The sequence below is a fragment of the Pedobacter kyonggii genome (assembly GCF_004310665.1).
Taxonomy (GTDB): Bacteria; Bacteroidota; Bacteroidia; order Sphingobacteriales; family Sphingobacteriaceae; genus Pedobacter; species Pedobacter kyonggii.
In genome coordinates this window covers 115,343-173,013 of the sequence record NZ_SIXF01000008.1, presented here as the reverse complement: position 1 = coordinate 173,013, position 57,671 = coordinate 115,343, and the positions used below count along the sequence as shown (strand labels likewise).

The 57,671-nt window shown below is 38.1% G+C and carries 54 protein-coding genes (2 of these 54 running past the window's edge); 26 read left to right on the top strand and 28 right to left on the bottom strand.

The window, feature by feature from the left end; all coding sequences use genetic code 11:
- Positions 1-897, bottom strand: the 5' portion of a protein-coding gene (locus EYS08_RS10960) for a TIGR01212 family radical SAM protein (protein WP_108198438.1). Its footprint begins 51 nt before the window's first position; 897 of the gene's 948 nt are visible here — the first part of the coding sequence; it begins with the start codon at positions 895-897; its stop codon lies off the left edge, out of view.
- Positions 898-1,107: 210 nt separating this feature from the next.
- Between EYS08_RS10960 and EYS08_RS10955 the strand changes: the two genes are divergently transcribed.
- On the top strand, positions 1,108-1,323 hold the full coding sequence (locus EYS08_RS10955; RefSeq protein ID WP_131030068.1) for a hypothetical protein: 216 nt from the start codon (positions 1,108-1,110) through the stop codon (positions 1,321-1,323).
- Between the two features lie 164 nt (positions 1,324-1,487).
- On the opposite strand, the gene EYS08_RS10950 is transcribed toward EYS08_RS10955, so the two are convergent.
- Positions 1,488-2,924, bottom strand: coding sequence for an APC family permease (locus EYS08_RS10950; protein ID WP_131030067.1), 1,437 nt, complete (start codon positions 2,922-2,924; stop codon positions 1,488-1,490).
- A 278-nt stretch (positions 2,925-3,202) separates the two neighbouring features.
- On the opposite strand from EYS08_RS10950, the gene EYS08_RS10945 reads away from it, so the two are divergent.
- From EYS08_RS10945 to EYS08_RS10930, 4 genes are all read left to right on the top strand, one after another.
- Positions 3,203-5,449, top strand: coding sequence for a sodium-translocating pyrophosphatase (locus tag EYS08_RS10945; protein WP_131030066.1), 2,247 nt, complete (start codon positions 3,203-3,205; stop codon positions 5,447-5,449).
- A 131-nt stretch (positions 5,450-5,580) separates the two neighbouring features.
- Positions 5,581-7,038, top strand: coding sequence for an amino acid permease (locus EYS08_RS10940; RefSeq protein ID WP_131030065.1), 1,458 nt, complete (start codon positions 5,581-5,583; stop codon positions 7,036-7,038).
- Between the two features lie 98 nt (positions 7,039-7,136).
- Entirely contained in the window at positions 7,137-8,468 is a 1,332-nt protein-coding gene (locus EYS08_RS10935) for a porin (RefSeq protein WP_131030102.1), read from the top strand.
- A gap of 79 nt (positions 8,469-8,547) precedes the next feature.
- The gene (locus EYS08_RS10930) at positions 8,548-9,114 is read left to right on the top strand and encodes a MarC family protein (protein ID WP_086549389.1); all 567 of its coding nucleotides are present in this window, start codon (positions 8,548-8,550) and stop codon (positions 9,112-9,114) included.
- 465 nt (positions 9,115-9,579) lie between these two features.
- Here EYS08_RS10930 and EYS08_RS10925 read toward each other — a convergent pair whose 3' ends face one another.
- From EYS08_RS10925 to EYS08_RS10905, 5 genes are all read right to left on the bottom strand, one after another.
- Positions 9,580-10,749: an RsmB/NOP family class I SAM-dependent RNA methyltransferase gene (locus EYS08_RS10925; RefSeq protein ID WP_131030064.1), complete on the bottom strand. Its 1,170-nt coding sequence runs from the start codon at positions 10,747-10,749 to the stop codon at positions 9,580-9,582.
- Between the two features lie 33 nt (positions 10,750-10,782).
- A complete protein-coding gene (locus tag EYS08_RS10920; protein WP_131030063.1) occupies positions 10,783-11,994 on the bottom strand; it encodes an ABC transporter substrate-binding protein in 1,212 nt (403 codons plus the stop codon).
- Positions 11,995-12,108: 114 nt separating this feature from the next.
- A complete protein-coding gene (gene guaA / locus EYS08_RS10915) occupies positions 12,109-13,638 on the bottom strand; it encodes a glutamine-hydrolyzing GMP synthase (protein ID WP_057932788.1) in 1,530 nt (509 codons plus the stop codon).
- A 211-nt stretch (positions 13,639-13,849) separates the two neighbouring features.
- On the bottom strand, positions 13,850-14,308 hold the full coding sequence (locus EYS08_RS10910; RefSeq protein WP_029274099.1) for a deoxycytidylate deaminase: 459 nt from the start codon (positions 14,306-14,308) through the stop codon (positions 13,850-13,852).
- A 64-nt stretch (positions 14,309-14,372) separates the two neighbouring features.
- A complete protein-coding gene (locus EYS08_RS10905) occupies positions 14,373-15,809 on the bottom strand; it encodes an MFS transporter (RefSeq protein ID WP_131030062.1) in 1,437 nt (478 codons plus the stop codon).
- Between the two features lie 143 nt (positions 15,810-15,952).
- Here EYS08_RS10905 and EYS08_RS10900 point away from each other — a divergent pair, with 143 nt between their 5' ends.
- On the top strand, positions 15,953-16,579 hold the full coding sequence (locus tag EYS08_RS10900) for a LysE family translocator (RefSeq protein ID WP_131030061.1): 627 nt from the start codon (positions 15,953-15,955) through the stop codon (positions 16,577-16,579).
- A 650-nt stretch (positions 16,580-17,229) separates the two neighbouring features.
- Here the strand turns inward: EYS08_RS10900 and EYS08_RS10895 are convergent.
- The 14 genes from EYS08_RS10895 to ubiE form a co-directional block, all read right to left on the bottom strand.
- Positions 17,230-19,131 (bottom strand): amidophosphoribosyltransferase, encoded by a 1,902-nt coding sequence (locus EYS08_RS10895; RefSeq protein ID WP_057932784.1) that lies wholly within the window; start codon positions 19,129-19,131, stop codon positions 17,230-17,232.
- Positions 19,132-19,378: 247 nt separating this feature from the next.
- Positions 19,379-20,197 (bottom strand): glutamate racemase, encoded by an 819-nt coding sequence (murI, locus tag EYS08_RS10890; RefSeq protein WP_131030060.1) that lies wholly within the window; start codon positions 20,195-20,197, stop codon positions 19,379-19,381.
- Positions 20,198-20,554: 357 nt separating this feature from the next.
- Positions 20,555-21,133: an OmpH family outer membrane protein gene (locus EYS08_RS10885; protein ID WP_131030059.1), complete on the bottom strand. Its 579-nt coding sequence runs from the start codon at positions 21,131-21,133 to the stop codon at positions 20,555-20,557.
- A 62-nt stretch (positions 21,134-21,195) separates the two neighbouring features.
- The gene (locus EYS08_RS10880; protein WP_121283542.1) at positions 21,196-21,726 is read right to left on the bottom strand and encodes an OmpH family outer membrane protein; all 531 of its coding nucleotides are present in this window, start codon (positions 21,724-21,726) and stop codon (positions 21,196-21,198) included.
- A 100-nt stretch (positions 21,727-21,826) separates the two neighbouring features.
- Positions 21,827-24,370, bottom strand: coding sequence for an outer membrane protein assembly factor BamA (gene bamA, locus EYS08_RS10875; protein WP_131030058.1), 2,544 nt, complete (start codon positions 24,368-24,370; stop codon positions 21,827-21,829).
- Positions 24,371-24,519: 149 nt separating this feature from the next.
- Positions 24,520-25,260, bottom strand: coding sequence for an isoprenyl transferase (locus EYS08_RS10870; RefSeq protein WP_131030057.1), 741 nt, complete (start codon positions 25,258-25,260; stop codon positions 24,520-24,522).
- Positions 25,261-25,279: 19 nt separating this feature from the next.
- A complete protein-coding gene (gene porG, locus EYS08_RS10865) occupies positions 25,280-26,077 on the bottom strand; it encodes a type IX secretion system protein PorG (RefSeq protein WP_131030056.1) in 798 nt (265 codons plus the stop codon).
- A gap of 2 nt (positions 26,078-26,079) precedes the next feature.
- Entirely contained in the window at positions 26,080-26,961 is an 882-nt protein-coding gene (locus EYS08_RS10860) for an NAD kinase (protein ID WP_057932773.1), read from the bottom strand.
- A gap of 9 nt (positions 26,962-26,970) precedes the next feature.
- Positions 26,971-27,633 (bottom strand): CBS domain-containing protein, encoded by a 663-nt coding sequence (locus EYS08_RS10855; protein WP_131030055.1) that lies wholly within the window; start codon positions 27,631-27,633, stop codon positions 26,971-26,973.
- A complete protein-coding gene (locus EYS08_RS10850; protein ID WP_057932771.1) occupies positions 27,634-28,398 on the bottom strand; it encodes an alpha/beta fold hydrolase in 765 nt (254 codons plus the stop codon).
- A gap of 183 nt (positions 28,399-28,581) precedes the next feature.
- Entirely contained in the window at positions 28,582-29,028 is a 447-nt protein-coding gene (locus EYS08_RS10845; RefSeq protein ID WP_131030054.1) for a GatB/YqeY domain-containing protein, read from the bottom strand.
- A gap of 183 nt (positions 29,029-29,211) precedes the next feature.
- Positions 29,212-29,970 (bottom strand): SDR family oxidoreductase, encoded by a 759-nt coding sequence (locus tag EYS08_RS10840; RefSeq protein WP_131030053.1) that lies wholly within the window; start codon positions 29,968-29,970, stop codon positions 29,212-29,214.
- Between the two features lie 89 nt (positions 29,971-30,059).
- Positions 30,060-30,857, bottom strand: coding sequence for a type IX secretion/gliding motility protein PorT/SprT (porT, locus tag EYS08_RS10835; RefSeq protein WP_131030052.1), 798 nt, complete (start codon positions 30,855-30,857; stop codon positions 30,060-30,062).
- The gene (gene ubiE / locus EYS08_RS10830) at positions 30,854-31,585 is read right to left on the bottom strand and encodes a bifunctional demethylmenaquinone methyltransferase/2-methoxy-6-polyprenyl-1,4-benzoquinol methylase UbiE (RefSeq protein ID WP_208745839.1); all 732 of its coding nucleotides are present in this window, start codon (positions 31,583-31,585) and stop codon (positions 30,854-30,856) included. Before ubiE ends, porT begins: the two co-directional genes overlap by 4 nt.
- Before the next feature lie 165 nt (positions 31,586-31,750).
- Between ubiE and yihA the strand changes: the two genes are divergently transcribed.
- The 3 genes from yihA (at position 31,751) to EYS08_RS10815 (ending at position 35,137) form a co-directional block, all read left to right on the top strand.
- Positions 31,751-32,374, top strand: coding sequence for a ribosome biogenesis GTP-binding protein YihA/YsxC (yihA, locus tag EYS08_RS10825; RefSeq protein ID WP_131030051.1), 624 nt, complete (start codon positions 31,751-31,753; stop codon positions 32,372-32,374).
- 108 nt (positions 32,375-32,482) lie between these two features.
- Positions 32,483-33,340: a UbiA-like polyprenyltransferase gene (locus EYS08_RS10820; RefSeq protein WP_131030050.1), complete on the top strand. Its 858-nt coding sequence runs from the start codon at positions 32,483-32,485 to the stop codon at positions 33,338-33,340.
- Between the two features lie 93 nt (positions 33,341-33,433).
- Positions 33,434-35,137: a M3 family oligoendopeptidase gene (locus EYS08_RS10815; RefSeq protein ID WP_131030049.1), complete on the top strand. Its 1,704-nt coding sequence runs from the start codon at positions 33,434-33,436 to the stop codon at positions 35,135-35,137.
- 557 nt (positions 35,138-35,694) lie between these two features.
- Here the strand turns inward: EYS08_RS10815 and EYS08_RS10810 are convergent.
- On the bottom strand, positions 35,695-36,912 hold the full coding sequence (locus tag EYS08_RS10810) for an MFS transporter (RefSeq protein WP_131030048.1): 1,218 nt from the start codon (positions 36,910-36,912) through the stop codon (positions 35,695-35,697).
- Between the two features lie 289 nt (positions 36,913-37,201).
- Here EYS08_RS10810 and EYS08_RS10805 point away from each other — a divergent pair, with 289 nt between their 5' ends.
- Together EYS08_RS10805 and EYS08_RS10800 are read left to right on the top strand one after the other, a co-directional pair.
- Positions 37,202-39,151 (top strand): amino acid permease, encoded by a 1,950-nt coding sequence (locus EYS08_RS10805; protein ID WP_131030047.1) that lies wholly within the window; start codon positions 37,202-37,204, stop codon positions 39,149-39,151.
- A 124-nt stretch (positions 39,152-39,275) separates the two neighbouring features.
- On the top strand, positions 39,276-39,818 hold the full coding sequence (locus tag EYS08_RS10800) for a transposase (protein ID WP_131030046.1): 543 nt from the start codon (positions 39,276-39,278) through the stop codon (positions 39,816-39,818).
- 128 nt (positions 39,819-39,946) lie between these two features.
- Here the strand turns inward: EYS08_RS10800 and EYS08_RS25690 are convergent, their stop codons facing one another.
- Both EYS08_RS25690 and EYS08_RS10795 read right to left on the bottom strand, forming a co-directional pair.
- Positions 39,947-40,099, bottom strand: coding sequence for a hypothetical protein (locus tag EYS08_RS25690; protein ID WP_165456424.1), 153 nt, complete (start codon positions 40,097-40,099; stop codon positions 39,947-39,949).
- A gap of 3 nt (positions 40,100-40,102) precedes the next feature.
- Complete coding sequence (locus EYS08_RS10795; RefSeq protein WP_131030045.1) at positions 40,103-42,061, bottom strand: KUP/HAK/KT family potassium transporter; 1,959 nt, start codon at positions 42,059-42,061, stop codon at positions 40,103-40,105.
- Between the two features lie 180 nt (positions 42,062-42,241).
- Here EYS08_RS10795 and EYS08_RS10790 point away from each other — a divergent pair, with 180 nt between their 5' ends.
- The 13 genes from EYS08_RS10790 to EYS08_RS10730 all read left to right on the top strand — a co-directional run bounded on the left by EYS08_RS10790 (position 42,242) and on the right by EYS08_RS10730 (position 53,568).
- Positions 42,242-42,772 carry a T9SS type A sorting domain-containing protein gene (locus tag EYS08_RS10790; RefSeq protein ID WP_244215926.1) on the top strand — a complete coding sequence of 177 codons (531 nt, stop codon included), beginning with the start codon at positions 42,242-42,244 and terminating at the stop codon, positions 42,770-42,772.
- Positions 42,773-42,847: 75 nt separating this feature from the next.
- Entirely contained in the window at positions 42,848-43,459 is a 612-nt protein-coding gene (locus EYS08_RS10785; protein WP_131030044.1) for a fumarylacetoacetate hydrolase family protein, read from the top strand.
- Between the two features lie 3 nt (positions 43,460-43,462).
- Positions 43,463-45,196: a M23 family metallopeptidase gene (locus EYS08_RS10780; protein WP_131030043.1), complete on the top strand. Its 1,734-nt coding sequence runs from the start codon at positions 43,463-43,465 to the stop codon at positions 45,194-45,196.
- 181 nt (positions 45,197-45,377) lie between these two features.
- The gene (gene bcp / locus EYS08_RS10775; protein ID WP_131030042.1) at positions 45,378-45,842 is read left to right on the top strand and encodes a thioredoxin-dependent thiol peroxidase; all 465 of its coding nucleotides are present in this window, start codon (positions 45,378-45,380) and stop codon (positions 45,840-45,842) included.
- Positions 45,843-45,899: 57 nt separating this feature from the next.
- Complete coding sequence (locus EYS08_RS10770; protein WP_131030041.1) at positions 45,900-46,745, top strand: transketolase; 846 nt, start codon at positions 45,900-45,902, stop codon at positions 46,743-46,745.
- Between the two features lie 128 nt (positions 46,746-46,873).
- Complete coding sequence (locus EYS08_RS10765) at positions 46,874-47,830, top strand: transketolase family protein (protein ID WP_029274068.1); 957 nt, start codon at positions 46,874-46,876, stop codon at positions 47,828-47,830.
- A gap of 92 nt (positions 47,831-47,922) precedes the next feature.
- On the top strand, positions 47,923-48,483 hold the full coding sequence (locus EYS08_RS10760) for an RNA polymerase sigma factor (protein ID WP_025145705.1): 561 nt from the start codon (positions 47,923-47,925) through the stop codon (positions 48,481-48,483).
- 15 nt (positions 48,484-48,498) lie between these two features.
- Complete coding sequence (locus EYS08_RS10755; protein ID WP_165456423.1) at positions 48,499-49,173, top strand: hypothetical protein; 675 nt, start codon at positions 48,499-48,501, stop codon at positions 49,171-49,173.
- A gap of 4 nt (positions 49,174-49,177) precedes the next feature.
- The gene (locus EYS08_RS10750; RefSeq protein WP_131030039.1) at positions 49,178-49,618 is read left to right on the top strand and encodes a hypothetical protein; all 441 of its coding nucleotides are present in this window, start codon (positions 49,178-49,180) and stop codon (positions 49,616-49,618) included.
- Between the two features lie 71 nt (positions 49,619-49,689).
- Positions 49,690-50,889 carry an aspartate aminotransferase family protein gene (locus tag EYS08_RS10745; protein WP_165456422.1) on the top strand — a complete coding sequence of 400 codons (1,200 nt, stop codon included), beginning with the start codon at positions 49,690-49,692 and terminating at the stop codon, positions 50,887-50,889.
- A gap of 34 nt (positions 50,890-50,923) precedes the next feature.
- The gene (locus EYS08_RS10740; RefSeq protein WP_131030038.1) at positions 50,924-51,601 is read left to right on the top strand and encodes a response regulator transcription factor; all 678 of its coding nucleotides are present in this window, start codon (positions 50,924-50,926) and stop codon (positions 51,599-51,601) included.
- Positions 51,602-51,655: 54 nt separating this feature from the next.
- Positions 51,656-52,960 (top strand): sensor histidine kinase, encoded by a 1,305-nt coding sequence (locus tag EYS08_RS10735; protein ID WP_131030037.1) that lies wholly within the window; start codon positions 51,656-51,658, stop codon positions 52,958-52,960.
- Between the two features lie 134 nt (positions 52,961-53,094).
- Positions 53,095-53,568, top strand: a complete 474-nt coding sequence (locus EYS08_RS10730; protein WP_131030036.1) for a hypothetical protein — start codon at positions 53,095-53,097, stop codon at positions 53,566-53,568.
- A 108-nt stretch (positions 53,569-53,676) separates the two neighbouring features.
- Here EYS08_RS10730 and EYS08_RS10725 read toward each other — a convergent pair whose 3' ends face one another.
- From EYS08_RS10725 to EYS08_RS10710, 4 genes are all read right to left on the bottom strand, one after another.
- Entirely contained in the window at positions 53,677-54,105 is a 429-nt protein-coding gene (locus EYS08_RS10725) for a hypothetical protein (RefSeq protein WP_131030035.1), read from the bottom strand.
- A 114-nt stretch (positions 54,106-54,219) separates the two neighbouring features.
- Positions 54,220-54,906 (bottom strand): RluA family pseudouridine synthase, encoded by a 687-nt coding sequence (locus EYS08_RS10720; RefSeq protein WP_108198402.1) that lies wholly within the window; start codon positions 54,904-54,906, stop codon positions 54,220-54,222.
- A gap of 100 nt (positions 54,907-55,006) precedes the next feature.
- Complete coding sequence (gene panB / locus EYS08_RS10715) at positions 55,007-55,822, bottom strand: 3-methyl-2-oxobutanoate hydroxymethyltransferase (protein WP_131030034.1); 816 nt, start codon at positions 55,820-55,822, stop codon at positions 55,007-55,009.
- A gap of 92 nt (positions 55,823-55,914) precedes the next feature.
- Complete coding sequence (locus EYS08_RS10710) at positions 55,915-56,109, bottom strand: hypothetical protein (RefSeq protein WP_131030033.1); 195 nt, start codon at positions 56,107-56,109, stop codon at positions 55,915-55,917.
- A 35-nt stretch (positions 56,110-56,144) separates the two neighbouring features.
- Here EYS08_RS10710 and carA point away from each other — a divergent pair, with 35 nt between their 5' ends.
- On the top strand, positions 56,145-57,257 hold the full coding sequence (gene carA / locus EYS08_RS10705) for a glutamine-hydrolyzing carbamoyl-phosphate synthase small subunit (RefSeq protein WP_131030032.1): 1,113 nt from the start codon (positions 56,145-56,147) through the stop codon (positions 57,255-57,257).
- Positions 57,258-57,332: 75 nt separating this feature from the next.
- Positions 57,333-57,671, top strand: partial view of a hypothetical protein gene (locus EYS08_RS10700; protein WP_131030031.1) — the beginning only. Its footprint extends 522 nt past the window's final position; 339 of the gene's 861 nt are visible here — the first part of the coding sequence; it begins with the start codon at positions 57,333-57,335; the stop codon falls past the right edge of the window.

Genomic DNA, 57,671 nt, shown 5'->3' with positions numbered 1-57,671 from the left:
ATCCATATAGGTTTGAATTGCGGATTTGTTAAGTCCCCAGTTAGGCGCAATCAACAAATCCCAATCCGAAATACCAAAAAGCCGCTGAATAACAATATCCGGACGTAATAAAGGGATTAACTCGCAAAGTAAGTCGGTATATTCTTCGAGAGAGAACAATTTAAAGGGTTCCTTTTTATACTTAGCGCCCATTATAGATCCTTCTACAACATGAAGGTGATGGAACTTTACAAACTTGATTTGCGGGAAACGGTTAATTTCATGAATATAGCCGTGCATCTGCTCGCGTGTTTCCCAGGGGAAGCCAAAAATGGTATGCACGCACAGATCGAGCTTACTATCTTTTAAAAGTTCTACAGCAGCGACAAATTCGCCATGACTGCAACCTCTGTTGATCTGATCGAGGGTTTCATCATAGATAGATTCCATGCCCATTTCTAAATCTACATCGAAGCGGTCGGTATAACTTTCTAATAAAGCCACCTTTTCAGCATCGATACAATCAGGCCTTGTACCTACTGCAAAACCCACAATATCTTCTGTATTGATAGATAAAGCTTCATCGTACATCATCTTTAAATAATGTACCGGCGCATAAGTATTGGTATTGGGCTGAAAATAAACAATATACTTATCGGCTTTATAAGAGGTTTTTGCCCTTAACATGCCTTCGGCAAGCTGATCTTTAATATTTGGATTTTTACGTGAAGGCTCTGGTGTAAAAGAATCTACATTACAATACGTACATCCACCATAACCTTTGCTCCCATCACGGTTGGGGCAGGTAAAACCACCATCTACAATCACTTTAAATACACGCTGCCCTTTATACTTTTCGCGCAAATGCGTGCCGTAATTTTTATATCCCTTTATACCTGAATCTACAAGTGTTCCCATTAATTGCAAAAATACGGTTTTTGTTCGAAACGAGTGATTAGGCAGGAGAGATTTGAGATATCAGACAGGAGATGTGAGATTGGGCGTACAATTGGGGTTTAGGGTTTAGGGTTTAGGGTTTAGGGTTTAGGGAAAACAAGTCGCAACTCACCAAGCTTAAAATATAGTTTAACCATTTTTTAAGAAAAGCAAAACCTGTGGTTCTTTACAATGTTAGTCCCGCCACATGCTCATACGCCTGCAGGCCTTACACACAGGCCGGTATCCGCCATGTCGGGTTTAGATCACTCCGTTTCCTGCATAGCTTTAAGTGAGCTAAACCCTGTAGCAGCGGGCACGATCCCGATTTTTTCTATCGGGAGAAGTAAAGCGGATAACGGGACTTTCGGAACCGAAATGCACAGAAGCTTCCTTTTCAAAATCTAAAAACGGGACCTGAGAGACTAGATATGAGATTTGAGAAGCAAAAAAAACCTCGCAAGGTTTAAAGACCTGCGAGTTTCGTAGTAGATTATTCATCTGGCACCGTCATCCTGAACTTGTTTCAGGATCTATTCTATCATTAAGATGCTAGTTTAATCAGGTTAGCTTTACTGCTCTTTTTTATTAATAAAAAAGTAGACAGGCACACCCAACAAAACAATCACAAGTCCTGGCCAGGTATATTGTTGTTTATAAATGAGCAGCAAAATGCAAAATGCCGCACCAATTAATAAATAAATAATTGGCGTAACTGGATATAACCAGGTTTTGTAAGGTCTTTCAAGTTTAGGTTGTTTTATCCTTAAATAAATCACACCAAATACGGTGATCATATAAAAGAGCACAATAACAAAGGATATCATGTCTAAAAGATTACCATATTGCCCACTTAAACATAAAGCAGATGCCCAAATGCCCTGCATCCAAAGTGATCTTTCAGGAACTCCATTTTTATTGTTTTTTAATGCTGCTTTAAAAAACATTCCATCTTTTGCCATGGTTTGAAAAACCCTTGCACCTGCCAATACGATTCCATTAACACAACCGAAAGTAGAAATCATAACCAACAATGCAATTACAATTGTGCCGATTCCACTACCAAAAATCTGTTCCGAAGCTGCAACAGCAACCCGATCATTGAGGGCAAAGGCAATACTATCTCTGTTTAAGGTATTGAGATAGATAAAATTGACCAATAAATAAAGAATCATCACTGCCGAGGTACCTAAAACCATAGAACGTACTACATTTTTTTTAGGGTTTTCGATTTCTCCCGAAACAAAAGTTACGTTTTCCCAGGCCACACTAGAAAATACTGAACCAACCATGGCCGCTGCAATCCCCCCCATTATTGCCATTCCGGAAATGGATTCCCATCCCGATTTCAAGAAATTGCCGGTCGGATCTGTTTTAAGATTATTGAAAGCATCCCAGCCAAAGCTCATATTCCCTGCCCAAAAACTGTTTTTCACCAGAAGAAAGCCTAAAATAATTAAGCCGATTAAAGCGACAATTTTAGACCCAGTAAAAATATTCTGCAAAATTTTACCACCTTCAACACCTTTTGTATTAATATAGGTTAAAAGCAGAATCACACCGATGGCTAAAATCTGGATCCAGGTAATTTTATAACCGCCGCTTTGAAAAATTGGGGCAGCGTCGTTTAAAGCTGGTATTAGATAGGCTGTAAATTTACCAAAAGCAACAGCAACAGCTGCAATAGTGCCGGTTTGAATTACGGTAAACAAGCCCCAACCGTAAAGAAACCCCATCATTTTGCCGAAAATCTCTTTCAGGTAAGTGTATTGCCCACCGGCTTTGGGAAACATGGAAGAAAGTTCTCCATAAGAAATTGCGGCGGCAACTGTCATCACCCCGGTGATCAACCAAACCACAATCAACCAATAACCAGAACCCAAATTCCGCATGATATCGGCACTAACAATAAAGATCCCGCTTCCGATCATTGAACCCATTACCAGCATGGTGGCATCAAAAAGGCTTAATTTTCTTTTAGAAGGCCCACCTTCCTTTTCAATTTTCATTTTAGTTGAGTTTAGTTTGGGAGCTAATTTATTTAAAAAAAAGAAAATAGGATGCTGTTCTGTTGTATTATTTTAAGGAGGAAAAATTTATTCGCCTCTGTTGTGAAAATTTTAATCACAAGAAAAATAATTTATTAACTTGCTACTTATAAGTACGTAGTTTGGAGAAAAGCGTTTGGCGCTGAGCGTTTGACAGATTAAACAATTAACCGATTTAAACAGTTAACCAATTACACAACAGTATAAATAACTAACCAAATATAAATCAATTATTAACTATGGATTTTTTACAAAACAATTTAATTTACTGTATTCCGGCGCTGGGCCTTGTCGGGATTATAGTTATGATGATTAAAAGCGCCTGGGTAAACAAGCAAGATGCAGGTGATAAAAACATGCAGGAACTTGCGGGCTATATAGCCGATGGTGCTATGGCCTTTTTAAAAGCCGAATGGAGGGTATTAAGCATTTTCGCTGTTTTTACAGCAGCACTTTTAGCGTACTCCGGAACAATTACCGAAATTAAAGGGGTACCTATGCATTCGAGCTGGATTATCTCTATCTCTTTTATTATTGGAGCAGTATTTTCTGCAACTGCAGGTTATATCGGAATGAAATCGGCCACAAAAGCGAATGTTAGAACCACACAGGCTGCTAGAACAAGTTTAAAACAAGCATTAAAAGTTTCGTTTACTGGCGGTACCGTGATGGGCTTAGGCGTAGCTGGTCTTGCTGTTTTAGGTTTAGGCGGTTTATTTATTGTTTTTTTACAGGTATTTCATGTAACAAGCGCCAATAGTGTAGAAATGAGAACTGCTATTGAGGTTTTAACCGGATTTTCTTTGGGTGCCGAATCTATTGCCTTATTTGCCCGTGTAGGTGGTGGTATTTATACCAAAGCTGCTGATGTTGGTGCCGATTTAGTGGGTAAAGTAGAAGCCGGAATTCCGGAAGATGATGTGCGTAACCCAGCAACCATTGCCGATAACGTAGGCGATAACGTTGGTGATGTTGCAGGTATGGGTGCCGATTTATTCGGTTCTTATGTAGCAACCATATTGGCCACCATGGTTTTAGGACAAGAAATTACCGTAACAGATAAATTTGGGGGCATGTCTCCTATCCTTTTGCCTATGGTAATCTGCGGATTGGGTATTTTATTCTCGATTATAGGTACCTGGTTTGTAACCATTAAAGATGATAAATCAAATGTCCAAACGGCTTTAAACCTGGGTAACTGGTCTTCAATTTTGATTACAGCAGTAGCTTCATTCTTTATCGTAAAATGGATGCTGCCAGAAACATTAAACTTACGTGGTTATGAATTCTCCAGTATAAACGTATTTTACGCCATTATTGTTGGTTTAGTTGTGGGTACCATTATGAGTATTGTTACCGAATATTTTACCGCAATGGGCAAAGGCCCTGTAAATTCTATTATCCAGCAATCATCAACCGGACATGCTACCAATATTATTGCAGGTTTAGCTGTCGGAATGAAATCGACTGTTATTCCGATTTTGGTTTTAGCAGGAGGGATTATGTTATCGTACCACTTTGCGGGCCTATATGGCGTAGCCATTGCAGCAGCAGGCATGATGGCCACTACGGCTATGCAATTGGCAATTGATGCTTTCGGACCAATTGCGGATAATGCAGGTGGCATTGCCGAAATGAGTCAGTTACCGCCAGAAGTACGCGAACGTACCGATAATTTAGACGCCGTTGGAAATACAACCGCTGCTACCGGTAAAGGATTTGCCATTGCATCTGCAGCCTTAACCTCTTTAGCATTATTTGCTGCTTTTGTAGGTATTGCAGGTATAACCGCGATAGATATTTATAAAGCGCCGGTTTTAGCCGGATTATTTGTTGGTGGAATGATTCCTTTTATTTTCTCGGCCCTTTGCATCCAGGCGGTGGGTAAAGCGGCAATGGATATGGTTCAGGAAGTTCGTCGCCAGTTTAGGGAAATCCCTGGCATTATGGAGTACAAAGCCAAACCAGAATACGAAAAATGTGTAGCCATTTCAACCAAAGCATCTATCCGCGAAATGATGATGCCTGGCGCTATCGCCTTAATCACGCCAATAATTATTGGTTTTACTTTTGGTCCTGAAGTTTTAGGTGGATTATTGGCCGGTGTAACCGTTACCGGTGTATTGATGGGGATTTTTCAAAGCAACGCAGGTGGCGCATGGGATAACGCCAAAAAATCTTTCGAACAAGGTGTAATGATCAATGGAGAAATGCACTACAAAAAATCAGAACCACACAAGGCTTCGGTAACCGGAGATACTGTAGGCGATCCTTTTAAAGATACTTCGGGCCCTTCAATGAACATTTTAATCAAATTAATGTCTATTGTTTCACTAGTTATCGCTCCATACATCGCAGTTAAGGCAATTGCCAGCGAACATAAGCAAGAAGTTCGAAAAGAAATCAGAATTGAGCAAAAAACCGATAGTTTGGGCAACGTAATTACGGATACTTTAACAAATACGACCGACACTTTAAGGCGTTAGTTCTAAAATCACAGATATAATACAACTGAAAGGGGGATTTTAACAAAATCCCTTTTTCTTTTTGGTAATTTTTATTTAGGTTTACCGCTTATTATCATAAAAATCAACAAACATAAAAGACTAAACAACTTATGAATCTAAAAAAGCCTATTGATGTGCTTATAGCAGAATCTGCTGAAAGCGGTGAAGGCACGCTGAAACGGACACTAAGTAGTACAAGCCTTGTTGCATTGGGCATTGGAGCTATTATTGGTGCGGGCTTATTCTCTTTAACAGGTATTGCTGCAGCCGACCACGCTGGACCTGCTGTAACCTTATCATTTGTATTGGCAGCTGTAGGCTGTGCTTTTGCAGGATTATGTTATGCAGAATTTGCATCTATGATTCCTGTTGCAGGAAGTGCTTATACCTATTCTTATGCAACCATGGGCGAGTTCATGGCATGGGTTATCGGTTGGGATCTGGTTCTGGAATATGCTTTAGGGGCCGCAACAGTTGGTGTTTCATGGTCTGGATATTTTAATAAACTATTGCACGAGTTTGGCCTCGAAATGCCGCTCTACTTAACCAAATCATTTGCAGAAGTAGATGGTGGCGGAATTAATCTACCTGCTGTAGTAATTGTTTCTCTACTTTCATTGATGTTAATCCGCGGTACAAAAGAATCTGCAAGCCTTAACAACGTTTTAGTAATTGTAAAAGTAGCTGTAGTAATCATTTTCATTGCATTGGGATGGAAATTCATCAACCCAGCAAACCACACCCCTTACATTCCGGCAAACACTGGTGTTAAAGGAGAGTTCGGTATTTCTGGTATTGCTGCAGGTGCAGCACTGGTATTCTTTGCGTTTATCGGTTTCGATGCCGTTTCTACAGCGGCTCAGGAAGCAAAAAACCCACAAAAAGGCATGCCAATCGGTATCTTAGGCTCGTTGGTTGTTTGTACTATACTATATGTTTTATTTGCTCACGTAATGACTGGTTTAGTGCCTTTCAGCGTTTTTAAAGGTGATGCTTCTCCAGCTGCTACAGCATTTAAAGTTACAGGTTATGGCTGGTTACAAATGGGTTTAATTATTGCAATTTTAGCGGGTTACACCTCTGTAATATTGGTAATGTTGATGGGACAATCAAGAGTATTTTATACCATGTCTAAAGATGGATTATTACCTAAATTTTTCAGCAGTATCCACTCTAAGTTCAGGACGCCTTTCAAAACCAACATATTTTTCATGCTGTTTGTAAGCGTATTTGCAGGTTTCGTTCCCGTTACAGATTTGGGCCATATGGTATCCATAGGTACGTTATTCGCTTTCTCACTGGTATGTATCGGTGTAATGTTATTGCGCAAAACCGATCCAGACAGGCCTCGCCCATTCAAAACACCATTGGTGCCTTTCGTTCCAATTATGGGTGTGATCGTTTGCGTTTATTTGATGTCATCATTACCTCTTGAAGCATGGATCAGATTAGCCATTTGGATGGCGCTGGGCATAGCGATTTATTTCTTTTATGGTAAAGGAAATTCAGTATTAAGAAACAAAGGAAAAGTGGTTGGCGCAGTAGATCCGCCAAAACCCGAGTTATAATATCTAAATCATAAAAAAATTAAAGCCCCGACCAAAAGTTGGGGCTTTTTTACGTTAAATAATTGTTAATAAAACTACCTTTGCAAAAAATCGATAACATGTACCGCTATTTTGCCAAATTTAAGATCGTTTATTTCTACTTGACTGTTGTTTTGCTATTCATTTCTGCTACAGGATATGCGCAGAGAACAATTAACGATGTAATGGATTCTACAACGGTAAACCATTTGCTCATTATCTCTAAGAAATATGGTTCATTATCTTTTAGCGGATACCTGCAGCCTCAATTCCAGGTTGCGCAAGCAAATGGTGCACAAGCAGAATATCAGGGCGGAAACTTTGGCGAGTTTACCAATAATCGGTTTAGGTTAAGAAGAGGTCGTTTAAGGGCAGATTATATGATGTTAACGGATGAAGGCAGTCCTTCTACTTATTTTGTACTCCAGTTTGATGGTACGGAGCAGGGTGTAGCGATAAGGGATTTTTGGGGACGTTATTACGAAAATAAATGGAAAATACTGGCGGTTACTTTAGGGCTTTCGGGCCGCCCGTTTGGGAACGAACTGCAATTATCTTCTTCGGTAAGGGAAGCACCGGAGCGCGGCCGGATGTCGCAGATTTTAATGAAAACAGAACGCGATTTGGGGGTTACTTTCACCTTAAACCCTCGGTGGAAAGATGCCAGACTTAAAAACTTTGTATTCGATTTTGGCATTTACAACGGCCAGGGCTTAGCTGGGCCTGGAGAATTTGACAACAGTAAAGATTTTATTTTCAGGTTAAGCCATAAAACTTATGCATTTAATAAATTTACCATTGCCGGCGGTATAAGCACACTACAAGGTGGGTTAAATCACCGCTTGCCCGTAAGTTATAAGATGGACAGAATCAACGACCAATGGAGAATGATGAAGGATTCGTCGGCCAATACCATCAACAAGGTTGCCCCACGGAGATATTATGGCGCCGATATTCAGCTGGCCACAAAAACCAAGAGCTGGAAATCTGAGCTGAGGGCAGAAGTAATATCAGGCTTACAAACAGGCACTTCAACAACATCAAACACACCGGGCTCTTATCCTGTTGATAGCAAATCGGTAGCGCTACCCTATTATACCAGAACTTTTAATGGTGCATACCTTACGTTTGTACAAACCTTAAACAGCACCGATAACCAGCTAATTTTAAAATACGATCGATACGATCCAAACGCAAAAGTAAAAGGGCTTGATATTTCCAGCGACCAGGGGCTATCTCCTGCCGATGTTCGTTTTGATACTTTTGGCTTTGGTTTTTTACACCACTTTAACCCACATTTTAAAGCAGTGCTTTATTATGATATCATTAAAAACGAATCGACCCAGATTCAGGGCTATACTGCTGATAGAAAAGATAATGTGCTTACGGTAAGAACACAGTTCTATTTCTAATAAATAATGGTACAATTAAGGAATTGATACAAATTCCGCTACCTTTACTTAAAATTGCGCTGCTATGAAATTCGATTTTATGACGTTCAACTTAAGCCAGATCCTATCCACAACGATGGTGCTCTTCGCTATTATCGATATTTTGGGTGCCATTCCCGTTGTAATCGAATTACGTAGAAAAGCAGGTCATATCGAATCAGAAAAAGCATCGCTTGTGGCTGCAGGCTTAATGATCCTTTTTTTGTTTGTTGGAGAATCGCTGTTAAAAGTAATCGGACTAGATGTAGAATCTTTTGCCATTGCGGGTTCATTTGTAATCTTTTTTATTGCCATGGAAATGGTATTGGGATTAACCATTTTTAAAGAAGAAGCTCCTGAAACAGTTTCTATTGTTCCATTGGCCTTCCCTTTAATTGCCGGAGCGGGTACAATGACCACTTTGCTGTCGTTAAAAACTGAGTACCATACCCAGAATATATTGGTGGGTATTATACTCAATATGTTGTTTGTATACTTTGTATTGAAAAATACCAACAGGCTGGAAAAACTTTTCGGAAAATCGGGTTTGAACATCTTACGTAAAGCCTTTGGGGTAATTTTATTGGCTATTGCGATTAAATTATTCAGGAATAATACAGGGCTTTAGGGATCATTTCAAAGATTCGTCACCCTGACCTGTAGCGCAGCGGAAAGCTACGCAGTAAATTTATTTCAGGGTCCAATAAGCAAAAAAGATGCTGACTACGAAGTAGCTATTAGGCCTTTAAAAATAATAAAGACGACTAATAAAACAAGTTCAGCAAGACGACGAACATAGGAAAGTATTCATCAAAATGACAGTCCTACAATCAATCTGTAACAATAATTGCGTATATTCATCTAAACATAAAGCTTACATTATGAACAGCTTTGAAGAATATACCTTAATTATTGGAGCAATAGCCGTTTTAATTGAAGCGGTGAAATACTTCAAAAAGAATTTCAAATCCTGGTTTGAACATACGTAGGTTTGTTGTAAAACTTTCGTTCTTAAAGTGGGCGTCATGCTGAACTTGTTTCAGCATCTATATACTAAGACCCTGAAATAAATTCAGGGTGACGAACCGAGTGATTAATCCTGGCTTTTCTTAATCAACCTCGCCACAAACATCGTATCGGCATTGTTTTCATAACCCTTTATCAGTTCCATTTTTTCCAACTCTAATGGCAACTGATCAATCATATGTCGAACAACGGCTTCATTTTCTTCGGCAAAGGCAGAGCAGGTAATGTAAATTAAGGGCTTACCCGGCTTTAAATACTTTACAATATTTTGGACAATCCCCTTCTGGATGCCGGCAAATTGATTAATTTTCCGTTCTTCGAAAAATGCAAGCATTTCGGGTGTTCTCCCCCACGTACCTGATCCTGTGCAGGGCGCATCCAAAATGATCCCATCAAATTGGTAGTGGTGTAAAACCTGATCGTTGTTCTGTAAAAGGTCCAATTCCTTTTTATGGTACTTTTTGATCCCCGCTAAGCGGAAACGTTCATCTAAATTTAAAAGCACACTTTCTCTCAGATCAGAAACCAGAAGTTCGATCACAGGCTCCAAACTATGCAACAGCAGCGTTTTCCCGCCAGATGCCGCACAGCAATCCCACCATTTGTCCCATTTGTTCGGTTTAAAATAATTGCCCGTATGCTGAGAAGATAAATCCTGAACCTGATAACTGCCTTCTTTTAAAACGGTTTCAAGCTTGGTTCCATTGGGCAAAGCCAAAGCGGTGTCAGAAATCGCTTTAACCGTAACGTTTTCATCTTCTAATTTTGCAACAATAGCTGCAGATTCTTCAGTTGCCACTCTAATAAACAGATCTGGCTGTTTAAAGAATGAGGTATAAAAAGCTTTTCGGTCTAATCCATCAGATAGATTTGCGTGAAAAGGATATACCTCCTGCAGGTCAAAATCCGGATACTTAGTTTTAATGATGTATAGTTTTTCCTCCAGTGGCAGTGTAATACTTGCTTTTAATTCTGACAGATTTTTCTCTACAACAAGGCTAAGCGTATCGTGGCACAAAAAATCAGCAATGCTCAAACGTTCTTCCTGTGGAAGCGCCAATAAAGCCTTACCTAATCTAAAAAAGCTATAGATATGCCGTGTAGCCCATCTCCTATCGGATGAACCCATTTGCTTATGCTGCTTAAAATAGCTTGGCAGAAAACGATGCAAGGGCAAACTCCCATCATAATTACTTAAAATCTGTTCAAAGGCTCTTAACTGATGATCTGCTCTCATGCAATAATTAAAATGGAAGAAAAAATTATAGAATTACTCAACTAGGTTTAACGCAAAGTTTTTAAACTTCAGTAACATTAAACTGGTGTTAATATAGCCTAATTTTTCATCATGAATAAATGAAAAGTTATTATGGAGGCCTTTATATTTATCTTTTACCAGATAATCTCTATAATCTTCTCCGTAAGTGCTTAATAGTTTACCGAAGTAATAACCAACATCAAATCCCTTAAAGGCATATTCTCCAGGCTCAAATCCATACCTGTAGCGATATTTTTTAATAAAGGCAACAACTGCACTATTTTTGTAATCTATTTTATAAGACGAGCTGATAATGGTATTTAGATCCTGTAACTTATCGGTAGGATAGTTCTGTTTTACCCAATTAGGATGACCAAATAGATTAATACTATAAGCACCTGTGGGTAGATGCTTTAATTTATACAGTTTTTCTACTGTTGGCAATACAAAAACCCTGTCGGATGAGGTAAGCACCACGGCATATTCTTTGCCTTTGATCATTTTTGTTTCAAAAGCATAGGCCGAAGCATACTCCTGTACCACAAACTTGGTATTGGCTTGAAAATAGTTTCTTATTGGTGCTGCAAATTGTTCGTCTTCTGTTTTCCTGGTGTTAATCAGTACCACTATAGTATTGGCAGGATTATAATTTTTAGCAATGTATGTGGCTATCTTTTTTCCATGTAAACTAATATTATTTACAATGGATACCAGATTTGGATTATTAAATTCTGCAGGTTCAGAAGCAGCTAGGGGGGATACTATAATTGCATTATTTTCTTTGGCATAATTGGAGATAAACTTTAATCCATCTGGAAAAACGGGGCCGATAATTAAATTGCTTTGTTTAAAACGCTCATTTTTATATAAGACCGATATATGTGCATTATCATCCTGCGTATCGAAAACATTTAGTTTAAAATTTAAACCCTGAGCCGCCGCAGAATCTAATCCCAACTTAAAGCCCTGATAAAAATCGATAGGCATGGCATATTTCTCAATATCGGTCTTTGTAGCCGTTCTTAAGTTCAACTCATCCAGTTTAAAGGGAACAAGCAAGGAAACACTTGCCTGCGTAAACTTTTTGATAGGCTTTTTATCTATTGGTTTTTCTTTTTCAACTGGCTTACTCTTTTCGGGCTTGGGCGTCCTGATTTTAGGCGAACAAGCACCCAAAACCAACATAAACAAAACTGGCAACCAGTAAACCTTTTTATAAATCATACCTATTGTTTTTAACAAAATATGCTAGCAAAGTTTATTCCACCTTGCTAGCATAACATTTATTTTATGCAGTTTGAACTCCAAACTGAAAACTCACAACTCAAAACTAAACAACTATTCCCACTCGATAGTTGCAGGTGGCTTAGAGCTGATATCGTATACCACTCTATTGATCCCTTTAACTTTATTGATGATCTCGTTTGAGATTTTAGCCAATACTGGGTAAGGTAAATGGCACCAATCTGCAGTCATGCCATCAAGTGATTCGACCGCTCTTAATGCAATTACATTTTCGTAAGTACGCTCATCGCCCATCACTCCAACAGATCTTACAGGTAAGAAGATAGCGCCTGCCTGCCATACTTTATCGTAAAGGCCTGCTTCTTTTAAATTGTCGATATAAATTTTATCGGCATCTTGTAAAATGGCAACTTTTTCTGGAGTAACCTCTCCGATAATGCGGATACCTAAGCCTGGGCCCGGAAATGGGTGGCGGCCTAAAATAAACGATTCTAACCCTAAAGTAGTACCTACTCTTCTCACTTCATCTTTAAACAAAGTTTTAAGTGGTTCTACTACTTTAAGTTTCATAAAATCTGGCAAACCGCCCACATTATGGTGCGATTTAATGGTTGCTGATGGACCTTTAACTGAAACCGATTCAATAATATCAGGATAGATTGTACCTTGGGCCAACCACTTTACATCTTGAATAAGATGAGATTCTTCGTCGAAAACTTCGATAAATACACGGCCAATTATTTTACGTTTTGTTTCCGGATCTTCTACCCCGGCCAACTGGCCCAAGAATTTGTCTTTAGCATCAACGCCTTTAATATTTAAGCCAAAATCTTTATACTGCTCTAAAACACTTTCATATTCGTTTTTACGCAATAAACCATTATCAACAAATATACAGTGTAGGTTTGTACCGATGGCTTTATGCAAAAGTACCGCTGCAACACTACTGTCAACACCACCTGAAAGTGCCAAAACAACTTTATCGTTACCTACAGTAGCTTTAATATCGGCAATTGTGGTTTCAACAAAAGCAGCAGAAGTCCAGTCCTGGCTGCATCCGCAAATATCAACCAGGAAGTTTTCTAACAAGATTTTCCCATCAATACTGTGCGTTACTTCAGGGTGAAACTGGATGGCATAAGTATCTGAATCTTTAATATGGTAAGCTGCCACTTTTACGCTATCGGTGCTGGCAATCAGCTCAAAATTTGCTGGAATATCGGTAATGGTATCGCCATGGCTCATCCAAACCTGTGAACCGATGTTAATGCCTTTAAATAATTTATTCTCCTGGTTTACAAAATTCAGGTTAGCACGACCATATTCGCGTGTTGAAGATGGCTGAACTGCACCGCCAGAATGTTGGGCAATATATTGTGCACCATAACAAACAGCCAGTAAAGGAAATTTTAAATGGTATTTCGATAAATCAATCTGAGGTGCATCTTCCTGACGAACAGAGAATGGACTACCCGAAAAAATAACTCCTTTTACATCAGGCGTAACCTCAGGAAGATTGTTGTATGGATATATTTCACAGTAAATATTTAGTTCGCGAACCCTACGAGCGATGAGTTGTGTAAATTGCGAACCAAAATCGACGATAATGATTTTTTCTTGCATCCGCAAAGGTACCAATTAGATATGAGATTTGAGGCCGTAGATTTGAGATTTTTAGCTTAAAAAAGTCTGAAGTCGGCAGTCAGGAGTCCGAAGTCAGTTTGGAGTTGAGCATTTGGGGTTTGGAGTCGATTAACCGATTTAAACAATTAACCGATTAATCAATACAGACTTGCAGGTACTAATGACAAATAATTAATGAACCACTGAACCTTTATGACTCCATCAAAACCACCTCAACTCCAAATTTCCTCAAAAAGTCTACTCCTTCATCGCTGGGCAAACCTTTGTAAGCCGCATACGATTTAGAATAATAAACCAATTTAATTCCTGATGACAGAATCAACCTTGCGCAGGCAATACAGGGCGACAAGGTGGTGTATAAGGTACAACCTTCAATTTTCGAACCGTTTTTAGAAGCATACAGGATTGCATTCTCCTCAGCGTGTAAGGCTAAAGAACAACTCCCCTTACTATCACGCGCACAGCCATGCTCTGGCCATTCCTCGTCGCAATTGTGCGTACCAGCTGGTGGGCCATTGTAGCCGATAGAAATAATACGGGTATCTTTTGTTAACACTGCACCTACATGGGCACGCACGCAATGCGAACGGGCTGCCAGATCGGTGGCAAGGTTCATAAATATCGAATCGAAACTTGGTTTATCTGCCATTATAAAAATCAAAAAAGCCACAAAGAACTAAATCTCTGTGGCTGCAAAATTACTTTATTAAATATTAATGTCCGCCAGAAATTTTTTGATCAAAGTTTATTCCTTGTGATCTTAGTATTCCAGCCACTTTCCAGGCATAGAATGCCAAGTAAGCAAAACAGATAATCCCTACAATATAACTGTATTGAATACCTGTGAATTCTGATACAGCACCTTGTGCCCAGCTAATAATACCACCGCCCATGATCATCATAATTAAGAAGCTACTTCCCTGACTGGTGTGTTTACCTAAACCGCTTACTGCCAAGGTAAAAATACAAGGCCATAAAGTGCTACAGAATAAACCTACACTGGTAATGGCATAAACACTTACCATTCCTTTAGTAAACATTCCGATTAACAACGCAGTAATACCTATTGCCGAAAAGATTAGCAACATGCGGGCCGGGTTACCTTTACTTGCCATATCAGCAGCAATTAATACCAATATAATTAAACCATATACATAAAATGGAGCAAGATCATGTTTTGCAATGGCATTTACGGCTAAGAAAATACCAAAAGCTAAATATGGTGCAATAAAACGTAATATTTTTTGTGTGCTGATATTATCAGTAAAGGCTTCAACAGCACCTGTCCAACGTCCAATCATCATACTTGCCCAGTATAAAGAGATATAAGGCGCGATATCTTTTATGGCAAAGCCTAAGTCTTTCTCCATGTAAGCAGGTAGGTTACTTGCGGTAGAAACCTCAACACCTACGTAAACAAAAATGGCAATCATACCCAAAACCAACTGCGGATATTGCAAAGCAGATCCCTTAATCGATTTAGTATCCTCAACCACCGCTTCAACCAAGGCAGGTCTATCAGGCAATGATGACATTTTTAAGAAAACAGCAACGGCAATAAAAGCACCGCCTAAGATCAGGTAAGGAATTTTAACGCTTTCTATACTAATATTTGTAGTTGCATTTGCCGCAGAACCAAAAATAGCGAAACTTACAATAAGTGGTCCAATGGTTGTACCAAAGTTATTAATACCACCCGCAAGCGTTAAACGTTGCGAACCTGTTTTAATTGGCCCTAATGCAATAGCTAATGGATTCGCAACAGTCTGCTGTAAGGAGAAACCTAATGCTACAATAAATAAGCCTGAAAGCATTAAAGGAAATGAATGCAGGTTTGCTGCAGGATAAAACAATAAGGTTCCAAGTGCCGAAATAACCAGACCAAGCGCAAGCGAATTTTTATAACCCAGTTTGTTTACAATATCTTGTCCTATTATAACAGAAATACCGTTATAAATTAAAGCACCCACTGTATAAGCAATATAAAATGCCAATGAAACCAATTGACTTTCGGCTTGCGATAAATCAAAAGCTTTTTTAAATACCGGTATTAAAATGTCATTACTGGCGGCTACAAAGCCCCAGAAAAAGAATACCGTAACCAAAGGAATAAATTGCCCCCATTTGGTTTGTGTTTGTTCTGAACTCATTTTTTAAATCTAGTTTTAGTGGCTCTAAACATAAATAAAAAAAAATGAAAACCAGTAAATTTTATGCAACCTATGCAACAAAAATAAATGTTAAATGTTTAGGTATAAAGTTGCATATTCGCATATTATAAACAATACAATGCATGTTTGAAGCCATATTACTAGGTATAGGAGCAGGGATTATTTCGTCGTTTTTAACAGGGCCGGTATTTTTTGCAATGATCAAAACCAGCATAGAGAGGGGTTTCAAAGCTGGGTTTTCTTTAGCTGTTGGCGTAATTATTAGTGATGTGATCTTAATTGGCCTGGTTCTTTTTGGCAGTCAGTTTATCGATTATAAATCCGAATTTGATAAATACGTAGGCAGTATTGGCGGTGTATTTCTGTTGGCCGTAGGTATTTATTACCTCGTTTCCAAAATTACTGTTAATTACGATAGTACAACGCTTCAAAAAGTAAGCAAGCGGGGTTATGTGATAAAAGGATTTTTAATGTGCATCCTCACCCCCTCTACCTTAATGTTCTGGATTATTGTAAGCGGAATCATCTCGGTTAAACTGAATAACATGCTGAACGAAAAACTAGTCTGCTTTTTTATCGCCATGGCCACACAATTGGGTATAGATGGCGCAAAGAGCTTCTATTCGAGTAAACTCCGTTATAAAATAAAGGAAGATGCACTTAAAAAGCTAAATAAAATCGCAGGTGTAGTCATCATCTTTTTTGCCATTTGGCTCATCGTTAAAACGTACATTAAGTTTTACGTATAATAATTGCATTCCCAGCTTAGATGTACTTAGATGTCTTAGGTGGTCACATTTTTAGAAAAGCAGGTACAGTACAACTATTATTGTTAGTCCTGCCAATGCTGCAAGTCCTCGGCAAATGAAGAATTTGCCTCCGGGCTTTCCGCGAATGTCAGGTTTAGGTGGGAAAATGCAGTAGTATCAATGGAAGATGAAAACCTTTCCTCGCCGTGGTTCGTGTCCCCACGAACCGCTAAAATCATCAATTTCTCTTCTCCAATATTTCAGTAGTGACACTAAAACAGATCCTGAAATAAATCCGATAGTTATCGGATCAGGATGACGCCAGGAGAATTTAAAAGATATAAATCTCCTCAGATTATCTTCATTGCGAGAAGGCTTTTTCAGCCGACGAAGCAATCTTACAACGATCGCTACTAACCTATGTATTAAGATTATTCATTTTTGCAGTTGTTTTTAAAGGCATTCATGAGCTCACTTTCGTTCGGTTATCTTCGTTCCTCGCAATGACGATTTTTATATCGGAGTCTGTAAACGGTAGCGGAGTCGAATGGCTCTTCTCCAGTGTTCTCCCTAGCAAAAATGAGCAAAAAAATAGCCCATATAAAATATGGGCTATTTGTTATTCATTTCCCTTTAGGGGGTTTAGGGGTCTAATAAGCCCTTTGGTTATTTCCTTCTTTCCAGTTAACAAAAGCTTTATTAACCACCTTGTTTCCACCTGGGGTAGGATAATTTCCTGAGAAATACCAGTCACCTTTGTTTTTCGGACAAGCTTCGTGCAAGTTCTCTAAACTTTGATAAATTACTTCAACCTCAGCAACAGTACCTTTTGGCGTGATAATCTGTGCAATTTTAGCCGAAATTTCTTCTGGAGTAAACGGTTTATAAATTTCCTTAACGTGATTTACAATTTCCTCTTTTGGTAAAAGTAACGAAGCTTTACATTTCGTGTAAACATCTTCTATCACCTGCCACATGCCACGTTCCGTTAACAGTTGAATAGCCGCATCGAAAGCCACGAACTGCCCCATTCTGCTCATATCGATACCATAACAATCAGGATAACGGATCTGAGGTGCAGAAGAAACAATAATGATTTTCTTAGGGTGTAAACGATCTACAATTTTAATGATACTCTGCTTTAATGTAGTACCACGTACAATCGAATCATCCAATGCAACTAAAGTATCCTGGTGGTTATTGATAATACCATAGGTAGTATCGTAAACATGTGCCACCATTTCGCTACGGTCTGCGTCCTGAGTAATAAAAGTTCTCAGTTTTACATCCTTAACCGCAAGCTTTTCTACACGAGGGGCTAGAGATAACAGGTCTTCAAGCTGCTGATCGGTTAATGTTTCTTTTTTATGTAAAAGTATATCTTTCTGGTGCCTGCGTACATATTGCTGAACACCATCAACCATTCCAAAAAAGGCTACTTCTGCCGTGTTTGGAATAAATGAGAATACTGTATTTTTTAAATCGTAATTAACGGCTTGTAAGATTTTATCGCTTAATAAGCGACCAAGCTGTTTACGCTCGCGGTAAATTTCTACATCACTTCCTTTTGAGAAATAGATGCGCTCGAAAGAGCACGATAATCTTTCGGTAGGCTCGCGGAACTGCTCCATGCTTACCTCGCCGTTTTTCTTGATAATTAAAGCATGACCAGGGTCGATCTCTTTAACATCTTTAAACTGGATATTAAATGCGGTTTGTAAAGCAGGCCTTTCAGATGCCGCTACAACAATCTCGTCATCGTAATAGTAATACGCCGGACGGATACCTGCCGGATCGCGCATAATGAACGAATCGCCATTACCCACCATACCACAGATAGAATAACCTCCATCCCATGTTTTGGCCGAACGGCGAAGGATATTTGCAATATCTAAATTATCAGATATTTTGTGCGTAATCGCAACGTTATCATGCCCTTCTTTTTTATACTGATCGAAAAGCTCCTGGTTTTCATCATCTAAAAAGTGACCGATTTTTTCCAATACCGTTACAGTATCTGCTTTTTCTTTTGGATGCTGCCCCAACTCGTACAATTGTTCCAATAACTCATCAACATTCGTCATGTTGAAGTTACCTGCAATTACCAGGTTACGTGTCATCCAGTTGTTTTGCCTTAAAAAAGGGTGGCAATTTTCGATGCTGTTTTTACCATGCGTACCATAACGCAAATGGCCCATTAACACCTCGCCGATAAAGCTTACGTTGTTTTTGAGCCATTCCGTATCCTGCATTAATTCAGGCGTGTTTTCCTGGATATCGACAAATTTGTTCTGTACATATTCGAAGATATCTGCTACCGCATTAGATGCCATGCTCCGGTATCGGCTAATGTACCTACTGCCCGGTTTCATATCCAGTTTAATGGTTGCAATACCTGCGCCATCCTGGCCCCGGTTATGCTGTTTTTCCATTAAAAGGTATAATTTGTTAAGGCCGTAAAGTGCTGTACCGTACTTTTGCTGGTAGTAAGAAAGTGGTTTTAACAGGCGAATAAAAGCGATTCCGCATTCGTGTTTTATCTGATCACTCATTGTGTGGGTTTGAAGCCGCAAAGTTATCCTTTTAACTTGTTACAACCTAAAGAAAAATGTTTTCTTTTATTATGATGAGTTTAGGCTGACAGATGCGTTAAAATTGCTATAAATCTACTTCCACTTTATAACTACTCCTAATTAATTTAGACATTCTAAATTTGCTTAGTTAGTCTAAAATTGACAATTTCCAGTTAGCATTTTGCAATATAATATACAGTTAACCAATTTAAACAATTAACCGCCTTTACATTTTATTCGATTTCAAAGGCTCTCCAAAAAATATCGAGGCATGTTCATCAAAAGCCAAAGGATCACCACTGGTATAGAAATGTCTTTCGCCCTGTTTAGCTAGTTTCTGTTCGATTTCTGGATGTCTTTCTAAATAATCGATCAAACTGTTAGCAACGATTTCACCCTGCGTTAAAACGTTGATATGATCTGGGAATACTTTTTTCAGTCTGGGCATCAACAAAGGATAATGTGTACAAGCCAATAACACACAATCAATTTCATTTGACTGGCTCAATAACTGATCACAATATTCATTGATAAAAAAATCTGCTCCCGGTTGTAGGTGTTCGTTGTTTTCGATCAATGGCACCCACATCGGGCAACTTTGCTGATAAACTTTGATCTCGGGGAAAAACTTATTTATTTCTAAAAGATAAGATTGAGAATTAACCGTTCCTCTGGTTCCCATTACACCAACTTTTTTTGTGCTGGTATACGCGTCTATAACCTCTGCAGTTGGCCTGATTACGCCCAACACTCTCCTATCGGGATACTTAGCAGGAAGATCTATTTGCTGGATCGTTCTAAGCGCTTTTGCAGATGCTGTGTTGCAGGCCAGGATAACCAAATGGCATCCTTTAGCAAAAAGCCATTCAACGCACTCTAAAGTATATTTATAAATGGTCTCAAAAGAATGATCGCCATAGGGCGAACGGGCATTATCGCCTAAATAGATATAGTTGTACTCGGGTAATTTATCGGCAATAGAATGAAAAACAGTTAAACCACCGTAACCTGAATCGAAAATACCTATTGGAGATGTAAGCTGCATTGCGGTGGAAATTGGAATGTTAGAAAGTTGTAAAGTTAGTTGAAAATTGGAATGTTTTAGTGTTAGTTAGCATGTTGTAAAGTTAAAATGTTTAGCCCCCTTGAACAAAAACTTCCAACAAGAAAATCGTCATTTCGAGCGGAGTGTAACGTAGCCGAAAACCACGAAGTGCTCAGCGAAGCTAAATCTATCAAGTATAGATCTCTCCATTTCGCTGCGCTTCAGTCGAGATGACGACAGTCTAGATAAATCGGTGATTGGAAATCCTCAAAAACAAAAAGCGGAACTAAGTTAAACTTAATTCCGCCTTATATTTTGAATTGGTAAGGAGATGGACTCCGAACTCCCGACTCAGAACTACTTTTTAGGTGTAGCTGGTTTTGCAGCAGTTGCTGTAATACCCAATTTAGATTTAACTGCAGCAGTAATATCATCACCACCATCCCAGAAAACTAAATTGTTACCACCTTGTCCGTTTGCGATATCGAAAACGTAAGCTAAACCTTTTTCTTTAGCTACAGCAGAAATTGCAGTTGCAACTTTAGCCTGGATAGGTTGGAATAATTCACCTTGTTTAGTACCTATATCTTGTGAAGCTTTAGTACGCGCATCAGTAATGCGTTTTTCTAAATCCTGTAATTCTTGACCCGCAGCTTGTAACTCTTTACCCACTGTTTCTTTGTTAGCCTCACTCAAAGTTTTTTGCTTAGCTTCTGCTGCAGTCATTTTACTTTGATATTCTTTGATCATTGCATCAATATCAGCTTGCTTTTGTTTACCTAAGGTTTCTAAAGTGGTTTGAGCTGTTTTAGCCTCTGGTAAATTTGCAAATACCTCTTCAGAATTAATGTGACCCAATTTTTGTTGTGCACTTGCCATATTCGCTGTAAACAATAACCCTGCTGCTACAAAGAATACGTTAATTAACTTTCTCATCGTTCTATTTTACTTTTTTATTTTTTCTAATTGTTTTTCTTCAAAAATCAGGGGCGAATATACTAATTATTTACAGTCCCTGGTTTATAACCTAATTTTACAATTACATCATTACTAACATCGTAACTGCTACTTGCATAAATCATCATTGTTGCTTCACTGCTTTTGTCGAAAATGAAGTCTAAATATTTAGATTTTGCAATTTGTTTAATAGCCTCGGCAACTTTATCCTGGATAGGTTTAATTAATTTTACCCGACTTTGAAAAAGATCCCCATCTGGCCCAAACTTAGAACGTTGAAATTCCTTAGCCTGTTTTTCTTTTTCTATAATTTCGTTTTCACGGCGTTTGCGCATATCATCGGTTAACAAAACCTGATCAGCCTGATAAGCCTTGTACATTCTGTCGATTTCAGAAAAATTCTGATCTACTTGCTGCTGCCATTGTTTAGAGGCAACATCTAACTGACTCAATGCCGATTTATATTCTGGTAAATGTTTCAAAATATACTCCGTGTCTACATAAGCAAACTTCTGTGCAAAGGCACCGAAAGAAGTGCAAAGTAGGAATGCGATAAAAAGATACTTCTTCATTTTTGTGTGTGTTAATGATATAGTTAATAACCTAAGCTTTCTTTAAACTCCTATTGCAATGATTTATTGCATAATTAGTTAATTTTTTGTTCTTTATCAATTAAAATCCCCCTAATTGTTGTGCGATACTAAATGTAAAATTTTGCTTTCCTCCATCTGATAAGCCTGGAATCGTATCAAACGCATGTCCATAATCGATACCCAACAAACCAAATATTGGAAGGAAGATCCTTGCACCTACACCCACTGATCTTCTAACGTTAAAAGGATTAAAATCACCAAATCTGTTCCAGGTGTTACCAGCTTCTGCGAAGGCCAAAACGAAGGCTGTAGCTTGCTGACTCGCAATAACCGGATAACGTGCCTCTAATACATATTTAGTATAAATCGGGCTACCTGACTGTTGTGCTACAGCCGGATCGGATCCATTAGGGATAACAGCATTGTTTGCGTAACCACGCATCGCGATCAGCTCAGATCCCTGCAAGAAATCGAATCCCTGCATACCATCACCACCCAATTTAAAACGCTCAAATGCTGATTGGCCAACTGCTTTATTGTATTGACCCAAGAAACCAAACTGCGCTTGTGCTTTAATTACCAGATTTCCGGCTACACGTTGGTACCATTGTGAATCGAATTTCCATTTATGATATTCAGTAAAGCGATATTTCTCCCTATCAGATGCCGTTGCATAGTTTGTTTTATTTAACAATGAAAATGGTGGAGTTGCCTGAACAGTGAAACGTAAGAATGATCCAGATTTAGGGAAGATTGGCGAATCTCTTGAATCGCGGCTGATCTCCTGTGATAAGCTTATATTATAAGATGTACCAGTATTGAATAAATATCCTGAATAGTTATTTAAGATATACTGTTGTACACTAAAGGCATGGCTTAATTGAAAATAGTTATCTGGCCAATTTAATCTTCTGCCCAAACTAACGGTTACACCATTTAAACGTATTTTTTGAAACTGCGCATTATCAGAACTTAACCCATTAGATTGTAATGAGGTAAATGCACTCACACCAAAACTTACCGGTTTTTCGCCACCAAACCAAGGTTGTGAGAATGAGAAACTATACGATTGGTAATATTTACCGTTGGTTTGTCCACGCAAGCTTAATTTCTGCCCATCACCTTTTGGCAATGGTTTGTAAGCTTTTAAATTAAATAAGTTACGTAATGAGAAGTTGTTGAAAGTTAAGCCTAATGTACCAATGATACGGCCACCACCAAAACCTCCTGATAGCTCAATCTGATCTGAAGGTTTCTCTTCTACTGCATATTCAATATCTACAGTACCATCTGCCGGGTTAGGACGAGGTGTAGGTACAGTTTTAGACTCGTCGAAGTTACCCAATTGACCGATTTCGCGGATGGTACGGATTAGATCACTTTTGTTAAATTTCTGTCCTGGTTTAGTACGGATCTCACGTAAAACAACTTTATCGTTTGTGATGGTATTACCTTTTAACGTAATGCGGTTGTTGGTATACTGTGGTCCTTCGTACATGCGTAATTCCACATCAACGGTATCGCTATAAATTTTGGTCTGTACCGGATCGATATTAAAAGTTAAATATCCATTATCGGTATACATACTGTTAATATCGCCACCGTTTTCACCACCACCGTTTAATTTTTTATTTAATTTTTCCTCACTAAAAACATCACCTTTTTCGATAGTTAATACTTTTTGCAAAATACTATCTGGATAAATGGCATTGCCAGCCCAGGTAATATTACCGAAGTAATATTTTTTCCCTTCGTAAAGGTCCATCCTGATGTTAACCTTTTTCTTGTTGTATTGGTAAATGGTATCTTTTAATAATTCAGCATCACGATAACCTTTCTCGTGCATTTTGGCAATCATTTTTACCTTGTTCTCTTCGTATTTCTCTTTTGCGAATTTTCCAGAGCCCCAAAAGCGCCACCAGGCAAATTGTTTAGGGGTTTTAAGGTATTTTCTGAGTTTTGCTGATTTAAAATCTTTGTTTCCGGTAAAATCGATATGCTGTACTTTAACACGGTGACCTTTATCAATATTTGCTTCTAATACCACACTGTTTTCTGCATTCGGATCTTTACGCGTTTTGTAATCGATCTGGGTAAAGAAAAAGCCCTTATCCAATAAGTATTTTTTAACAATAGCCGAGGTAGTGTTATACAAGTTATCGTTTACGATTTTACCTGTTTTATCATTTAGCTTTTCTTGGATCGCTGTTTTTTCAGATTTACGGATACCTTTTAAATCGATAGAGCTTAAACGCGGGCGCTCCACTACTTCAATTTCAAAATAAACAGAATCCTGAACAAATTTTTCGATGTTAAGTTTAACATCATCAAACAAACCTTGTGCCCACAACGTTTTAATTGCATCAGAAGTTGCCTCGCCAGGAAGAACGATTTTATCGCCTTTAGTTAGTTTAGATAAGGTAATTAATACTTCTTTATCTAAATACTGTGTTCCGGTTACTGTGGTACCACCAATGATATATTCTTTTGGACTAAAATAATCGAGATCTAAGCCACCAACCTTTAAAGAAGGGGTTACCGGTGCCTGACCTTGTGGACGTATTTGAGCGAAGGCCGGAGCGGCTAAAACTAGTAGGATTAAAACTTGAAATATTCTTTTCATTAAAATTATTTGTTCAGTAATGGCCAAAAGGTAACGATATTTTATAAAGCAAAATCTCTTTATGTTGTTCCCTTATTATGGTTTCATTTATCGTATAAAAGTGGTGCTAAGTTAGTTTAAACGCTTGTTAAAAAGTGTTAAAAGAAAAATTAGTTTAATTGCTCACTAATTTTGCCAAAACGGCGTTCGCGTTTTTGATAGTCTACAATAGCCTCGAAAAGATCTTCACGTCTGAAATCCGGCCATAAAACATCAGTAAAATAAAACTCGGTATAAGCCATTTGCCAAAGCAGATAATTGCTAATACGGTGTTCGCCACTTGTCCTGATCATGAGTTCAGGATCTGGTATATTTACAGTTGTTAGTTTTGATGAAAACAGGTCTTCGTTAATATCATCCAAAGAAATGGTATTGTCTTTTACAGCTGCTACAATTTTTTTGGTAGCCTCCAAAATTTCCCACTTAGCGCTATAGCTTAACGCCAATGTTAATGTACATTTTTTGTTATGGGCAGTCTTTTCCATGGCTTCTTTTAAATCATCTATACATTCTTGAGGTAAAGATGCAATATTACCGATGGCATTTAGCTTAATATTGTTTTTATTAAGTGTTTCGGTTTCTTTGTTGATGGTCGAAATCAGAATCTGCATCAAAGCATCTACTTCTTCTTTGGGCCTGTTCCAGTTTTCTGTAGAAAAAGCATATAAAGTAAGGTACTCAATACCCACTTCAACACAACCTTCTACAATGTCTTTTACAGAGAGTACACCTTGTTCATGTCCGAAAACCCGCACTTTACCCTGGCCTTTTGCCCATCTTCCATTACCATCCATGATTACGGCAATGTGCTTTGGCAGGCGGTTATAGTCTATTTGTTCTTTAAATCCCATTAATTATGTCAAAATCAGCTTAAAAGGAATAGCATTTTGAGGATACAAAGGTAAAAGATATGCCAACACTAACAAATAGATAAGTGTCCCTTTTTCTAAAATCGCCTCTTTGGGTACCCGCTTGTCCGATTTGATAGCGTGAAGGATCGGATAAATTGACTTGATTTTGGACATTTCCAACGATTACGGGATTAATCGGATAGCGGCCGCTCACATCATCAATATAATCGGTAAGTGGTGTCCGGTAACCGAGTTCGGTAAAAACACTCCAGGTATTTTTGTAATTATACCTTAGCCCTAATCCATATGGAATGGTTAAAACAGCATTGTTGTAACCATTTTCCTGCCCTTCGGTTGCGAGTCGATCCAACCGGTATCTTTCACCATCAATTTTTACCGTAGGTTTAAAAACAACTAAACCAACACCAGTAAAAACATAGGGAGTAAATTGTCTGGTTCCACCACCTATATTGAAGTTAAAAAAATTAAAATCGATCAAACCGCTAAATTCGTTCAATGCTGTTTTAAAACGCAGGTTTCTTTCGCGGAACTGCTCATTACTGGAGCTGGCATCATCTGCCTTAACCTGCCCGTAAGTATAATTTAATCGAACGCCCAAATATTGGTTAAAGTTACGTTTTACATAAGCACCGCCGGAGAGCCCACTAATCTGCAATGGATTATTTTGATTGAGATCGCCCATGTAACCTGCTCCTCCAGCCATTAGTCCAACTTCCCATGTTCCTTCCTGCGCACGAAGAATTTGTCCGCTAAAGATAAAAAAGAAGAGAAATAACAGAGGTTTGGTTGGCGTCATACTTAGTAGTTACGGGTATCAATGCCCCATAATAATTTATTTCTTAACGTGTTTAAGTAGGTTTCATTGTTAAGGCGGATAAGATTTACGCAAAAATCTGCCTTTTTTATGCTAATTTTTACTGAACGTTCTACTGTGACCGTTCGGCTGTCACAAGAAACCAGAAATTTCGATTCGCGTGCTTCTACCTCAAAAGAGAGTTTATTATCATCTGGCACAACCACCGGCCTTACATTTAAGTTATGCGGTGCAATGGGTGTAATAACAAAATTTTCAGAATCGGGATAAATGATAGGGCCACCGCAGCTTAATGAGTAAGCGGTTGATCCTGTTGGGGTTGCAATAATCAATCCATCGGCCCAATAAGAATTAATAAACTCATTGTTCATTGAGGCATGGATAATCATCATGGCAGAATTATCGCGACGGTGAATGGTAATATCATTCAGTGCAAAATTCTCTTCTCCAAACAGGCCATTATCCGATTCTAAAGTTAAAAGAGAACGGGAATCTAAGGTATATTCTCCGTTAATTAAGGCTTTTAATGCCGATCCTATTTCATTTTTGTTGATACTGGCCAGAAAACCCAACCGACCAAAATTGATACCGATTACCGGTATGCCCGAATTGCGGATTAACGATAAGGTATCGAGTAATGTACCATCTCCTCCTAAGCTCAACAATACATCGGCAAGTTCTTTTAGTTCGCTATGGTTATGAAAAATAACCGTATTGGCAGGCAACTTAATTTTGCCATGAAGGGATGTTTTAAATTTTGAATATAAAACCGGCTGGATATGATGCTCGGCTAAATGATTAAAAACCTCTTGAACGTAGGGCAAAACCGTATCATTAAAATCTCTCCCGTAAATTGCAATCCTCATAAAGTAGGTTTATACATTTAAATAGTTCATGAAAGAATCGTAACGCTCCTGCGACCCATCATCAATCTGTGTGTTATTGTATACCTCTTTAACCAGATAATCATATCTTTCGAAAGAAGCTACCAATGAAGTAATTTCTGTTTTGTTTACTTTGAGCGTTACTTCTAAACGTGTAGAATTTTCGAAAGAATTCACGTAAGAAGAGAGCACCTGTGCATTATCGGCTTCAACAATCTGTGCAATATGTGCCAGAGAATTATCGCGGTTACTGATCTCCAAAACGATAATTCCTCCAGGTTCATTTACCGCATACTGCTCGGCCACGGCATTTACCATGTTATTGATCGAAATTAAACCCAGGTAATTTTTCTGTTGATCCAAAACCGGAACAGCTGTTAATTTTAATTGACTCAACAACCTGATTACATCATAAGTATGTACGTTACTTAACACGAAAACATTAAGTATGTTTACCGCACTATCGCTTAAAAGTGTATCGTGATTATCAATATTTAGTAAATCATCTTCAGCAACCAAACCCAATAAAGTTACCTCGTTAACAACTGGCAAATGCTTTAGTTTAAAATCGTTCATACGATCTAAAGCTTTCTGCACCGTGTCATCGGCTCTTAATGATGGTATTGCATCTGATATGATTTCTGCTGCAAACATTTATTTTAACAATATTCTATCTAAAAATTTCTCTAAAAATGCATTAAATATTTCAGGATGTTCCATCATAGGCGCATGCCCACACTTATCAACCCAGTTTAATTCCGAATTCGGCAACAACTCATGAAATTCTTCTGCCACTTCTGGTGGCGTAACCTTATCATTTTTACCCCATATTAAAGAAACGGGTATGGTAATTTTCGACAGTTCTTTAGCCATGTTGTGGCGTATTGCCGATTTTGCCATGGTTAAAATCCTAATGACCCTCGATCTATCGTTAACCGTTTTAAAAACGTCATCAACCAGTTCTTTGGTTGCAGTTGCAGGATCGTAAAAAGTAAACTCTACTTTTTCCTTAATGTAATCGTAGCTCTCTCTACGCGGGAAAGATCCTCCAAAAGCATTTTCGTATAAACCAGAGCTACCTGTTAATACCAAGGCTTTAACAAACTCCTGGTGGGCAACCGTAAATACCAACCCTACATGGCCACCAAGCGAATTACCAACAAGCACTACCTGGTTTAAATTTTTATATTTTAAAAAGCGATGAAGATATCTCGACAGTGCTTTTACGCCCAATGTTAAAATGGGCAAATCATAAATCGGTAAAATTGGAATAATTACACGATAGCGATCTTTAAACTGTTCTATAACCAGTTCCCAATTGCTTAATTCGCCCATTAGGCCATGTAGCAATACCAGTGTTTCGCCTGTTCCAGCTTCGATGTATTTAAATCCGTCTTCTTCTATTATCGGGTAGGTCATATATATTCTAGATGGTATTGTGCTACTAAGTTAGTAGAGTAAAATTAAATTTATGCATTTCTATGCCATTTTTCTGAAATAAAATCGACAACGGTATAAAAACGCCATTTGTAAAGCGGTAAGCGACTAGCAACTAGCGATAAATGCGCTTTAAGCTTTAGTCTTTCTGCTTTTAGCTTTAAATTAAGCTAGTTTTTCTTTAACAATCTCAGCAATTAATTTACCATCAGCTTTACCTGCAAGTTCCTTATTCGCCATGCCCATTACCTTCCCCATATCCTTAACCGATGTAGCACCAGATTGTTTGATTACAGTCTCGATAATTGCAGCAACCTCTGCCCTATCTAATTGTTTTGGCAAAAATTGACTGATTACTTCAATTTCTTCTTCTTCTACCTGATACAAATCTTCGCGATTTTGTTGTTTGTAAATATCAGCAGATTCGCGGCGTTGTTTAATCAGTTTCTGAAGAATTTTAAGTTCAGTTTCTTCCGTAATTTCTTCTGAAGATCCTTTCTCTGTTTTAGCTAAAAGTAAAGCCGCCTTTATTGCTCTTAAACCTCTTAACTGTGCATTGTTTTTAGCCAACATGGCTTTTTTTATTTCCTGATCTATTGTGTTTGATATCATTTTCTTGACTAATTGTTTTAATCGGTTAATTCTGATAAGGTTAATCGGTTAACTGTTTAAATCGGTTAATTGTTCTGGCTGATGGTCCATGGTTAATGGTTTATAGCTCATATCCTTCCTCTCTTAATTGTTTAAATGCCATTGCTGTTCACAACAGTTAACCAGTTTAAACAATTTAAACAGTTAACCTCTATTTATAATTGTTGCTGTAGCCTGTGCGGTAGGCATAATCAGCATGTCGTTAATGTTAACATGTTTTGGCCTGCTTACTACATACCAAATGGCATCCGCAATATCGTCGGCAATTAGTGGCTCCAGGTTTTCATATACTTTTTTCGCCCGGTCTTCATCACCTTTAAAGCGCACCACCGAAAATTCGGTTTCTACCATGCCCGGATTAATTTCGGTAACTTTTATGCCATGGGGCAATAAATCGATACGCATCCCTTTACTCAAAGCATCAACTGCATGTTTGCTGGCACAATATACGTTTCCATTTGGATAAACTTCTTTTCCGGCAATAGAGCCAATGTTAATAATATGGCCTGATTGGTTTGGTATCATCCAGTTGGAAACAATTTTGGTTACATAAAGCAAACCCTTTACATTCGTATCAATCATGGTGTCCCAATCGTTGGTATCGCCTTTATCAATCGGATCTAAACCCTGGCTTAAGCCCGCATTGTTAATCAAAACATCAACCTTTTTCCATTCTGCTGGCAAAACTTCTAAAGCAGCGGTAAGACTTTCTTTATCGCGCACATCAGCAAAAACCTGTTTGATGGTAATAGCATACTTGTCTTCTAAATGATGGGCAATTTTTGCCAACCGATCTTCCCTGCGGGCCAATAATACCAGATGGTAACCCTGTTGGGCGAATGTATGTGCACAAGCTTCGCCAATACCAGAAGTTGCGCCTGTAATTAATGCGATTTTAGACATTTTTATGAATTTTAAGCCTCGGTAATTCTTTAAGATGGCATCTTTGATTTACCGACAACAACAAAGGTAAGTTTTTTTGGATTGCAGGACTATTGAAAAATCAAACTGAATGTTAATTGACGTAATTTCAACTTATCTATCGGATTGGCATAAACCGTATTGTCGTGCTGAAGCAAATCGTTGGTCGAGTACGAGAGTTTTATTTCGGGCGACATTTTAAAATACTCGAAATAAATATCGAAACCAATACCTGTTTCGTACGACAGGTAATTTCTTTGGTTTTTTAAAAACTTATTTACCGGTGTTTCGCCTTCATCGAAGGTTTTCTTTTTCGAAGCTATATCTATCGAATATTTAGCGCCGCCTAACCAATATACCCTAAAATTGTTCATCCGGTTCGACTTCACCTTTAGGCCTAATGGAAACTCGAACATGGTAGCCTGAACTTTTCTCTCAACCACGGTTTGAAAGTTTTTCGTTTGCCCATTCCCCACGTTGATCGGCGCCATCGGTTCATACTCATAAGTTACTATCCTATCGCTAAAAATAATGGAGGGCGTTGCCCTGATATCGAAGTTATCAGAGATCATTCTGTTCATTACAAACCCCAAACCAAAACCTTGCGATGGCGGGCTTGAAATAGAATTTAATGTTGAGGTAACCGGAATGCCCGAATTTGGATCGTAAGAAGGATCCAGGGAATTTGGCACCTCATAAAAGGGCGATCGCCAATTTTGTTTTTTAAGAATTTTGTATTCGGCTGAGATATACTGGAAATTAAAACCAAAACTCCAATCTTCATCATCTATTCCACCACCCCAATTTTGAGCAAAGGCGGTTATAGAAATAATAAAAAGTGAAAGAATGAGGCTTAATTTTCTGATCATTTGGTTCCTACATATATCGAACTAATTCCAAACGTTAAAATTCTTTGTTTGGTACTTTTAAAGCCAACTTTTTCCATCAGGTTGGTAAAATCTTCTCCGTCAGGAAAAGCTGCTACCGATTCTGGCAAATAGGTATAGGCTCTGTGGTCTTTAGAAAATAGTTTTCCAAAGAAAGGCGTTACCTGTTTAAAATAAAAACTATACAATTGTTTTACCGGAAAAACCTTTGGTTTCGAAAATTCCAATATCACCATTTTCCCATTAGGCTTTAATACCCTGTACATATCGGTTAATCCTTTTTCGAGGTTTTCGAAATTACGCACCCCATAAGCGCAGGTAATCGCATCAAAAGTATCATTTTCGAAATGCAGACCTTCAGAATCGCCTACCTGAACGGCAAAAACTTCGTTTAAACTACGTTCGTTAATTTTCTTCTTGGCTACTTCTAACATTCCTTCAGAAATATCAACGCCAATTACCTTTTCGGGATGAAGCTTTTTAATGGCTTCAAAGGCAAAATCGCCAGTTCCCGTAGCTACATCGAGCAAGGTTCTCGGGTGGATGGAAACCAGTTCTTTAATGGCTTTCTTACGCCATAATACATCAATCCCTAAAGAAAGAAAATGGTTTAAAAAATCGTAAGTACCCGAAATGTTGTTAAACATGGTTGCAACCTGCTCCTTTTTAGTTGCATCTTCTACTTGGTATGGGGTGATATTCTGATTCATGATATGGGGCAAAGATAGAGAAAAGTCGGGAGTCTTTAGTCCGGAGTCCGAAGTCTTTGGTGCAAAGTATTCAGTGTAGTGTCAAAAATCATATTTAAAAAATTATCAATTTGTACTTCGGACTTCCGACTTCGGACTTCGGACTCAAAACCCTACCTTTGCACTATGATTATCAAAATGGCAACATTTGTTTGCAGCAACACCCAGATTTCGGCACTACCGGCACCAACTATGCCCGAATATGCATTTATTGGCCGCTCTAACGTGGGTAAATCTTCATTAATCAATATGTTGGTTAATCAACATGGATTAGCCAAAACCTCTCAACGCCCTGGAAAAACACAGTTAATTAATCACTTTTTGATTAACGAAGCCTGGTACATTGTCGATTTACCCGGGTATGGCTATGCCAAGGTTTCTAAAACCAGCAGAGAGAAATGGGAGAAATTTATCCGTGCCTATATAACCAAAAGGGAAAGTTTACAATGTGTTTTTGTTTTGATAGACAGCCGTTTAGAGCCTCAGGGAATTGATATAGAATTTTGCTATTGGTTAGGTGAAAAACAGATACCGTTTTCGTTAATTTTTACCAAAGCCGATAAACAGGGCATGACCACCACCCAGAAAAACGTAGCTGCCTTTAAGAAAAAACTAGGTGAGTTTTTTGAAGAGATTCCTGCCACCTTTATTTCCTCTGCCGAAAAAGGAACCGGAAAAGATGAAGTGCTGAATTTCATTTATGAGGTAAATAAAGATTTTGTTGTGCCAACAGATTATAAGAGGTTTTAACAGTTTTCAGTCCACAGTGCGCAATTTTCAGTTTAACAATAAAAAATCTGTGAAATCAAATAATCTGTGAAATCATCCCCAACGGGAAATTAATCAGTTCTAAAAAAAATGAAAAAATACTTTTCACTCGTATTATTCGCCCACTCTGTTTTTGCGTTACCGTTTGCCATGATCGGTTTCTTTTTGGGCGTAACCACAACAGAAAATCCATTTTCCTGGTATAAACTGATTTTAGTTTTGCTTTGTATGGTTTTTGCCAGAAACTCGGCCATGGCTTTTAACCGGTATCTGGACAGAAATATTGATGCAAAAAATCCACGCACCAAAATGCGTGATATTCCTGCAGGTAAAGTTTCGGCAAACGAAGCGCTGATTTTCGTAATCGCCAATTGTGTACTTTTCGCCATTACCACTTACTTTATTAATCCGCTTTGTTTCTATCTGTCGCCAGTAGCTTTGTTTGTAGTTTTGTTTTATAGTTATACCAAAAGATTTACGGCGCTTTGCCATTTGGTATTGGGCTTAGGCCTGGCGCTTGCTCCTATCGGCGCTTACATCGCCGTAACAGGACATTTTGCCTTGGTCCCTGTGCTGTACTCCTTAACGGTGTTGTTTTGGGTGAGCGGATTTGATATTATATATGCCTTACAGGACGAAGAGTTTGACCGGAAAGAAAAATTACACTCCATCCCATCGGCACTTGGCATTAAAAATGCTTTGAATGTTTCGGTGATGTTGCATATACTCTCTGCTACCTGTGTTATTTTGCCTGTGTTTTTTACATCCTTTAGCTGGGTTTATTACGTAGGTATTGTGTTTTTCTGTTCGATGTTGATTTATCAGCACTTATTGGTAAAACCAAACGATATCAGCAAAGTAAACAGGGCGTTTCAAACCTTAAATGGTTATGCATCGGTAGTATTTGCGATATGCTTTTTAATAGATGCGTATTTGAGACATAAATAAATGAGTGAATGATTGAATTTTGAATGAGAGAATATAACATTGCGCTAAACCATTCACTCCTTCAATCATTCTCTAATTCAATAATTAACTATTATGATAACTAAGAAACCTAGAACATATATTCCACAGGAACTAAACATTACCTGGGAAAATTTAGAGCCCCTTTTTACCGAACTGCAAAACCGCGAAATAACCGGCACCGCTGAGTTAGAACACTGGTTAAAAGACCGTTCGGAACTTGAAGCAGCTTTAGAAGAAGATTTTGCCTGGAGATATATTAAAATGAGCTGCGATACCGCAAATGAAGAATTGGTTAAAAATTTCCAATATTTTGCAACTGAAATAGAGCCGAAGATTTCTCCATTAGCCAACGAATTGAACAAAAAGTTTGTCGAAAGTCCTTTTATGGATAACCTGGACAAAGAAAAATATTTCGTTTACAGCCGTGCGATAAAAAAAGCATTAGAGCTTTACCGCGATGAAAATATTGAGCTGTTTACCGAATTACAGGTGAAACAACAAAAATACCAGGGCATTACAGGCGCCATGAGTGTTGAGCTAAATGGCCAGGAATATACTTTGGAACAAGCCTCGATCTTTATCAAAGATTTAAACCGCGAGGTACGCGAAAATGCGTGGAAAACGATTCAACAACGCCGCTTGGTTGATAAAGATAATTTAAACGTCTTATTTGATGAGCTAATTAAACTGCGCAATCAGGTTGCTTTGAATGCTGGTTTTGAGAACTACCGTGATTATATGTTCCAGGCTTTGGGCCGTTTCGATTATACCCCACAAGACTGTTACGATTTTGCCAACGCCATTGAAAAAGAAATAGTACCGATTTTAAAAGAGCAGGCCGAAAAACGCCGAGAAGCTTTAGGACTAGAAGTATTAAAGCCTTGGGATTTAGAAGTAAGCATTAGTGGCAAACCAGCTTTGAAACCTTTTAACAACGGCGAAGAACTGATTGATAAAAGTATTGCCTGCTTTAATGCCATTGATGAAAAGTTAGGCTCAAAATTGGCAACTATGAAAGCCAATAACCTTTTTGACGTAGAGAGCAGAAAGGGTAAAGCGCCAGGTGGTTACAATTACCCATTGGCCGAAACCGGAGCCCCGTTTATCTTCATGAATTCGGCAAATTCCTTGCGCGATTTAACCACAATGGTTCATGAAGGTGGTCATGCAATTCATACTTTTTTAACTGCAAATTTAGAGCTAAACGATTTTAAACATTGCCCTTCTGAAGTTGCTGAACTCGCATCGATGAGTATGGAACTCATCTCTATGGATAACTGGGATGTTTATTTCGACAATGAAGAAGATTTAAACCGTGCCAAAAAAGAACAGCTGGCTGATGTTTTGAAAACTTTGCCTTGGGTAGCTGTTATTGATCAGTTTCAACACTGGATTTACACCAACCCTAATCATACGGCAGCTGATCGTGAAGAAACCTTTAAGCAGATTTTTAACCGTTTTGGCGCTGGCTTTGCCGATTGGACGGATTTAGAACAACAATTTGGAAATGGCTGGCAGAAACAACTGCATTTATTCGAAGTTCCGTTTTACTATATTGAATATGCAATTGCCCAGTTAGGTGCCATTGCCGTTTGGAAAAACTATAAAGAAAATCCTAAGAAAGCTTTAGAACAATATTTGGCTGCACTTGCTTTGGGTTACACAAAACCAATGAACGAAATATATGAGACCGCAGGAATTAAATTTGATTTCAGCGCAGAATATGTAAAAGAACTGGCAAGTTTTGTAAAAACGGAACTGGAGAAACTGGGATAAGGCAGAAGGTTTTGAGGCGGAAGGTAGAAAGCTTTCCCCTCAACAATAGTAATATAATATAATGAGGGTCGTGGTATTTGCCACGACTTTTTTGTTTTTATGAACCACAGATAAAAAGGATGAGCACAGATTAATACGATTTTTGGTCTTAGCGTCTCGCTAAGACCGAAGTTTAATTCTTTTTTTACCGGCATGGGCGTTGCAAAGGTGCTTTGACTCCGTTCAGCGTGATAACCCAAGGGAGAATTGTCAATTGACCTTAGCATCTCACTAAGCATTTTTTGCCACGGAAACACAGCTGCCACGGAAACTAAATAAGCATATACAGCTGCTACCTACCTCACATTTTTTCGGTGATCAAAACCATTGTTTTATCGGCTGTACCCAAAGAATAGACCTGATGGAAGTGAAAATCCCTTTTGGGTATTGGATGAATTATTCTTATTAAAATTTCCCCAAAAGGATTGTAACAAACAGCAGGACAGAACCCTGACTATGAAATACAGACGCTGCTCTTCAAAAAAAAACTTTGTTTCTATTACTGTGACAGTACCTACCTAGACCTCATCTTTCTTTCTAATCTTAAGGATAACAAACATCACCAAAACCGAGATTAAGATCATGATCAGATAGCTATAACTTAGGTTCCGTTCATCCTTAGCAGGGATCAGATTTACGATACCGTAACTCAAAAAAGAAACAATAACATAGGTAATCCCTCCTGTTAAGCCACCTGCAATTCCTGCATTTTTGGGGAATTTGCTTAGACAGAAAGTAAAGTAATTATTAAAGGTGAAGCCTGCTCCTACATGGATTAAAAAAGCAAAGAAAATTAGCGACCAGAGGTTAGAAACAAAATTTAAACTTACAATCATCAGGACTACAAATGCTACCTGAAACAGCGAGTTGATCATTAATCGTTTAAAGAAGGGCCTGTTAATGGTGGCCTTGCCGATAAAGCCTCCTACCATCCAGGCGAAACCTAAAAACAGGGAACTATAACCTGCAATAACCGGAGAAAATTTAAAATGGTGCTCAATAATAAACGGACCAGTCATATTGTAAACCATCACCATACAATAAGCTAAACCCAACATCACAATACCTAAGGTAAAGCTTGTTGTTTTAATCATTTTGATATAAATACCTGTTATCTTTTTCAGTTGAAAATCGGTAAAATGTTTTAATGTTTCGCCACTGAACAACAACTCCAATACTGCAAAAACAAGCGCAAAACCAGCCAAGAAATAGAAATTAGATTCCCAACCAAATACTGCTTGCAGATAACCACCAATAAAAGGTGCTACAATTGGTCCGGTAGACCAGATGATCGAGAACAAACTTAAGTAATGTTTTAGCTGATCGCCTTCGAAGAGATCGACAAAGTAAGCTCGTTTGGCCACTACAATTGCGCCTACAGTAAGACCATGGATAATACGCATTAAATAAATAAGGTAAATGTTATGGGTAGTTGCAATGATGATACTTGCTGCAGCGAAAATTAATAATGCGTATAAACAGATTTTATACCTTCCAAAACTATCGAGCACACTACCGATAAAAAGTTGTGCAACTCCATAACTAATTAGAAAAATGCTAAGTGTAAGTTGAACCTGAACATTGCTCACCTGCATTTCGCCAGCCATGGTAGGTAATGAGGGGATATAAATATCGGTAGCAAAACCCGATAATGGAATTAAGGCAAAGGCCAGTAAAGTAGCCAAACCCTGGTGACGCTCTTTAATGTATTTTATTTGTGTTATATCTGCGTTCATAATGATACTGTAATGGTATATAAATATTCCAATCAAACAAGACACGTATTCTTTGATGCGCCTTGCTGATTATTGACGACAAAATTAACTGTTTCACTTATCCTAGAATTATGCGAATCAAACAAAGCATTATTCAACCCAAATAATTGCAAATTTTGACTTTAATCTAATAATTGTGATTCTTTCGATGGCATTTTGCCACATTAGCCTGGTGTATTGAAAATTATATCCTGCTTTAAACGTTTTTAACCAAACTTTTTATAAGTTTGAAGAAACAAGCAAATAAAAGATGTTCGAAAAGCTATTCAGAAAGAAATCTATTTCCAAGATATTACAAGATGCGGCAAAAGGCTATGGCGACCATGAAAATACATTACATAAAACACTCGGAGTACGCGATTTAACAGCTTTTGGAATTGCAGCGATTATTGGAGCAGGAATTTTTAGTACGATTGGCAAGGCAAGTGCAGACGGAGGTCCGGCGGTAATCTTTTTATTTATTTTTACGGCAGTAGCCTGTAGTTTTGCGGCCTTTGCTTACGCAGAGTTTGCTTCAATGGTACCTGTTTCGGGCAGTGCTTATACCTATTCTTATGTAGCCTTCGGCGAACTGGTTGCCTGGATTATCGGGTGGTCGCTCATTATGGAATATTCCATCGGTAATATCACGGTAGCCATATCCTGGTCTGATTATTTTACAGGACTACTCTCTACCATAAAAATACCTCCCCTCGGCATAGAGGGCATCCATGTACCAGATTGGATGACAATGGACTATTTAAGTGCTTATAACGGACATAAACATGCTGAAGCGCTTTTGGCGGCTGGCAAAAACCTGGCAGATTTAGATTCGGCTACAGCCTTGGCCAATAACGCATGGCTTACCGCCCCAACAATCGGTAGTTTTCACCTCGTTGCAGATATTCCTGCTTTAGGTATTATTATTTTAATTACCTGGTTAATTTACCGTGGAATGAAAGAAAGCCGCAATGCCAGCAACGCGATGGTTGTGGTTAAACTTGCGGTAATTCTTTTGGTATTAGCAGTAGGTATATTTTATGTAGACACTAAAAACTGGGATCCATTTGCTCCGAATGGTGTTTCTGGAGTTTTAAAGGGTGTTTCGGCAGTATTTTTTGCTTATATCGGTTTCGATGCCATTTCTACAACGGCCGAAGAATGTAAAAACCCACAGCGTGATTTACCCCGCGGAATGATGTGGGCGATAATAATCTGTACCATCCTTTATGTGGCTATTGCGCTGGTTTTAACAGGTATTGTTAAATCAGATACTTTAGCCGTTGGCGATCCGTTGGCATTCGTTTTTGATCAGATCAACCTAAAATTAATGAGCGGTATTATTGCTGTAAGTGCGGTATTTGCCATGGCCAGTGTGCTTTTGGTTTTTCAAATGGGACAACCACGTATCTGGATGAGCATGAGCAGAGATGGCTTATTGCCAAAATCTTTTTCGAAAATTCACCCTAAATACAAAACGCCTTCGTTCGCAACCATTGTAGTAGGCTTTGTGGTGGCCGTACCATCATTGTTTATGAATCTTACTATCGTTACAGATCTCTGTTCTATCGGAACGCTTTTCGCTTTCGTACTGGTTTGTGCTGGGGTTTTAGTATTACAGAACAGGCCTGATGTACAGCGTGGAAAATTCAAAATACCTTATGTAAACAGTAAGTTTATTGTACCTATTGTTTTAATTGCGACTATATTTTTTGCATTCACAAAATATAGGAAAGAAACAAAAGCTTTCTTTTTCAATTCCCCTAAAACAATCCAAACGGTAACATTTGTTACTTCTTTAAGTGGCGATGAACTTAAAATTGTTAAAGAGGAAATTGTTAAAAATGCCACACCACAAATTGTATTGGCCGAAAAAGTAGATGCAGAATCTTATTTAAGTGCATTACCAGCTGATCGTTACGAACAGTTTATTTCAGCCTCAAAAGTACCAGTAGAAAAGAAATACGAAAGTGGTTGGGGGTTGTTTAAACACAAAATACCGATGTGGATTTTCCTGATCATCTGTGTGGTGATTACCTACTATTGCGTTACCAAAAACTTATCGTTAATTCCGGTTTTAGGACTAATCAGCTGTTTGTACATGATGTGCGAACTTGGCATTTCGAACTGGATCGGTTTCGGTATCTGGCTAGTAGTTGGCCTCGTAGTTTATTTTGCTTATGGTTATAGGCATAGTAAATTGGCAAATCCGGAGGTTTAGGAATACTATATGACAATTCTATCGGTCGGTGTCTCACCGACCGAAACAAATTTCATAACAATTATTATTATTTTTTGTATCTTGAGTTTAAGTTATCCCTGCAACTTAAACACTAAACTAAATAATGCTTATCTTACATAAAAGACAGGGACAAATGGATTATAACTATCCATATTTCTATACAGATACAATCTGTGACTTTGCACATTTATTAAATGATGATAACTTAAAAATGATCATCATAAATTCACTGAAATTTTTAGTCAATCAAAAACTTATTGAAGTATATGGCTATGTGATTATGTCTAACCACATTCATTTAATCTGGAATATGTTGAAATTAAACGGAAAGGAAGCTCCTGCAGCTAGCTTTACAAAATTTACAGCGCACGAGTTCAGGAGGTACTTGTTAGTTAATAACCCTCCGCTTATAAACCAATACCGTTCACAAAAGAATGATAGAATATTTCAGTTTTGGAAAAGAGATCCACTGGCCATCCCTTTGAGCAAAGAAGATATCCTGATACAAAAACTCGATTATATACATGATCCGATTCAAGAAAAATGGAGTCTATGCGTACAGCCAGAAGATTATAAATGGAGTAGCGTAAGTTTCTATGAAACAGGGATAGATCAGTTCGGGATACTTACACATTTTAGAGATTAATATTTCGGTCGGTGAGACACCAACCGATAGCCCTCGAGTGATAAGACCCTGAAACAAGTTCAGGGTGACGATCTCGCAAATGTCCTTCTAACAACAAATCCCCTTTCTTTAACAGAAAGAGGATTTGTTTATTTCTTCTTTATAAAGGCCAGGGCAGTAATCATCACCAGCCCTAATCCAGATGCAATCATATAATTATTGGCATGATCGAAATGGTATAATTTAGCTACAGGTCCAGCTATAAATAAACTCACTCCCAATATTAAAATCGCAGCTCTCATTAATTAAACCGGTAATCTATTTAATTCAATATCATCTGGTGTAACGAAAATCAATGGAACTTTCTCTACATCAACATAACTACTATCCAAGCCAAAACTCCGCTCTTCTGATAAACTTAATTTTTTAAGGATAAAGTAATAATCCATAATCTGTCTTTCGTAGAAACTCAACTTGGTAAACTTAGATAAATGTTTTTCTAAAAGAACAAACCTGAAATCACCAGCAATTTTATGTTTGTTTAACGAAGTGTACTGACTGGTAATATCGATTTCTCCATTCTTCACCAACTCTTCAACCACTTTACGGTAAAGTAAATTTACACGTTGCTCAATCCTGAAACCTAATCTAAAATCAATCCTAATCAGTTTTCCAGGGATCAGGAATTCTACTTTATAATCTAAGGTATAAGGCTCGTCCATTACATCAACGTGCACTAGCCAGTACACATCAGCACGTTTTGGTTCCTTTTGAATAATGGAATAGATAATTTTCGATTCGATCTCCGTTTTAAAGTTTGCACTGGTTAAATAAACCAGCTGAGACGAGTATTTCGGAACCGATTCATCTCCGCTCAGTTCAGTTAAAATCTCATAATAATCCTCAATTTCGACATATTTAACAAAACGGTTTTTGATTTTTCGGGCTACAAACCAACTCCACATCACTGTAAACAATAACGAGCCGATTAATACTGTTACCCAACCACCATGTAAGAATTTGGTTAAATTACTGATCAAAAATGTTCCTTCAATAATTACATAGGTAAAAAAGAATATCGCAACTAAATATTTCGGGAAACGTCTGCTTCTCAAATAAAAACTAACCAGAATGGTGGTCATTAACATGGCTATGGTAATAGATAAACCATAGGCCGCATCCATTTTCTCTGCCTTTTGGAACAACAGTACAATACCACAGCAACCAATCCATAACATCCAGTTAATAGAGGGAACATATAGCTGGCCTTTAGAAACCGATGGGTAAACAATTTTAATTTTAGGCCAAAGGTTCAAACGTACTGCTTCAGCAATTAAGGTAAAAGACCCACTAATTAAAGCCTGACTGGCAATTACTGCAGCCATAGTAGCCAGTATAACCATCGGAATTTGAAACTGATCTGGAATGATCTGGAAAAATGGATTCATTTTTGCACCTGGAACATAACTTCCGCTGTTCTGCAAAATCCAAACGCCTTGCCCTAAATAATTTAAGATAAGGGTTAACTTCACGAAAATCCAGCTGGTTCTGATGTTATTTCTACCGCAGTGACCTAAGTCAGAATATAAGGCCTCAGCCCCTGTTGTACATAAAAACACACCGCCCAAGATTAAAAACGCTAGTTTATTGGTAACCAGTAAATGAATGGCATAGTAAGGATTAAATGCCTTTAGGATACTGAAATCTTTAACAATAAAAGACATACCCAAAACACCCAGAACAGCAAACCACACAAACATTACGGGTCCAAAAAGCTTTCCAACCAAATTGGTTCCAAACTGCTGGATAATAAATAAGATGGTTAAAATGGTTAGTACAATTGGAATAACGGGTACCTCAAATTTATTGGTAAGCCCCTCAATTGCCGATGTTACCGTAATACTAGGGGTGATAATACCATCTGCAAGTAATGCACAGCCGCCTACAACGGCTGGAACCACTAACCACTTGGCCTTTTTCCGCACGAGTGAGAATAAAGAGAAAATACCACCTTCACCTTTATTATCAGCCCTTAGGGTAATAATAACATACTTAATGGTGGTTTGTAAGGTTAATGTCCAAATGATACAAGATAAAACCCCTAAAACATTTGTTGGATTGATATCTTGCTTCCCCCCTAAAATTGTAGTAAAAATTGCGTTTAAGGTATACAAAGGTGATGTACCTATATCGCCAAAAACAATTCCCAAACTCACCAGGACTCCACCAGCGGTTAACGCGTTGACATTTTTATGATTTGACACTTCGTTGATTATTTTTTGCGAGCAAAAGTAAGCTAACTATAACAATTTAACAACCAATTTATTGTGTATTTTTAACACTATGAAATTTAAATTTTATTGTTAAATTGTGTTAAATTATGGGTTTTAAACAAAATGTTTAATTTCTTTGTTTTAAATTAATACATTTGCTATACCAATTTGATGAAACTCTACGCTAAGATAACGTTCCTCACAAAACTTGTATGCACATTGTGCATTGTGGTACTGTGCGGTATAAATTCTTGGGCGCAACAAGCTGATAGTATTCGCATTAGCTTAAAAAACAGAACAAAAAAAGTAAGCAGAATTCCTGAAATTAAAGCCAACATTACGCCTTACAAACCACTTTATATGACAGTTGGCGGTTCTGGAATGTTCAATACTTACTCTACAACTCCTAAAAATACAACGGTTGTAGCGAAAGATAAATTGTTAACCATCGTAAAAATATATCCCAATCCAGTAGAAGATCAGTTAAATATTATTTTATCTATCGGAAAAGATGGCACACAGACTACGATCAAAATCATTGATTTATTGGGAAATGAAGTGGCAACACTTTCAAACGAACGATTAAATGCTGGTGAGCAGACCAAAAGTTTCGTCATCCCTAGCAGAATTAATCCTGGTATTTACTTTTTGAGGGTTATCGCAGGTTCAGAAAGTCAAGTAAAACGGATCTCAGTTTTATAACACCATTTTCTTTTCTATTTTTGATTGATGCGGATTCAATTCCCATCTATTTTATCATATTTCATATTCTTAAGAATGAAAATCATAGCCATTGGCCGAAATTATGCCGAACATGCAAAAGAACTGAACAATCCGGTTCCAACTACACCAGTAATTTTTCTGAAACCTGATACAGCCGTTTTAAAAGATAATAAACCTTTTTACCTGCCCGATTTTTCTGATGATGTTCATTATGAACTGGAAGTAGTTTTAAAAATCTGCAAGGAAGGAAAACATATTGCCGAAAAATTTGCAGCTAATTATTATGATGAAGTTGGATTAGGCATCGATTTTACCGCACGCGATATCCAGAGCAAACATAAAGAGAAAGGATTGCCCTGGGAGCTTGCCAAAGCTTTTGATAACTCGGCACCTATCAGTATTTTTCAGCCTAAAAGTGACTTTGAAGATCTTTACAACCTAAATTTCGAGTTGAAGGTAAATGGCGAAAGCCGTCAGGTTGGCCATACTAAAGATTTGTTATTCTCGTTCGAGAAGATAATCAGCTTTGTTTCTCAATATATTACTTTAAAAAAAGGCGATTTAATTTTTACCGGAACACCGCAGGGTGTCGGAAAAATAAATAAAGGCGATAAATTGGAAGCCTGGTTAGAAGGAAAGCAACTCTTAAATTTTGATGCAAAGTAACGAATGATTAAAAACCCGATCCAGTACAAGTTAAAATTTTTGGTTTCGATTTGCCTTTTATTTGCCTCAATTTTTGTTCAGGCGCAACAGATTTTCAGTACAAACAAATATCCGATAACAGATTTCAGACAACCTTTGGACATTAGTCCTCCTGCCCTTGCGGGTTCTTTTGGCGAAATCCGCGGCAATCACTTTCATTCTGGAATTGATTTCAGGACCAATCAGCGCGAAGGTTACCCTGTTTATGCCGTTGCAGATGGATATATTTCCAGGTTAAGGGTACAGAACAGTGGTTTCGGACAGGCGCTGTACATCAATCACCCTAATGGTTTCACTACCGTATATGGACACCTTCAACGTTTCGCCCCCAAAATTGCAACCATTGTTAAAAACCTTGAATACGAAAAAAAATCATTTGAAATTGATGAGTTCCCGGATGCCACATTAATTCCGGTACATAAAGGCGAGATTATTGCCTGGTCTGGTAATCGTGGTAGTTCGGGCGGTCCGCATTTACATTTCGAAATCAGAGATACCAAAACGGAAGAAACTATAAATCCTCAGTTTTTCGGGATCATCATACCCGATAATATTCCGCCAGTTATTCATGGTTTATATGTGTACCGTTTAAATGGTAAAAGCTTTAACGAAAATACACCTAAACAAGCGATCGGCATCACCGGAGCAAATGGCAACTATAAAACTACTGGCCCCATCAGTTTAACTGGTGAGGTTGGCTTCGGCATTGTGGTAACCGATCGGCATAATGGCTTATCGGGCACCAATGGGGTGTATTCGATCCAACTGGAAGTTGATGGGAAGAAAATATATACTTCTGCCCTTGAACGCTTTGCGTTTGAACACAGTAAGGCCATCAACTCGCACATCGATTACCCAACTTATTTAAATACCAAAAGGAGTATTCAGAAAAGTTTTGTTGAACCAGGCAACCCTTTAAAAATTTATAGCGGTTTGGTAAACAGTGGTAGGATTAATTTTAACGATGGTGCTTCACATCAAGTACGCTACACTATAACCGATTCGAAAGGGAACTCGTCTGTTCTACCATTTACCGTAAATGCAGGTACTGCACCTATTGCTGCGCCAGTTATTCCCGCCGGGATAATTTATCCATATAATAAAGTAAATGAGTTTAATAACGATGACATTAAAGTGGTTTTCCCACTGGGAACATTGTACAGCGATTTAAATTTTACTTATAAAAAACTACCTAAACCAACAGGAAATGCCTGGTCGGCTGTACACCACATTCACAATAGGTACACACCCTTGCATATCGGCTTCGATATCTCGATCAAGGCTGATAACCTTCCGGAAAATTTGAGAAGCAAAGCCTTAATTGTAAATAGCAATGGTTCATCTCAGGGCGGATTTTTCGAGAATGGCTATGTTAAGGCTACTCCAAAAAACTTCGGCAGTTTTTATATCGCGACTGATACGCTTGCGCCAAGGATAATACCTGTAAATATTGCTGAAGGGAAAAACATGGCCGGTTTATCTAAAATATTTTTCAAGATCAGTGATAATTTATCAGGCATAAAAAGTTTTAATGGTTATATCGATGGCAAATGGGCATTAATGGAATTTGACACCAAAACAGCAACGCTTTGGCACAGTTTCGACGAAAGAACAGCTTCAGGAAAGCATACATTGGAATTAGTTGTAGTGGATATGAAAGAAAATACCAGAAAATACACGACAACATTCTTTAAATAGGAACATTTTTTTAAGAATTTACAGATTTTACAAGTGATTTGGCATCAATATCAATGATTTACACTAAGAAATGTCATCTTTTAACATAAATTGAACAGTATAATAAGTTAAACTGTTTAAATTGCACAGCAGTTAACAGTATAAAGAACCGATTTAAACATTAACCGATTAACCAATAATTATGGCAGAGTTAAAAGAAGGTGATCAGGCACCGGCAATTACATCAAAAGATCAAAACGGCATTGAAGTTTCTTTAAGCGATTATCAAGGTAAAACAGTTGTTCTGTATTTTTACCCTAAAGATGATACACCAGGCTGTACTGCCGAAGCTTGCGATTTCAGGGATAACTATCAGGGCTTACAAGCAAAAGGCATTGTGGTTTTAGGTGTTAGCGTTGATGATGAAAAATCGCACCAGAAATTTGTTGCCAAGCATAACTTACCATTTACCCTGCTTGCCGATACCAACCAGAAAATTGTAAACGACTATGGTGTTTGGGCAGAAAAAAATATGTACGGCAAAAAATACATGGGTACAGTACGTACCACTTTCATTATAGGTGGCGATGGAAAAATTGCCCATATCATCAAAAAAGTTGACACAAAAAACTCAACACAACAAGTACTCGATTTAATTAATAACTAATTATGATATAGCGGGTAAAATATTACCTTTGCTATGTAACAACAACCTCTTATTTTAATGAAACATACAATTAAAGAGCTAGAAGATATTGCCTCTCAAATTAGAAGAGATATCGTAAGAATGGTTCACGGATGTCAATCAGGTCACCCAGGCGCCTCGCTTGGTTGTGCAGATTTTTTTACAGCTTTATATTTTGAAGTATTGAACCACAAAACAGACTTCACAATGGAAGGTGCTGGCGAAGATCTTTTCTTCCTTTCGAACGGACACATTTCTCCGGTATGGTACAGTACATTAGCTCACGCTGGTTATTTCGATAAAAGTGAACTGGCAACTTTCCGTAAACTAGATTCTAGATTACAAGGTCACCCCACTACCCATGAGCATTTACCAGGTATCCGTATTGCTTCGGGCTCATTAGGCCAGGGCTTATCAGTTGCCATTGGTGCAGCATTAGCCAAAAAATTAAACGGCGATAAATCTCACATTTTTGCCTTATTAGGTGATGGAGAATTACAGGAAGGACAAAACTGGGAAGCAGCAATGTTCGCCCCTTTTAATAAAGTTGACCATTTAATTGCATCGATTGATTATAACGGGCAGCAGATTGATGGACCAACAAGCAAAGTACTTGCTTTGGATAGCTTACAGGCTAAGTTCGAAGCTTTCGGATGGCACGTTATCAATACTGATGGTAATGATATGCAAGCTATAGTTGAAGGTTTACATTATGCTAAAACATTAACCGGAAAAGGCAAACCGATCTTGAATTTAATGAGTACTCAAATGGGTGCTGGTGTAGATTATATGATGGGTACACACAAATGGCATGGTACAGCGCCTAATGATGAACAATTAGCAGCAGCGTTAGCGCAATTACCAGAAACTTTAGGGGATTACTAACCCCCTGCCCCCTGAAGGGGGAGTAAATAACTTTTAATTTTAACTACAAATAAAGCCCCTTTAGGGGTTTGGGGTATGAAAACCTGCGAAGCAAGCTTGAACACCTTTAAATAAAAAATGATAAGCTCGTGAAAAAATATACATATACAGAAAAAAAAGATACGCGTTCGGGTTTTGGAGCTGGCTTACATGAGGCTGGAAAGAAAAACGAAAATGTGGTTGCCTTATGTGCCGATTTAGTTGGATCGCTTAAAATGGATGCTTTTATTAAAGATTTTCCTGAGCGTTTTACCCAAGTGGGTATTGCAGAAGCAAACATGATCGGTATTGCAGCAGGCATGACTATTGGTGGTAAGATCCCTTTTACAGGTACTTTTGCCAACTTTTCTACAGGCCGGGTTTATGACCAGATCCGCCAATCGGTAGCTTATTCCAATAAAAACGTTAAAATCTGTGCATCTCACGCAGGCTTAACCTTAGGCGAAGATGGTGCAACCCACCAAATTTTAGAAGATATAGGTTTAATGAAAATGTTGCCAGGAATGGTAGTAATCAATCCTTGCGATTACAACCAGACTAAAGCAGCAACAATGGCCATTGCAGAATACGAAGGTCCGGTTTATTTACGTTTTGGCCGTCCGGTAATCCCTGTATTTACAGATCCGGATCAAAAATTTGAGATCGGTAAAGCATGGATGGTTAACGAAGGAACAGATGTTACCATTATTGCTACTGGCCATATGGTTTGGAAAGCAATCGAAGCTGGTGAAAAATTAGCTGAATTGGGTATCGATGCTGAAATTATCAATATCCACACCATTAAACCATTAGATGACGAAGCCATCTTAAAATCAGTGAAGAAAACTGGTTGTGTGGTTACCTGCGAAGAGCATAATAAATTTGGTGGCTTAGGCGAAAGTGTAGCGCGTTTGTTAACTACCGAATTGCCAACTCCACAGGAGTTTGTAGCCACTAACGATACCTTTGGCGAAAGCGGAACACCAGATCAATTAATGTCTAAATATGGCTTAGATGCTGTAAACATTGTTGAAGCTGTTCAAAAAGTAATTGGCAGAAAAAAATAAAATTTAAAATTTAACCACAAAGACACTAAGAACACTAAGTATAACCAAACCTTTGTGTACTTCGTGTCTTTGTGGTTTTATAATGATCATAAATGAAACAAGTTGAAGATTCAGAAATTCTTGCAATGTTCGCTGTTGAGCGTACGCGTAATGAAGCCTTTAACCTGTTGCTAAAAAAATACCAGCAAAAAATATATTGGCACATTCGCAGGCTGGTTTTAAACCACGATGATTGCGACGATCTTTTACAAGAAGTATTTGTTAAAGTTTGGAAAAACCTCGATAAATTTAGGAGCGATTCTCAGCTTTATACCTGGATTTACCGTATTGCCACAAACGAATCCATCACTTTCTTAAATAAGCAAAAACAGCGGAACAATACGCCTTTAGATGAAGTATCATCCGAGCTTGCCGACAACTTAGTTGCTTCATCTTATTTTAACGGCGATAAACTTGAGCTTAAACTGCAAAAAGCAATTCTTACTCTGCCTGAAAAACAACGGATTATCTTCAATATGAAATATTTCGACGACATGAAATATGAAGAGATTTCGGAAGTGTTAGGCACCTCTGTAGGGGCTTTAAAAGCATCGTTTCATATCGCTGCAAAAAAAATTGAAGCTTTTATTACAAATGATGAAATAGACTATTAAACCTTTTCACTTTAATTGTATCATATATCTGTGATGAACGAAAATATAGAAAATAACGATTGGATGAACGAAGCCCCTGCACTTATGGCAATGGGGAAACGCAATCCTTTCTCCGTTCCTGATGGATACTTCGAAAATTGTGATGAGGCTATTTTTTCTGCTGTATTTTTGGATGGGTTGAAACAGAAAACAAATAACAATAGTTTTGAAGTTCCGCAGAATTATTTTGAAGATTTAACGGAACGGATACAAACCCGGATTGCCCTGTCTGAAATGCCTAAGGCAGATCAGGCCTTTGCAGTACCCGAAAATTATTTCGACACCCTGCAGCGTAGAATTGCTGATAGGATTGCGGCATCTGAGCCTAAAAAGGAGACTAAGATTATTCCTTTATGGAGGCGCAGCATTGTTAAATATGCAAGCGCAGCATGTTTCTTATTAATGGCTTCGTTTGGCGTATATTTTTACCAGAATAGCTCTACCAATGTGATTCAGCAAGTACAATCTGCAGAAGCAATAAACGAACAGCTATTGTACGATATTGATGAAAGTACGATCATCGATCATTTAGAAGCGCAAAATACTACATCATCTAATATAAAAACTGCCTCTGCGTCAGATACAGAAATGGAAAACTACATCTTGAGTAATTTCTCATCAAGTGATTTATCTCAGGAACTAAATAATTGATATAATGAAGAATTTACTTTTTGTTGCTTTAATGTTTTTATTACCCACTACCTTACTGGCACAAAAACCAAGGGGAGAAGAAATAGAATCACTTAAAATAGCTTTTTTCACTCAAAAACTTGACCTATCACCAGAAGAGGCTAAAATTTTCTGGCCGATTTATAACGATATGCAAGCAGAGCAAAACGCCTTGCGCAAAGAACGCATACAAAAAATGATCTCTTTCAAAAAAACGACAGAAATAGATAACCTAACCGATGCACAGGTGCAAAGTTTAATTACCAGCGAATTCGATTTCAAGCAAAAAGATCTTAATCTCGATAAAAAATATTACAACAAACTTAAAGCGGTATTGCCAATAAAAATTGTTGGAAAGTTTTACCGGGCTCAGGAAGGTTTTAAACGAGAATTACTCAATAGATTTAAAGGCGGTAAAAGGCAATAAAGAAAAAGACTTACAGCAATGTAGGTCTTTTTTTGTTTTAAAGCACTATATCATTTCCGTACTTTTGTGCCATGCTTACCCAACGTCAGTTGTTTTTACAACACAATGCACAAACCTCTCCAGAGCCGCTTATGCTCGAATTTGTAAGGGCAAAAGGAATTTATATTTACGATGCCCAAAACAAAAAACACATCGATCTGATTGCTGGTATCGGCGTAAGTAATGTTGGCCATTGCCATCCAGCGGTAGTGAAAGCTATTCAAGGGCAAGCAGAAACGTACATGCACCTAATGGTTTATGGCGAATATGTGCAAACACCTCAGGTAAATTTTGCAAAAGCCCTTGCCGATATCCTACCCGAAAGCTTAAGCTGCACCTACTTTTTAAACTCAGGAACGGAGGCTGTAGAAGGCGCCATGAAACTGGCCAAACGTTACACAGGCCGCAAAGGATTTATTGCCTGCAAAAATGCTTACCACGGTAGTACGCAGGGTGCCGAAAGTTTAATGGAAAGCGATTTCTATTCCTCCGGCTACGGTCCATTCTTGCCACATGTAGGTTTTATTGAACATAATAACATTGCTGATCTCGAAAAAATTACTACAGAAATTGCTGCTGTTTTTATCGAACCTATACAAGGTGAAGCCGGAATAAGAGTTGCCGATTTAAGTTACATGCAGGCTTTGCGGACCAAATGTACCGAAACAGGAACTTTATTGATCTTCGACGAAATACAATCAGGTTTTGGCCGAAGCGGTAAAATGTTTGCCTTTGAGCATTATAATATTGTGCCAGATGTTCTGCTTCTGGCGAAAGGGATTGGTGGTGGAATGCCAATTGGGGCTTTTATCAGTTCGCTGGAAATTATGTCGGTATTATCGCATACGCCAATTTTGGGTCACATGACTACTTTTGGCGGTCACCCGGTTTGTTGCGCTGCTGGATTGGCGACCTTACGTACCTTAATTGACGACCATATTGTTGATGAAGTAGAAGAAAAAGGGCAGTTGTTTAAACAACGCTTAAAACATCCTGCCATTAAAGAAATTAGGGGAAAAGGTTTAATGTTGGCGGTTGAATTTGAAAATTTCGAGATCAATAAAAAAATCATTGATGCCTGCATTTTAGACGGTGTGTTATCAGACTGGTTTTTACATTGCAGCAATTCTATGCGCATTGCCCCTCCTTTAATTATGACCAAAGAAGAAATTAAAGAAGCTTGTGCGATCATCTTAAAAAATATTAACTTAGTCTTAGAGACTAAAGCATAAAGCTGAAAGACTAAAGAACATTAACTAAATTAAAATGAACGTACTCATAGTTGAAGATGAAAAAAGCCTGGCGCTTGAAATGGATGAATTCTTGAGCAAAGAAGGATTTATTGTAGAGCATGCCTGGAAAAAATCTTCTGCGGAAGAAAAAATATTTGTAAACAATTATGATTTCATTTTACTCGATTTAGGTTTGCCTGATGGTGATGGTTTTGAAATTTTAAAGCAACTTAAAACGATGAAAGATCGTGATGATGCAGTAATCATTTTAACTGCCCGCAGCGCTGTAGATGACCGTATTAAAGGCTTAGACGAAGGCGCTGATGATTATTTACCTAAGCCATTTTCGCTAAATGAACTCTTGGCCCGTATACACGCTATTACCCGTAGAAAACACAAGTTAGAGAAAAATGAAGTCAACATTCATAATTTTTTGCTCAATATTCAGAACAGGACCGTTTCATTTGGTGATGAAAGATTAAACCTCACCAAAAAGGAATTCGAAATATTTAACTATTTGGTGTTGAACAAAAACCGCGTGGTATCGAGAATGAGTTTAACTGAACACGTTTGGGGTGATATTTTAGAAGTCAATTCTGATTCTAACTTTGTTGATGTTCATGTTAAAAACCTGCGAAAAAAACTTGCAGCAGTGAGTGTAACAGATTGGTTTGAAACCGTAAGGAGTATTGGCTATAGGATTAATTGCTAGAGACTCGGGAAGTCAGAGGTTAAGCGTCGATCTACCAATGAACCATTAAACAAAATGAAGTTACAGGTTAAGTTTTCTTTATACAATGCAGTAACCAAAATTGCCATTATTCTGGTATTGGGGGCTATCATTCTATTTTCATTGGATAAACTTGCTTACAACCAATTTGACAACCGTTTAATCAAAAAGAAAAACAAAATCATTAAACACTTAAACGATAATGAGATCGATAGCCTTTTAAATAAGGAACAATCCTTTACCGATTACAATATTTTAAAGGAAGAATTTATTGTGTTAACGGATATACCCGACAATCAGAAAGATTCTACAGCAAAGGTATTTACCGAAAAAAGAGAGATAGAGGGCGATATTGAAGTATACCGCATCTTAAACTATAAATTTTCTTATCATACAAACTGGTATAATTTGGAGATTGGAGAAACGATGACAGCGCTCCAATCCATTAAAAATTCGATCCGTTTTTACATGCTGATTGTGTTGGTTGCCGCCTTACTTATTACTTTGGTAGCAGATTTTACCTTCTCAAACTTTTTATTAAGGCCTTTTTATCTCATTATCGATAAAAAAATCAACCTGGTCGATGATCCTTCGCATTACAATTACCAGAATATACCAACTACCACCAACGATTTTAAAATTCTTGATAATAGCATAAACTCTTTAATGCGTAAAATAAATACACTTTTCGCTTTAGAAAAGCAGTTTATTGCTAATGTTTCGCATGAGCTGCTTACCCCCATTTCAATTTTAAGTACGCGCTTCGAAAATATGCTCAACACACCAGATATTCCGGTAGAGCACGAAAACAAAATCTACGCCTCTTTAAAAACCTTAAACCGCTTAAAGGTAATTATCAACAGCTTGCTACTCATTTCGAAGGTAGAAAACAATCAGTATCTGAAAACAGAAGAAATTAGCCTAAAACAGGAAATCGATGATATATATGAAGATCTGGAAGATCGAATAGCAGATAAAAACATCAGTTATAACGCCCACCTTTCAAAGGATTTTCATTTTACTGGAAATAAAGCACTGATACATACCCTTTTAATCAACATCATCAATAATGCAATAAAGTATAATATTGAAGGGGGCGCGATTACCATAACAGATAAAACCGAAGCCGAAAAATATATCCTCACCATCAGCGATACCGGATCAGGTATGAGCGCGGCACTGGTAGAAAATGCTTTCGATCGGTTTAAAAGGGGAAATACCGAAGAAAACGGCTTTGGCCTGGGACTGGCCATTGTGCAAAGCATTGCCCGATTCCATAAAATAGAGGTAGATATTAAATCTGAAGAACATAAAGGAACCGGCATTTCGTTAATTTTTTAAAATTCCCGTCATAAGATTACTAGATAGTGCATTATCTGGAATAAACTTAATTCCGATGTGAAGATCGGCACAGGGTGCCAAAATCTTTTTGGCAAGGGCTTTGCTTAATAATAAAAAATCAATCTGACAAGAAAATGAAAAGCATCTTTCCAGTATTAGGCCTTACTGCTTTATTAATGGCATCGTGCCAGGGCGGAACGGCAAAAAAAACACAAGCCAAAATCGATTCTACCATAGTAACCAATGCAACGGCAAGCCCCGATTCTCTTCGGTGCTACCAGTATATTAAAAACCGAGATACTGCCACCCTGTCGTTAAAAATAGCGGATAATAAGGTAACGGGTACACTAGGTTATAATTTATACGAAAAAGATAAAAATGCAGGCACTATAGCCGGAATTGTTAAAGGCGATACCATAATTGCAAGCTATACTTTTCAGTCTGAAGGCAAAACATCAATTAGGGAAGTGGCTTTTTTGAAAAAGGGCGATCAGCTGGCAGAAGGATTCGGCGATATAGAGGAAGTAAAAGGGGAAACCAAGTTCAAACACCCAAGCAAACTGAAGTTTGATGGATCGATGACTTTTGACAAAATAGATTGTAAATAAATTCCGAAGAACCGTCATTCCCAACTTGATTGGGAATCTTAATGACTAACAAAAGTGCTTTAAGATTCCCGCATACGCGAGAATGACGATTTTTCTATAATTTGAGATTTACTTGGTTATTGCTTCCTTCGCTGCTTCCGTCCATTCTTCGCTTAACTTAAGCATATAATCAGAGTATTTTTGTATTTCATCTGGCTTTAGCTTGCTTGCCCAGCCTGTCGCCTGATTTGCCCAAGCCGTGTATTTATCGCTTAACGCTTTAATTTCTGCAGCATTCTTACTCTTCACAGCTGCAACATATTCATCTTTAAGTTTAGAATATTCAGCAAGGCCTTTGTTTACCTCTTCACTTGAGAAAGTTGGAACATCGGTTTTAACTGTTTCAGTTGTTTTTGTCGTTATTTTGGTAATGGTGTCTCCATTAGCAGAAATTTCACTAGAGTCTTTGGTTGTTTCCGTTTTTTTAGTGCTATCGCACGAAACCAATGTAGAAGCCAGTAAGCCTGCTGCAGCAATGGATAAGATGGTGTTTTTCATGATTAATTTGGTTTTTAATCCTGAATAGACGAAATATAATGCCAAATCATAAAAAATCCGATCAAATAATAAATATTGTGACCGGATATCTTAATTATATTAAATATTGTTGTGCTATAAGTCTTCGAAGCGTTCCCAAAAACCATCAACAGGCAGCTTCGCAAATATATTTACGGGTTCTTTTTTAACCGGGTGTATAAACTGTAAACGGCGGGCATGTAGGCAAATACTCCCTTTTCTGCTTCCACGGGGGTAGCCATATTTATTATCACCCATAATCGGGCATCCCATTGATGAGAGCTGAACCCTGATCTGGTGTGAGCGTCCGGTTAAGGGATCTACCTCTAAGAGGTAGTAATCGCCAACCTTCGCCTTTACTTTGTAAGAAAGCTCAGCACGCTGACTACCAGTAACCTCCGTATTGTAATAGGAAACCACATTTTTCTGCGGGTTTTTAACCAGCCAATGGATCAAAGTAGCCGACTCTTTCTCTGGCTTGTTCTTCACCACTGCCCAATAGGTTTTCTTTACTTCCCTATTTTTAAAAACGGCATTCATCCGTTCTAAAGCCTTACTTGTTTTAGCAAATAAGATTACGCCACTCACCGGCCGGTCTAAACGGTGTACTACACCCAAAAAAGCACCATTTGGCTTATTGTACTTTTTAGCGATATACTTTTTTACCTGTTCATCCAAAGGCTCATCGCCGGTTTCATCAACCTGCACAATATCACCTGCCCTTTTATTAATGGCGATTAAATGATTGTCTTCAAAAAGGATGTCGTTATCGGTAATTGGCATTTAACCCCTCCGCCCCTAAAGGGGAACTTAAATTAATTATATATTGATTTATTTTTTAAATATTAACCTCATGTAATAAAGCCCCTTTAGGGGTTTGGGGTTAATACTGTTCTTTTTCGTTCGGGAAATCGTTTGCTTTTACATCACGAATGTACGATTGTGCTGCGCCTAAAATTTCATCGTATAAATTAATATACTGACGTAAAAAACGTGGTTTAAACCCTTTTGTTAAGCCAATCATATCATTTACAACCAAAACCTGGCCGTCGCAGTCTTGTCCGGCACCAATACCAATAGTTGGAATATTTAAGCTTGCTGTAACTTCTTTACCTAAAGCAGCAGGAATTTTTTCCAATACGATAGCAAAACAGCCAGCAGCCTGTAAAGCCAAAACGTCTGTTTTTAACTTATTTGCTTCTTCTTCTTCTTTAGCGCGAACCGTATATGTTCCGAATTTATAAATCGATTGAGGTGTTAAACCCAAATGCCCCATTACAGGTATTCCTGCCGTAATAATACGATGAACCGATTCGATAATTTCTTCGCCGCCTTCCAATTTAACACCGTGGGCACCCGATTCTTTCATAATCCTTATCGCCGAGTTCAAAGCTTCCTTTGAATTTCCCTGATAAGAGCCAAAAGGTAAATCGACAACAACAAAAGCGCGTTTAACTGCCCTTATTACCGAGGCAGCATGGTAAATCATCTGATCTAGCGTAATAGGCAAGGTCGTTTCATGACCAGCCATTACATTAGAAGCCGAATCGCCTACAAGTAGAACGTCTAATCCTGCATCATCTAAAATGGTAGCCATCGAGTAATCGTAGGCTGTTAACATCGATATTTTTTCACCACGTTGCTTCATTTCCTGTAAAGTGTGCGTGGTGATGCGTTTGATTTCTTTATGTACCGACATGGGATTTGTTTTGTATTGCCAAAAGTATTGTTTTTTCTTTAATTAAGCTGAAAAGACCAAAGGTAAAAGACCAAAGCTATTTCAGGCAAAAATCATTTTTTATTTAAATCGTGCCTCACTGCTTTCAGCTTTAGTCTTTCTGCTTTTAGCTCCGACCTTATTTCATTTTTCTCTTTACATTTCCAATCTAAAACTCTATCTTTGTACCCCGAAATGGAAGGGATATATTCATCTTTTTTTGCACCCAGCAAAAACGGCTTTAATGCCGAAAGCCATTCTTTTTTCAACTCTTTTTTAAATCAAAATCCATATTGTAATTACCATGACTAACTACACCAAGTTACCTGCGATTTTATTACTGGCCGATGGCACAGTTTTTTACGGCAAAGCGGCCGGAAAAATTGGCACCACTACCGGCGAAATTTGTTTTAATACCGGGATGACAGGTTACCAGGAAATTTTTACTGATCCAAGTTATTTTGGACAGATAATGGTTACCACTAATGCGCATATTGGCAATTACGGTATCCACAAAGATGAAATCGAATCAGGTTCGATTAAAATCGCTGGTTTAGTCTGCAAAAATTACAATATCGTTTATAGCCGTAAAGAAGCAACAGAATCGATTCAGGATTATTTCCAAAACGACAACTTGGTTGCCATTTCTGATATCGACACTCGTGCATTGGTTCGCCACATTAGAGATAAAGGTGCAATGAACGCAATTATTTCTTCTGAGATTACCGATCTTGAAGAATTAAAACAAAAATTAGCAGAAGTACCTTCAATGGAAGGTTTAGAGCTATCATCTAAAGTAAGTACAACGGAGCCTTATTTCTACGGCAACCCTGAAGCGAGCTTAAAAGTGGCGGCTTTAGATTTAGGTATCAAGAAAAATATTTTGCGCAGTTTCGAAAACCGCGATATCTACGTTCAGGTTTTCCCGGCGAAAACTACTTTTGCCGAAATGGAAAAATTCAGCCCTGATGGTTATTTCATTTCTAATGGCCCTGGTGACCCATCAGTAATGCCTTACGCTGTAGAAACAATCAAAGATATTCTAGCGGTAAATAAACCAATGTTCGGGATCTGCTTAGGTCACCAATTATTGGCCGAAGCTAATGGTATTGGTACCATGAAAATGTTTAACGGTCACCGTGGATTAAATCATCCGGTAAAGAACATTATCAAAAACCACTGCGAGGTTACTTCACAAAACCACGGTTTTGGTGTAATTCCTGATGAGGTTAGAAACTCTGATAAAGTAGAGATTACCCACGTTAACTTAAACGATAAATCGATCGAAGGTATCCGTGTTAAAGGAAAAAAAGCATTTTCGGTTCAGTATCACCCGGAGTCTTCACCAGGCCCACACGATTCGCGTTACTTATTCGACGATTTTGTTGGTGTAATGAAGGGCGAATTAACCTGGTAAAATACAAGTCTTTCTATTAAAGCATTAAAACACTGCTCAATCCTATTGGCAGTGTTTTTTTATTTAAATTAGAACATGTTGAAAAACCATTTTATTGCGTGTATTGCTGTTTCATTGTGTTTGTTCAGCTCCTGTATTTCCAGATTGTCGAGACCGGCAATCACCGGCACTATATTGGACTATCAGAACAAACCTGTTATTGGTTGTAAGGTGGGTGAGACCATTACCGATGCCAATGGCAAATTTCACTTAAAAGAACTCCGTTACAGTAAATTTTTCATACCCGAAATCTTCATGATGGAAGCTCCTCCCCTTCACTTTTCTGAAATTATAAAAAAAGAAGGATTTTTGAGTTACAACATAGAAGGACATACCCCTTTTGGTGGCGGACAGGGAAAGGGTGCAGCTGCTAGC

Bases quoted from the DNA above. Each gene is read 5' to 3' on its own strand.
- EYS08_RS10720 (WP_108198402.1), bottom strand. From the start codon at position 54,906: ATGCCAATTACCGATAACGACATCCTTTTTGAAGACAATCATTTAATC.
- EYS08_RS10860 (WP_057932773.1), bottom strand. From the start codon at position 26,961: ATGAGGATTGCAATTTACGGGAGAGATTTTAATGATACGGTTTTGCCC.
- porG (WP_131030056.1), bottom strand. From the start codon at position 26,077: ATGACGCCAACCAAACCTCTGTTATTTCTCTTCTTTTTTATCTTTAGC.
- EYS08_RS10745 (WP_165456422.1), top strand. From the start codon at position 49,690: ATGCTTACCCAACGTCAGTTGTTTTTACAACACAATGCACAAACCTCT.
- EYS08_RS10750 (WP_131030039.1), top strand. From the start codon at position 49,178: ATGAAGAATTTACTTTTTGTTGCTTTAATGTTTTTATTACCCACTACC.
- bamA (WP_131030058.1), bottom strand. From the start codon at position 24,370: ATGAAAAGAATATTTCAAGTTTTAATCCTACTAGTTTTAGCCGCTCCG.
- EYS08_RS10740 (WP_131030038.1), top strand. From the start codon at position 50,924: ATGAACGTACTCATAGTTGAAGATGAAAAAAGCCTGGCGCTTGAAATG.
- EYS08_RS10905 (WP_131030062.1), bottom strand. From the start codon at position 15,809: ATGAGTTCAGAACAAACACAAACCAAATGGGGGCAATTTATTCCTTTG.
- EYS08_RS10900 (WP_131030061.1), top strand. From the start codon at position 15,953: ATGTTTGAAGCCATATTACTAGGTATAGGAGCAGGGATTATTTCGTCG.
- EYS08_RS10805 (WP_131030047.1), top strand. From the start codon at position 37,202: ATGTTCGAAAAGCTATTCAGAAAGAAATCTATTTCCAAGATATTACAA.
- EYS08_RS10815 (WP_131030049.1), top strand. From the start codon at position 33,434: ATGATAACTAAGAAACCTAGAACATATATTCCACAGGAACTAAACATT.
- EYS08_RS10855 (WP_131030055.1), bottom strand. From the start codon at position 27,633: ATGTTTGCAGCAGAAATCATATCAGATGCAATACCATCATTAAGAGCC.
- EYS08_RS10885 (WP_131030059.1), bottom strand. From the start codon at position 21,133: ATGAGAAAGTTAATTAACGTATTCTTTGTAGCAGCAGGGTTATTGTTT.
- EYS08_RS10920 (WP_131030063.1), bottom strand. From the start codon at position 11,994: ATGATTTATAAAAAGGTTTACTGGTTGCCAGTTTTGTTTATGTTGGTT.
- panB (WP_131030034.1), bottom strand. From the start codon at position 55,822: ATGTCGGTACATAAAGAAATCAAACGCATCACCACGCACACTTTACAG.
- murI (WP_131030060.1), bottom strand. From the start codon at position 20,197: ATGCAGCTTACATCTCCAATAGGTATTTTCGATTCAGGTTACGGTGGT.
- EYS08_RS10810 (WP_131030048.1), bottom strand. From the start codon at position 36,912: ATGAACGCAGATATAACACAAATAAAATACATTAAAGAGCGTCACCAG.
- EYS08_RS10930 (WP_086549389.1), top strand. From the start codon at position 8,548: ATGACGTTCAACTTAAGCCAGATCCTATCCACAACGATGGTGCTCTTC.
- porT (WP_131030052.1), bottom strand. From the start codon at position 30,857: ATGATCAGAAAATTAAGCCTCATTCTTTCACTTTTTATTATTTCTATA.
- EYS08_RS10870 (WP_131030057.1), bottom strand. From the start codon at position 25,260: ATGGGATTTAAAGAACAAATAGACTATAACCGCCTGCCAAAGCACATT.
- EYS08_RS10925 (WP_131030064.1), bottom strand. From the start codon at position 10,749: ATGAGAGCAGATCATCAGTTAAGAGCCTTTGAACAGATTTTAAGTAAT.
- yihA (WP_131030051.1), top strand. From the start codon at position 31,751: ATGATTATCAAAATGGCAACATTTGTTTGCAGCAACACCCAGATTTCG.
- EYS08_RS10785 (WP_131030044.1), top strand. From the start codon at position 42,848: ATGAAAATCATAGCCATTGGCCGAAATTATGCCGAACATGCAAAAGAA.
- EYS08_RS10820 (WP_131030050.1), top strand. From the start codon at position 32,483: ATGAAAAAATACTTTTCACTCGTATTATTCGCCCACTCTGTTTTTGCG.
- EYS08_RS10880 (WP_121283542.1), bottom strand. From the start codon at position 21,726: ATGAAGAAGTATCTTTTTATCGCATTCCTACTTTGCACTTCTTTCGGT.
- EYS08_RS10935 (WP_131030102.1), top strand. From the start codon at position 7,137: ATGTACCGCTATTTTGCCAAATTTAAGATCGTTTATTTCTACTTGACT.
- carA (WP_131030032.1), top strand. From the start codon at position 56,145: ATGACTAACTACACCAAGTTACCTGCGATTTTATTACTGGCCGATGGC.
- EYS08_RS10800 (WP_131030046.1), top strand. From the start codon at position 39,276: ATGCTTATCTTACATAAAAGACAGGGACAAATGGATTATAACTATCCA.
- EYS08_RS10950 (WP_131030067.1), bottom strand. From the start codon at position 2,924: ATGAAAATTGAAAAGGAAGGTGGGCCTTCTAAAAGAAAATTAAGCCTT.
- EYS08_RS10895 (WP_057932784.1), bottom strand. From the start codon at position 19,131: ATGAGTGATCAGATAAAACACGAATGCGGAATCGCTTTTATTCGCCTG.
- EYS08_RS10735 (WP_131030037.1), top strand. From the start codon at position 51,656: ATGAAGTTACAGGTTAAGTTTTCTTTATACAATGCAGTAACCAAAATT.
- EYS08_RS10790 (WP_244215926.1), top strand. From the start codon at position 42,242: ATGAAACTCTACGCTAAGATAACGTTCCTCACAAAACTTGTATGCACA.
- guaA (WP_057932788.1), bottom strand. From the start codon at position 13,638: ATGCAAGAAAAAATCATTATCGTCGATTTTGGTTCGCAATTTACACAA.
- EYS08_RS10850 (WP_057932771.1), bottom strand. From the start codon at position 28,398: ATGACCTACCCGATAATAGAAGAAGACGGATTTAAATACATCGAAGCT.
- EYS08_RS10730 (WP_131030036.1), top strand. From the start codon at position 53,095: ATGAAAAGCATCTTTCCAGTATTAGGCCTTACTGCTTTATTAATGGCA.
- bcp (WP_131030042.1), top strand. From the start codon at position 45,378: ATGGCAGAGTTAAAAGAAGGTGATCAGGCACCGGCAATTACATCAAAA.
- ubiE (WP_208745839.1), bottom strand. From the start codon at position 31,585: ATGAATCAGAATATCACCCCATACCAAGTAGAAGATGCAACTAAAAAG.
- EYS08_RS10760 (WP_025145705.1), top strand. From the start codon at position 47,923: ATGAAACAAGTTGAAGATTCAGAAATTCTTGCAATGTTCGCTGTTGAG.
- EYS08_RS10845 (WP_131030054.1), bottom strand. From the start codon at position 29,028: ATGATATCAAACACAATAGATCAGGAAATAAAAAAAGCCATGTTGGCT.
- EYS08_RS10955 (WP_131030068.1), top strand. From the start codon at position 1,108: ATGTTAGTCCCGCCACATGCTCATACGCCTGCAGGCCTTACACACAGG.
- EYS08_RS10910 (WP_029274099.1), bottom strand. From the start codon at position 14,308: ATGGCAGATAAACCAAGTTTCGATTCGATATTTATGAACCTTGCCACC.
- EYS08_RS10770 (WP_131030041.1), top strand. From the start codon at position 45,900: ATGAAACATACAATTAAAGAGCTAGAAGATATTGCCTCTCAAATTAGA.
- EYS08_RS10780 (WP_131030043.1), top strand. From the start codon at position 43,463: ATGATTAAAAACCCGATCCAGTACAAGTTAAAATTTTTGGTTTCGATT.
- EYS08_RS10725 (WP_131030035.1), bottom strand. From the start codon at position 54,105: ATGAAAAACACCATCTTATCCATTGCTGCAGCAGGCTTACTGGCTTCT.
- EYS08_RS25690 (WP_165456424.1), bottom strand. From the start codon at position 40,099: ATGAGAGCTGCGATTTTAATATTGGGAGTGAGTTTATTTATAGCTGGA.
- EYS08_RS10940 (WP_131030065.1), top strand. From the start codon at position 5,581: ATGAATCTAAAAAAGCCTATTGATGTGCTTATAGCAGAATCTGCTGAA.
- EYS08_RS10840 (WP_131030053.1), bottom strand. From the start codon at position 29,970: ATGTCTAAAATCGCATTAATTACAGGCGCAACTTCTGGTATTGGCGAA.
- EYS08_RS10945 (WP_131030066.1), top strand. From the start codon at position 3,203: ATGGATTTTTTACAAAACAATTTAATTTACTGTATTCCGGCGCTGGGC.